General features: G+C 58.1%; 59 protein-coding genes, 1 tRNA gene and 1 other RNA gene (2 of these 61 running past the window's edge). 38 read left to right on the top strand and 23 right to left on the bottom strand.

Translation table 11 applies throughout. The annotated features are described in order from the left end of the window. The 4 genes from WC600_03100 to WC600_03085 all read right to left on the bottom strand — a co-directional run. Positions 1 to 348: the 5' portion of a DUF1614 domain-containing protein gene (locus WC600_03100; protein MFA4901712.1), read on the bottom strand. The gene continues 324 nt to the left of window position 1, outside the view; 348 of the gene's 672 nt are visible here — the first part of the coding sequence; it begins with the start codon at positions 346 to 348; its stop codon lies beyond the left edge, outside the window. Between the two features lie 174 nt (positions 349 to 522). Beyond that, entirely contained in the window at positions 523 to 1470 is a 948-nt protein-coding gene (locus WC600_03095; GenBank protein MFA4901711.1) for a sigma-54 dependent transcriptional regulator, read from the bottom strand. After that, positions 1463 to 2125 carry a hypothetical protein gene (locus WC600_03090; GenBank protein MFA4901710.1) on the bottom strand — a complete coding sequence of 221 codons (663 nt, stop codon included), beginning with the start codon at positions 2123 to 2125 and terminating at the stop codon, positions 1463 to 1465. Before WC600_03090 ends, WC600_03095 begins: the two co-directional genes overlap by 8 nt. Before the next feature lie 4 nt (positions 2126 to 2129). Beyond that, positions 2130 to 2966: a phosphodiester glycosidase family protein gene (locus tag WC600_03085; protein ID MFA4901709.1), complete on the bottom strand. Its 837-nt coding sequence runs from the start codon at positions 2964 to 2966 to the stop codon at positions 2130 to 2132. A gap of 277 nt (positions 2967 to 3243) precedes the next feature. Between WC600_03085 and WC600_03080 the strand changes: the two genes are divergently transcribed. From WC600_03080 to thiD, 8 genes are all read left to right on the top strand, one after another. Next, positions 3244 to 4041: a TatD family hydrolase gene (locus tag WC600_03080; protein MFA4901708.1), complete on the top strand. Its 798-nt coding sequence runs from the start codon at positions 3244 to 3246 to the stop codon at positions 4039 to 4041. Between the two features lie 126 nt (positions 4042 to 4167). Then, positions 4168 to 4851: a YggS family pyridoxal phosphate-dependent enzyme gene (locus tag WC600_03075; GenBank protein ID MFA4901707.1), complete on the top strand. Its 684-nt coding sequence runs from the start codon at positions 4168 to 4170 to the stop codon at positions 4849 to 4851. Positions 4852 to 4866: 15 nt separating this feature from the next. After that, positions 4867 to 6096, top strand: a complete 1230-nt coding sequence (locus WC600_03070; GenBank protein ID MFA4901706.1) for a radical SAM protein — start codon at positions 4867 to 4869, stop codon at positions 6094 to 6096. Positions 6097 to 6202: 106 nt separating this feature from the next. Continuing rightward, positions 6203 to 6907, top strand: coding sequence for an MgtC/SapB family protein (locus tag WC600_03065; GenBank protein ID MFA4901705.1), 705 nt, complete (start codon positions 6203 to 6205; stop codon positions 6905 to 6907). Positions 6908 to 7045: 138 nt separating this feature from the next. Beyond that, positions 7046 to 8053, top strand: a complete 1008-nt coding sequence (locus WC600_03060; GenBank protein MFA4901704.1) for a 2-hydroxyacyl-CoA dehydratase — start codon at positions 7046 to 7048, stop codon at positions 8051 to 8053. Next, positions 8037 to 8915: an acyl-CoA dehydratase activase gene (locus tag WC600_03055; GenBank protein ID MFA4901703.1), complete on the top strand. Its 879-nt coding sequence runs from the start codon at positions 8037 to 8039 to the stop codon at positions 8913 to 8915. Before WC600_03060 ends, WC600_03055 begins: the two co-directional genes overlap by 17 nt. Positions 8916 to 9151: 236 nt before the next feature. Further along, complete coding sequence (locus WC600_03050; protein MFA4901702.1) at positions 9152 to 10144, top strand: phosphotransferase; 993 nt, start codon at positions 9152 to 9154, stop codon at positions 10142 to 10144. Positions 10145 to 10360: 216 nt separating this feature from the next. Continuing rightward, positions 10361 to 11713: a bifunctional hydroxymethylpyrimidine kinase/phosphomethylpyrimidine kinase gene (gene thiD / locus WC600_03045; GenBank protein ID MFA4901701.1), complete on the top strand. Its 1353-nt coding sequence runs from the start codon at positions 10361 to 10363 to the stop codon at positions 11711 to 11713. 147 nt (positions 11714 to 11860) lie between these two features. Here the strand turns inward: thiD and WC600_03040 are convergent, their stop codons facing one another. The 3 genes from WC600_03040 to WC600_03030 all read right to left on the bottom strand — a co-directional run bounded on the left by WC600_03040 (position 11861) and on the right by WC600_03030 (position 13267). Further along, complete coding sequence (locus tag WC600_03040; GenBank protein MFA4901700.1) at positions 11861 to 12259, bottom strand: hypothetical protein; 399 nt, start codon at positions 12257 to 12259, stop codon at positions 11861 to 11863. A 9-nt stretch (positions 12260 to 12268) separates the two neighbouring features. Next, a complete protein-coding gene (locus WC600_03035) occupies positions 12269 to 12478 on the bottom strand; it encodes a hypothetical protein (GenBank protein MFA4901699.1) in 210 nt (69 codons plus the stop codon). Between the two features lie 180 nt (positions 12479 to 12658). Beyond that, positions 12659 to 13267 (bottom strand): lysophospholipid acyltransferase family protein, encoded by a 609-nt coding sequence (locus WC600_03030; protein MFA4901698.1) that lies wholly within the window; start codon positions 13265 to 13267, stop codon positions 12659 to 12661. Positions 13268 to 13510: 243 nt separating this feature from the next. On the opposite strand from WC600_03030, the gene WC600_03025 reads away from it, so the two are divergent. The 3 genes from WC600_03025 to WC600_03015 all read left to right on the top strand — a co-directional run bounded on the left by WC600_03025 (position 13511) and on the right by WC600_03015 (position 15315). Further along, positions 13511 to 13690, top strand: coding sequence for a hypothetical protein (locus WC600_03025; protein ID MFA4901697.1), 180 nt, complete (start codon positions 13511 to 13513; stop codon positions 13688 to 13690). Further along, positions 13665 to 14000 (top strand): type II toxin-antitoxin system PemK/MazF family toxin, encoded by a 336-nt coding sequence (locus tag WC600_03020; protein MFA4901696.1) that lies wholly within the window; start codon positions 13665 to 13667, stop codon positions 13998 to 14000. Before WC600_03025 ends, WC600_03020 begins: the two co-directional genes overlap by 26 nt. Before the next feature lie 190 nt (positions 14001 to 14190). Continuing rightward, a complete protein-coding gene (locus WC600_03015) occupies positions 14191 to 15315 on the top strand; it encodes a cysteine desulfurase family protein (GenBank protein ID MFA4901695.1) in 1125 nt (374 codons plus the stop codon). 106 nt (positions 15316 to 15421) lie between these two features. Here the strand turns inward: WC600_03015 and WC600_03010 are convergent, their stop codons facing one another. Together WC600_03010 and sppA are read right to left on the bottom strand one after the other, a co-directional pair. After that, positions 15422 to 15700, bottom strand: coding sequence for a flagellar biosynthesis anti-sigma factor FlgM (locus tag WC600_03010; protein MFA4901694.1), 279 nt, complete (start codon positions 15698 to 15700; stop codon positions 15422 to 15424). A 307-nt stretch (positions 15701 to 16007) separates the two neighbouring features. Beyond that, entirely contained in the window at positions 16008 to 16946 is a 939-nt protein-coding gene (sppA, locus tag WC600_03005; GenBank protein MFA4901693.1) for a signal peptide peptidase SppA, read from the bottom strand. A gap of 269 nt (positions 16947 to 17215) precedes the next feature. Between sppA and rpsU the strand changes: the two genes are divergently transcribed. The 22 genes from rpsU to WC600_02895 all read left to right on the top strand — a co-directional run bounded on the left by rpsU (position 17216) and on the right by WC600_02895 (position 38967). Continuing rightward, positions 17216 to 17416, top strand: coding sequence for a 30S ribosomal protein S21 (gene rpsU, locus WC600_03000; GenBank protein MFA4901692.1), 201 nt, complete (start codon positions 17216 to 17218; stop codon positions 17414 to 17416). Further along, positions 17413 to 17862, top strand: a complete 450-nt coding sequence (locus WC600_02995) for a GatB/YqeY domain-containing protein (GenBank protein ID MFA4901691.1) — start codon at positions 17413 to 17415, stop codon at positions 17860 to 17862. Before rpsU ends, WC600_02995 begins: the two co-directional genes overlap by 4 nt. A gap of 121 nt (positions 17863 to 17983) precedes the next feature. Continuing rightward, positions 17984 to 20335, top strand: coding sequence for a Smr/MutS family protein (locus WC600_02990; GenBank protein ID MFA4901690.1), 2352 nt, complete (start codon positions 17984 to 17986; stop codon positions 20333 to 20335). A gap of 351 nt (positions 20336 to 20686) precedes the next feature. Continuing rightward, on the top strand, positions 20687 to 22471 hold the full coding sequence (dnaG, locus tag WC600_02985; GenBank protein MFA4901689.1) for a DNA primase: 1785 nt from the start codon (positions 20687 to 20689) through the stop codon (positions 22469 to 22471). Further along, positions 22468 to 24195, top strand: coding sequence for an RNA polymerase sigma factor RpoD (gene rpoD, locus WC600_02980; GenBank protein ID MFA4901688.1), 1728 nt, complete (start codon positions 22468 to 22470; stop codon positions 24193 to 24195). The genes dnaG and rpoD overlap by 4 nt, the downstream gene beginning before the upstream one ends. Before the next feature lie 122 nt (positions 24196 to 24317). Next, a tRNA-Ile gene (locus WC600_02975) sits at positions 24318 to 24393 on the top strand. A gap of 102 nt (positions 24394 to 24495) precedes the next feature. Further along, positions 24496 to 25614, top strand: a complete 1119-nt coding sequence (locus tag WC600_02970) for a Nif3-like dinuclear metal center hexameric protein (GenBank protein ID MFA4901687.1) — start codon at positions 24496 to 24498, stop codon at positions 25612 to 25614. Between the two features lie 116 nt (positions 25615 to 25730). Next, positions 25731 to 26462, top strand: a complete 732-nt coding sequence (locus tag WC600_02965; GenBank protein ID MFA4901686.1) for a C4-type zinc ribbon domain-containing protein — start codon at positions 25731 to 25733, stop codon at positions 26460 to 26462. A gap of 7 nt (positions 26463 to 26469) precedes the next feature. After that, positions 26470 to 27021 carry a ribonuclease HI family protein gene (locus WC600_02960; GenBank protein ID MFA4901685.1) on the top strand — a complete coding sequence of 184 codons (552 nt, stop codon included), beginning with the start codon at positions 26470 to 26472 and terminating at the stop codon, positions 27019 to 27021. 270 nt (positions 27022 to 27291) lie between these two features. After that, positions 27292 to 27653, top strand: an RNA gene (rnpB, locus tag WC600_02955) — RNase P RNA component class A. A gap of 132 nt (positions 27654 to 27785) precedes the next feature. Continuing rightward, the gene (locus WC600_02950; GenBank protein ID MFA4901684.1) at positions 27786 to 28757 is read left to right on the top strand and encodes a glycosyltransferase; all 972 of its coding nucleotides are present in this window, start codon (positions 27786 to 27788) and stop codon (positions 28755 to 28757) included. Positions 28758 to 29053: 296 nt separating this feature from the next. Then, positions 29054 to 29995 (top strand): formyltransferase, encoded by a 942-nt coding sequence (locus WC600_02945; GenBank protein MFA4901683.1) that lies wholly within the window; start codon positions 29054 to 29056, stop codon positions 29993 to 29995. Between the two features lie 153 nt (positions 29996 to 30148). Then, a complete protein-coding gene (locus tag WC600_02940) occupies positions 30149 to 31192 on the top strand; it encodes a bifunctional UDP-4-keto-pentose/UDP-xylose synthase (GenBank protein MFA4901682.1) in 1044 nt (347 codons plus the stop codon). A gap of 95 nt (positions 31193 to 31287) precedes the next feature. Next, on the top strand, positions 31288 to 32211 hold the full coding sequence (locus tag WC600_02935) for a polysaccharide deacetylase family protein (protein MFA4901681.1): 924 nt from the start codon (positions 31288 to 31290) through the stop codon (positions 32209 to 32211). Further along, positions 32208 to 32930: a 2-C-methyl-D-erythritol 4-phosphate cytidylyltransferase gene (gene ispD, locus WC600_02930; GenBank protein ID MFA4901680.1), complete on the top strand. Its 723-nt coding sequence runs from the start codon at positions 32208 to 32210 to the stop codon at positions 32928 to 32930. Before WC600_02935 ends, ispD begins: the two co-directional genes overlap by 4 nt. Continuing rightward, a complete protein-coding gene (gene ispF, locus WC600_02925) occupies positions 32908 to 33390 on the top strand; it encodes a 2-C-methyl-D-erythritol 2,4-cyclodiphosphate synthase (GenBank protein ID MFA4901679.1) in 483 nt (160 codons plus the stop codon). The genes ispD and ispF overlap by 23 nt, the downstream gene beginning before the upstream one ends. 131 nt (positions 33391 to 33521) lie before the next feature. Then, positions 33522 to 34079: a methyltransferase domain-containing protein gene (locus WC600_02920; GenBank protein ID MFA4901678.1), complete on the top strand. Its 558-nt coding sequence runs from the start codon at positions 33522 to 33524 to the stop codon at positions 34077 to 34079. Positions 34080 to 34150: 71 nt separating this feature from the next. Then, on the top strand, positions 34151 to 34735 hold the full coding sequence (locus tag WC600_02915) for an HD domain-containing protein (protein ID MFA4901677.1): 585 nt from the start codon (positions 34151 to 34153) through the stop codon (positions 34733 to 34735). Then, positions 34672 to 35604: a D-alanine--D-alanine ligase gene (locus tag WC600_02910; protein MFA4901676.1), complete on the top strand. Its 933-nt coding sequence runs from the start codon at positions 34672 to 34674 to the stop codon at positions 35602 to 35604. Before WC600_02915 ends, WC600_02910 begins: the two co-directional genes overlap by 64 nt. A gap of 306 nt (positions 35605 to 35910) precedes the next feature. Next, positions 35911 to 37017, top strand: coding sequence for a serine hydrolase domain-containing protein (locus WC600_02905; protein ID MFA4901675.1), 1107 nt, complete (start codon positions 35911 to 35913; stop codon positions 37015 to 37017). An 89-nt stretch (positions 37018 to 37106) separates the two neighbouring features. Continuing rightward, positions 37107 to 38507, top strand: a complete 1401-nt coding sequence (mpl, locus tag WC600_02900) for a UDP-N-acetylmuramate:L-alanyl-gamma-D-glutamyl-meso-diaminopimelate ligase (protein MFA4901674.1) — start codon at positions 37107 to 37109, stop codon at positions 38505 to 38507. Positions 38508 to 38751: 244 nt separating this feature from the next. After that, entirely contained in the window at positions 38752 to 38967 is a 216-nt protein-coding gene (locus WC600_02895) for a hypothetical protein (GenBank protein MFA4901673.1), read from the top strand. A gap of 11 nt (positions 38968 to 38978) precedes the next feature. On the opposite strand, the gene WC600_02890 is transcribed toward WC600_02895, so the two are convergent. From WC600_02890 to WC600_02880, 3 genes are all read right to left on the bottom strand, one after another. After that, positions 38979 to 39968, bottom strand: a complete 990-nt coding sequence (locus tag WC600_02890) for a tRNA 4-thiouridine(8) synthase ThiI (GenBank protein MFA4901672.1) — start codon at positions 39966 to 39968, stop codon at positions 38979 to 38981. Between the two features lie 33 nt (positions 39969 to 40001). After that, a complete protein-coding gene (locus WC600_02885; GenBank protein MFA4901671.1) occupies positions 40002 to 40745 on the bottom strand; it encodes an ATP-dependent sacrificial sulfur transferase LarE in 744 nt (247 codons plus the stop codon). 186 nt (positions 40746 to 40931) lie between these two features. Next, positions 40932 to 42140: a homocysteine biosynthesis protein gene (locus WC600_02880; protein MFA4901670.1), complete on the bottom strand. Its 1209-nt coding sequence runs from the start codon at positions 42138 to 42140 to the stop codon at positions 40932 to 40934. A gap of 34 nt (positions 42141 to 42174) precedes the next feature. On the opposite strand from WC600_02880, the gene WC600_02875 reads away from it, so the two are divergent. Then, positions 42175 to 42828: an NAAT family transporter gene (locus tag WC600_02875; GenBank protein ID MFA4901669.1), complete on the top strand. Its 654-nt coding sequence runs from the start codon at positions 42175 to 42177 to the stop codon at positions 42826 to 42828. A gap of 219 nt (positions 42829 to 43047) precedes the next feature. On the opposite strand, the gene WC600_02870 is transcribed toward WC600_02875, so the two are convergent. Next, positions 43048 to 44361, bottom strand: coding sequence for a radical SAM protein (locus WC600_02870; protein MFA4901668.1), 1314 nt, complete (start codon positions 44359 to 44361; stop codon positions 43048 to 43050). A 144-nt stretch (positions 44362 to 44505) separates the two neighbouring features. On the opposite strand from WC600_02870, the gene WC600_02865 reads away from it, so the two are divergent. Beyond that, entirely contained in the window at positions 44506 to 45384 is an 879-nt protein-coding gene (locus WC600_02865) for a class I SAM-dependent methyltransferase (GenBank protein ID MFA4901667.1), read from the top strand. Positions 45385 to 45556: 172 nt separating this feature from the next. Here the strand turns inward: WC600_02865 and WC600_02860 are convergent, their stop codons facing one another. After that, positions 45557 to 45859, bottom strand: a complete 303-nt coding sequence (locus tag WC600_02860) for a hypothetical protein (GenBank protein ID MFA4901666.1) — start codon at positions 45857 to 45859, stop codon at positions 45557 to 45559. A gap of 392 nt (positions 45860 to 46251) precedes the next feature. Between WC600_02860 and WC600_02855 the strand changes: the two genes are divergently transcribed. Continuing rightward, positions 46252 to 46662 (top strand): cupin domain-containing protein, encoded by a 411-nt coding sequence (locus WC600_02855; GenBank protein MFA4901665.1) that lies wholly within the window; start codon positions 46252 to 46254, stop codon positions 46660 to 46662. 267 nt (positions 46663 to 46929) lie between these two features. Continuing rightward, the gene (locus WC600_02850; protein MFA4901664.1) at positions 46930 to 47523 is read left to right on the top strand and encodes a PEP-CTERM sorting domain-containing protein; all 594 of its coding nucleotides are present in this window, start codon (positions 46930 to 46932) and stop codon (positions 47521 to 47523) included. A 259-nt stretch (positions 47524 to 47782) separates the two neighbouring features. Here the strand turns inward: WC600_02850 and WC600_02845 are convergent, their stop codons facing one another. The 9 genes from WC600_02845 to WC600_02805 form a co-directional block, all read right to left on the bottom strand. Further along, a complete protein-coding gene (locus WC600_02845) occupies positions 47783 to 47944 on the bottom strand; it encodes a hypothetical protein (protein MFA4901663.1) in 162 nt (53 codons plus the stop codon). A gap of 106 nt (positions 47945 to 48050) precedes the next feature. Next, a complete protein-coding gene (locus WC600_02840) occupies positions 48051 to 48899 on the bottom strand; it encodes a PHP domain-containing protein (protein ID MFA4901662.1) in 849 nt (282 codons plus the stop codon). 166 nt (positions 48900 to 49065) lie between these two features. Then, positions 49066 to 49608 carry a hypothetical protein gene (locus tag WC600_02835; protein MFA4901661.1) on the bottom strand — a complete coding sequence of 181 codons (543 nt, stop codon included), beginning with the start codon at positions 49606 to 49608 and terminating at the stop codon, positions 49066 to 49068. 115 nt (positions 49609 to 49723) lie between these two features. Next, a complete protein-coding gene (locus WC600_02830; GenBank protein MFA4901660.1) occupies positions 49724 to 50440 on the bottom strand; it encodes a pyridoxine 5'-phosphate synthase in 717 nt (238 codons plus the stop codon). Between the two features lie 317 nt (positions 50441 to 50757). Then, positions 50758 to 51285, bottom strand: coding sequence for an rRNA maturation RNase YbeY (gene ybeY / locus WC600_02825; protein MFA4901659.1), 528 nt, complete (start codon positions 51283 to 51285; stop codon positions 50758 to 50760). Beyond that, complete coding sequence (locus WC600_02820) at positions 51185 to 53611, bottom strand: HDIG domain-containing metalloprotein (GenBank protein ID MFA4901658.1); 2427 nt, start codon at positions 53609 to 53611, stop codon at positions 51185 to 51187. Before WC600_02820 ends, ybeY begins: the two co-directional genes overlap by 101 nt. Before the next feature lie 54 nt (positions 53612 to 53665). Continuing rightward, positions 53666 to 54652, bottom strand: a complete 987-nt coding sequence (locus WC600_02815) for a PhoH family protein (protein MFA4901657.1) — start codon at positions 54650 to 54652, stop codon at positions 53666 to 53668. A 21-nt stretch (positions 54653 to 54673) separates the two neighbouring features. Then, complete coding sequence (locus WC600_02810) at positions 54674 to 55111, bottom strand: secondary thiamine-phosphate synthase enzyme YjbQ (protein MFA4901656.1); 438 nt, start codon at positions 55109 to 55111, stop codon at positions 54674 to 54676. 356 nt (positions 55112 to 55467) lie between these two features. Then, positions 55468 to 55863, bottom strand: a complete 396-nt coding sequence (locus tag WC600_02805) for a hypothetical protein (protein MFA4901655.1) — start codon at positions 55861 to 55863, stop codon at positions 55468 to 55470. A 343-nt stretch (positions 55864 to 56206) separates the two neighbouring features. On the opposite strand from WC600_02805, the gene lysS reads away from it, so the two are divergent. Next, positions 56207 to 56503, top strand: partial view of a lysine--tRNA ligase gene (lysS, locus tag WC600_02800; GenBank protein MFA4901654.1) — the beginning only. 1188 nt of this gene lie beyond the right edge of the window; only the first 297 of its 1485 coding nucleotides appear in the window; its start codon is at positions 56207 to 56209; its stop codon lies beyond the right edge, outside the window.

The following is a 56503-nucleotide window of genomic DNA, read 5'->3' as shown; positions in this document are numbered from 1 at the left end:
TATGTTAGAGATAAGATACAACGATAAGGCCAGAGGAATCAAGGCCCCACCCACGTTCACCGCCAGAATGGTCGCGTGGGTCTTCTCCGGCCGGGGCACCCGAAACCGCATACCGAAATAGGAAATCACCTGCTCCCCCATGAGATCCCGGGTCTCAAATCGGTAAATGGGGATGTTTATCAGGCTGCCCACCAGGGTGAAGATGAGGAGCCAGAATATGAGGCTGGGTGAAATCCCCAGCCGCAGGAAGGCCTCACCGATCAAGCCCACCATCAGGAAGGGGAGCATGATCAGAGCCACCACGAAAAAGCCGACCATCAGGAGAAAGATTAACGGTGGAAAGATCATAGCAGTCGCTCATGAGCCTGTGCGCTCACCTGTAAATCATGAAAAGTACGTAGGGCGGACGTCCCCGCCCGCCTTTGGTAGCACAGGCTTTCCAGCCTGTGCCGGTGGGCCGCGTCACCCTATTTTTGGCCTAAATTTCTTCCGCCCCCTCATCCCTAACCCCTGACACCTGCTTCACTCTCTTCCCTCCAGCCCGTAGGACCGAATCTTGAAATTCAGTTCATCCATGGAGATGCCCAGAATTTCTGCCGCCTGCCGGCGCTGGCCGGCCACCCGCTCCAGGGTCCGGCTGATCAATTTCCGTTCATATTCAAGATCCTCTAGTTCCTTCTCTTCGCCGGCGTCCGAAAACCCGCTCCGTTGCTTAAAAGCCGGGGGCAGATTCTCCACGGAGATGGTATTGCCTTGGCAGACAATTACCGCCCGTTCCATGACATTTTCCAACTCCCGGATATTGCCCGGCCAGGGATAGCGCCGAAAGGCCTCCAGCACTTCTGGCGCTAACGCAATACCCTCCCGCCGGTTCTTCTCGCCGAACTTCTTGAGGAAGAACTCCGCCAGCGCCGGCAGGTCCTCCTGGCGCTCCCGGAGCGGCGGTAACACCACGGGAAAAACATTGAGGCGATAAAAGAGATCCTCCCGAAACCGGCCCTCCCGTACCATTTTTTCCAGGTCCCGGTTGGTGGCCGCGATGATGCGCACGTCCACCTTGACGGTACGGGTGCTCCCCAGGGGATCGAACTCCCGAGCCTGCAAGACCCTCAGGATCTTGGCTTGAATGGGCAGGGTGAGTTCGCCGACTTCATCCAGAAACAGCGTGCCTTGGTGGGCCATCACAAAGCGCCCGTCTCTGCGGTTGGTCGCCCCGGTGAAGGACCCCCGTTCATGCCCGAAAAGTTCGCTTTCCAGCAAAGCCTCAGGCAAGGCGGCGCAATTGACCGCCACAAAGGGGCCGGCCGCACGCACGCTGTTCCGGTGGATGGCCTGGGCCACCAACTCCTTGCCGGTGCCGGTTTCGCCCAAAAGCAGCACCGTGGCTTCCGAAGGGGCTACCATTTCCAGGAGTTGAAAAATCTCCCGGATGCGCGGCGACGTGCCTAAAACCCCTGAAAAATCAAACACTCTGCCTCCCGGACCGCGTTAGCCCATGTATGACTCCGTGACAACCGCAGGCCGTGGCGATCAGAACCGTGCCCGTAAGCGCGTCCAGATCCCGGGCCAGGTCCAACAACTGCCCCGGAGGATACCCGCCCACCCCCGGGGCCAGTTGCTGGCTGCGTATAACTTTTACCTGATATCCAGGCAGATGGAGAGAGGCCAACTCCTGGTGGACCGCGAGATCCCGTGATTCCCCGGTGACGGGACAAATCTCCGGTTCGGCGCAGTCGTCGGGGCACAGGTGTTGGGCCCGGCTCAGATAGAGCTCTCCTTCCGGGCCGCGCTGGACGGTGGGGACCAGATGCTCCAGGGCCGCAAGCAACCCGGTCGGCTGCCACCCCGACCCCGCCAGGGGACCTTTCAAGAGCCAATGATAGGCCACGTGGAGCGGCACCATGGGGATGATCCAATCCCAGCGCCCGTCGCTTTTAAGGTGCTGCACCAAAAAGGCGATGGCTTCAGCCTGCACCTGCTGACTGTCCAAACCGTCCCCCACGGCCGCCATGGGCCCGGGATCACGATCCACTATGAGGAAACTGGCGGCGGCATCCTGCCCGCCCAGGCGCGCCAGGGCCAGGCGGCCGAATTTTCCACCCCCCAGAATAAGATAGCTGCCCATGGAATTATTCCTGGCGCGGAAACACCCCTATGACGGCGGGCAACCAAAACTTCTGCTCATCGATAAGATTGCCGATAGAATTCTCCCAGGACGGCGGAGAAAAACATTCGAAGTCTTTGGTTTTGATATAGAGTTGCGCTTCCGTGCCGCCATCCAGGTTCAAAGCGGAATCGATGTTGAACTCGCTGCCTTTGAGGAACTCGGCAAACTGATGCAAGGAAAAAAATCTATTGGAGGTGTTGAACACCAGGATATTGCCGTTGCGGTCCGTGGCAATCACTGTGCGGTTAGCCTTTTTCTCGCTATCTTTTATCCTGATCTTGCCCTTATAGTCCAGCAATAACGGGAAAGATTGTACACCTTGAGTCCAGGGTAATTTTTTCGGGTCAACGGGAGTGGTGAGGAGGTCCAGGATGGTGGCCCGGGGCAGGTCGGGTGACATGCCCTTGGGTTCCGCCACGAACATCCCCCGCATCTCCCGGTTCCGCGTGGGGCCGAGGGGTTTGCCGTCCGAAATCACCAGGCCACAGGGCTTGCCATCGCTCTTATAATAACTGCCGTTGAATACGATGGGGGCCTGAAGTTGCCCCTGCCAGGCGGTAATGGCCTGAGGTTTCCCGTAAAAAACCCGGAAGGCATTGGAGGCGGGATCAATCTTCACCACCGCCAGCTCGGTCACCACCTCGCCATCCCCCAGGACCTGCACCTGGGTAAAGGTTAGCCCCCGGCCGATGGTCCGCCATATGAGAGGAGTGTGCGTTAGACCCGCCGCCCCTGCCGGCAGGACTGCCACCACCCACAACCAACCTACCACAACAAGAGCAAAAACCCTGGCGGTCAACGCCTCTCCTTGCAGCCCGGCGAAATTTCGTATATTTTACCATGCAAAGGGAAATTGTCCATAAGCTTGAAAATCTAGCCGCGCGCCATAAATTTATGTTATAGCCCTTGCCAAAAAGAGGACCATCCCAAAAGCCCCCCTTTAAAAAAGGGGGGTTTGGGGGGATTTGTCTTTCGTTTAGCCCCGGATTTGACCTTCCTCAATTTCCGTGCCGGCCATTTCGGGGGGTTGTCTTGAAGATTCTAATAGCGTAAAATCTCTTTAGATTCGATATATTATGCCTATTCGCCTGGCTGACTCTCACGCTCATCTGGATCTGGAAGATCACTTCCCCGACCAGGCCGCGGTCCTGGACCGGGCCCGGGAGAATGGTGTGGACCTAGTGATCAACGTCGCCACCGGCTTGTCTGACGCCCCCCAGGTTATCACAACCGCGAGAAAAACTCCCGGAATCGTTGCCATCATCGGGGTCCATCCCCACGGCGCCGGCGCCATGACCGAAGCGGACCTGGAAGCCCTGGACGCCTTCGCGACCGATCCTCAGGTGGTGGCCATCGGGGAGATCGGGCTGGATTTCTTCCGGCGCCGCTCTCCGGAAGAGGTCCAGCAATACTGGTTCCGCCGCCAACTGGAATTCGCCCTCGCCCATAACAAGCCCGTGGTGATTCACACCCGGGAGGCCACCCCCGTGACCCTGTCGATCCTGCGCGAATACCGGGGCCGCCTGGCCGGAGGCGTCATGCACTGCTTCGGCGGCAGTCTCGACGAAGCCCACGCCTTCCTGGATCTGGGTTTTTACCTGTCGTTTTCCGGGACCCTGACGTATCCCAAGGCCGGTCCCTTGCGGGAGGTGGCCAAACACGCACCCCTGGACCGGATTTTGGTCGAGACCGACTGCCCCTATCTGCCGCCCCAACCCTGGCGCGGGAAGCGCAATGAACCGGCCTACGTGGTGGTCACGGCCCAGCAACTGGCTGATACCCGGGGCCTGACCCTGGAGGAAGTCGCAGCCCACACCTGGGCCAACACCCTGGCAGTCTTCGGGTTGCAGGAAGAAAAGATTTTAGGGAAATAATAGAGTCGGTGGGGCGGGCCTCTGTGCCCGCTACCCGCGGTAGCACAGGCTTTCCAGCCTGTGCCCTAATCGGACAATAAGGGCTGGTGTCCCATCCTTGCTTAGATAGCTTTCTCCTTAAAAAATATGACCCACATCGCCCAAAACCTTGAAGAAGTTCGCACCACCATCGCCGCGGCCTGCCGGAAAGTCGGCCGCGACCCTGCTGGAGTGCGCCTGGTGGCCGTGAGCAAGACCGTGGATGCAGAGCGCGTCAGGGCAGCCATGGCCGCGGGCCAGGATATTTTTGGGGAAAACTATCTCCAGGAAGCCAAAGACAAAATCACCGCTCTGGGGCGACAGGTGAGTTGGCACCTGGTGGGCCATCTACAAACCAACAAGGCCAAACAAGCCGCCGAACTCTTCGACCTGATCCACGCGGTGGACCGTCTCAAGCTGGCCCGCGCCCTTTCTGCCGCTGCGGCCCCTTTAAACAAAGTCCAGGACATCCTCATCCAGGTCAATCAGGCCGGCGAAGACACCAAGTCCGGGGTGGCCCCCGAAGCCGCCGCGGATTTGCTGAAAGATGTGGCCCAACTGCCCCATCTGCGGGTTATGGGCCTCATGACCATGCCGCCCTGGTTCGCCGATCCCGAAGTGGCGCGCCCCTTCTTTAAGGCCCTGCGGGAACTGCGGGAACGGCTGCGGGACCTGACCGGCCTGCCCCTGCCGGAACTCTCCATGGGCATGTCCGGCGACTACGCGGTAGCCGTGGAGGAAGGGGCCACCCTGGTCCGGGTAGGCACCGCCATCTTCGGCCACCGCCGGTAAGCAGGATAAAAAACCATGCCTGACGATAAAAAGCCCCAGAGCCCAGATGCCGTCACAGCATCCCCCAAATCCTCCCTGACCGCCCGAGGCTTGCGGCTCTTGTTACAGAACCCCCGCATGGCCCACACCCTGCTGCGCGAGGAATATCGCAAAAAGTTTGGCATCGCCTACGATCGCCGCTTCCGGCCTGGGTTCAGCGGCCCGCCGGTGACCCTCAACCTCAACCTGACCCGGCGCTGCAACCTCAAGTGCGTCATGTGCGAGCAGCACCGCCACGTCTCCGGCCCCACAGGCTTAAACTGGTATGACCCTCGCCGGGAGCTGCCCCTTGCCGCCTGGATCAACCTCCTGGATCAGGTGGCCTCTTTTAGGCCCCAGCTCTACATCACCGGCGGCGAACCCACCCTGTACCCCCATTTTCCCGAGTTCATTAAAGCCGCCAAACAGCGCGGCTTTATGGTGCATCTCCAGACCAACGGCACCCTGCTGGACCGGATAGCCGACGACCTGGTCAGCCTCGGGGTTGAAGCGGTGACAGTCTCCATGGATGGTCCCCAAGAGGTCCATGACGCCGTCAGGGGGCAAAAGGACGCCTTCCGCAAAACCACCGCGGGTCTGCGGGCTTTAGTGGCCGCCCGGAAGCAGGCTCGCCGCCCCGGCCCTATCATCTCCATCAACTGCGTCATTTCCAAGGCGTCCCTTGCCACCCTGGATCAATTGGTGCCCCTGGCCCAGGAGTTGGGCGTGGATATTCTCCAGATTCAGCATACCATCTTCAATTCCGCCGCCAACGTTCAGCGCCATAACCGGGCGCTCTCCCCAGCGTTTGCTGCCGAACAGGGGCTTAACCTGGCCCCGCCCTCCATCCCCGAAGGCGAATACTACGAAAGCGAAATCACCCCGGCCGACTTGCCGCTCTTGGTGGACAAACTCGCAGATATCCGGCGCCTGGCCCAAGGCCGCGTGAAGCAGGTCTTTTTGCCGAACCTGCCGTCCAATCTCTTGGACCCCTACTACCTGGACCTGGCCCATCCCTTCCCTCAGGAGTGTATCGCCCCGTGGAAGGGCTGTCGCATCCTGCCAGACGGCACCGTCTCGCCGTGCCTGCACCTTACCTCCGGCAACATCGCTTCCCAACCGTTTGCGGAAATCTGGAACGGCCCTCAAATGCGCCGTTTCCGGCAGATCATTTCCCGCCGGCTCTTTCCCGGATGCGCTCGTTGCTGCAGCCGGAGCTTTACCTGAATGACGCTGCCTTTAGCCCTGCCCTTCCCGTGCTTGTTCGTTTTTCCTATTCAGGCCGTCTTGCCCCTCGCCTGGATAAAGCCAGCCACACGTAAAGGAGTACCGTATGTGGGACATCCAATTTTTTGCCTGGGAGTTGGCCAGACTGGTGATCGCAGCAGGGGTGGGCGCGGCCATCGGCTTTGAACGGGAGACCCATGGCCAGGCCGCGGGGCTCCGCACCTTCATCCTGGTTTCCGTGGGCGCCTGCCTCATGATGATGCTGTCCCTCCACATGGAGGAACTCTACCGCCACCTGGAGTCCGTCGGTTCGGTGGTCCGCCTGGACCCGGGCCGCATCGCTTCCTATGCCATCGCCAGCATGGGTTTCCTGGGGGCCGGCGCCATTATCACCGGCAAGGGTTCAGTCCGGGGCCTGACCACTGCCGCGGGCCTCTGGCTGGCCACCGGTCTCGGACTGGCCATCGGCGCCGGGTATCTCATCCCGGCCATCTTCGCCACCGCGGTCAGCCTGATCATTTTGTACGCTCTGCGCCTCATTAAACCCATCTTCGCCCACGATCTGTACACCATGCTGATCTTGAAATATTATAGGGTGGCGGACCCCCTGGACCGGATCAAAGAAATCCTCAAAAGTCATCATACCGTTGTCCAGTCTATCAACTTCAAGCTGGAGCCCCCCAATAACCTGATAACTTACCAGTTCCGTCTGCGAAGCAAGGATACCATCGAGCTCGAGAACCTGATTCAGATCCTCTCTGAAACCGAGGGTTTGCAGGAAATTCAATTTCAGGAAGGCGAAGTGCCTTAACAGATAAGTGTAATACCATGTTCGCCTTCACCTGAAACCATCTCACGGTGGGGCGAGCCTTCGTGCAGTGGGGCAGGCCTCCGTGCCTGCCATCCATAATAAAGAGGGTTTATTACAACTGATTGTGAACGTAAAATAATGCGTAAAGCCACACCTTTTCTCCCCGGCGCCAGAATCGGCCTGACCACCACCATCCCCGTAGAGGTGGTCTTGGCCGCAAACCTCACCCCGGTGGACCTGAACAATTTGTTTATTGCTTCTCCTGACGCCCTGGCCCAGGTGTCCCAGGCCGAAGGTGCGGGCTTCCCTCGCACCCTCTGCGCCTGGATCAAGGGCATCTACGCCGCACTTAAGAATCACCCCGAGATTGCCGCGGTCATCGCCGCCTGTCAGGGAGACTGCTCCAACACCCAGGCCCTGGGGGAAATTATTGAATCCGAAGGCGTCGAGGTTATCCACTTCAAATACCCCTATCCCCGAGACCGGGAACAACTGACCCGGGAAATCAATGGCTTAATGGCGTACTTAGGCGCCGCTCCCGATGCCGTAGCCCGGGTGCAGACGCGCCTCATCCCCGTGCGCCAACAACTGCGCCGCCTGGACCGCCTCACCTGGGACACCGGCCAGGTAACCGGCCGGGAGAATTTTCTGTGGCTGATCTCCTCCTCTGATTTTGCCTCAAACCTTGCCGCCTACGAACATGACCTGGCGATTTTTCTTAAAGAGGCCGAACTGCGGCCCCCCGCCAACGGCAGGGTCCGCCTGGGCTTTGCCGGCATCCCCCCCATCTTCACCGACCTTTGGGATTACCTGGAGGAACTGGGCGCTGCGGTGGTCTTCCATGAATTTCCCCGGCAATTTTCCATGCCCTATGAAAGCGCCGACTTGGTGGAGCAATATCTGCGCTATACCTACCCTTACGACATCTGGGGCCGTCTGGCCGACCTCAAGGAGGCCGTGGCCACCCGCCGCCTGGACGGCCTGGTGCACTACACCCAAAGCTTTTGCTTCCGCCAGATGTTCGACCAGACCATCAGGGATAACCTGAACATCCCCATCCTGACCATCGAGGGCGACCGCCCCACCCCCCTCGATTCCCGCACCCGCATGCGCCTGGAGGCCTTCGTCGATGTCCTGCGGCCGTGAGATTTTGGGGGCTAGGGACAGTGGCACAGACACCCCGTCTGGGTCCCCCGATCTCCCCCTCAAACAACTCGCCTACGGCCTGGACTTCGGCAGCCGCTCGGTGAAGCTGGTCTATCCTCGGGGGCCACGGGGCCTGGGCAGGCGTCGCTGGGACAGCATCACTTTTTATCAGGATTATCTGGTGCGGGATAATGGCCAGCTCGCCATCGACTGGGAGCGCCTGGGGCTGCCTAAGCCTGAGGCCCTGGTCGCCACGGGCTACGGCAAAAATCTCCTGAAAGCCCATTTTTCCACCATCACCGAAATTCGCGCCCATTTCCTGGGGGCCAGATTTGTCACGGGCCTGGACCATTTTATCCTCCTGGAGATCGGAGGTCAGGACACTAAGGTTCTCTATATCCGGGAAGGCCGGGTGTTCGATTTTCTCACCAACGACCGCTGCGCCGCGGGCACCGGTCGCTATCTGGAAAACATGGCCCGTTTTCTCAAGATGCCCCTGGCGGAATTTGCGGGGTACTGGCAGGACCCGGTAGACGTTTCCCAAACCTGCGCCATCTTCGGGGAAACCGAATTGGTGGGCCACCTCCTGGAAGGAGTGGAACCCGCGCGCATCGCCGCGGGGGTCAACGCCTCGGTAGCCCGCCGGGCCCTGGCCATGCTGCGCCGCTACCGCTGCGAAACCCTCGTCTTCGTGGGAGGCGTGGCCAAAAACCGCGCCATGGTCCGGCTGCTTCAGGACCTGAGCGACTTTCAGGTGATCGTGCCGCCCTTCCCCCAATTCAACGGCGCCTTGGGCTGTGCGCTTGAAGCAGCCCGGCAACCTTTATTCCCCCCGCCGCTTGGGGGGACAGGGTCAGGGTGAGGGGTGAACAAGAAAATATTTCTGGCGAGAGTAAATAAACAGGCTTGCTACCACTGCCCCCTCTCTGTTGGTGGGGCAGGTTTGGTGGTGGGGCGGGCCTCCCCGCCCGCCATGCTTCATAAGTTATGCGGCAATTATTTTACCGGGTTTCACCACAAGCTGTTTTAAGTCCCCCTTTGTAAAAGGGGGATTTAGATTAGGGGGATTTTTTTAAGGTCGCCATGCCGGAAAACGCCATGAAACCGTTGCCCGCATCCAATCCCCTGGCCCAGGCCCTCCGGCAACTGCTCGAAAACGACGGAATTTCAGGGTCCCTGGCCGGAGAGGTTTATGTGGAATCTCTGCCCTCCTCCCGCCAGGTCTTACGTTTCACCCTGCCTGAAGGGAATGCTGTGGTGGGAAAATTCTTTTCCGCTTATCCGCCGCAACTCTCCGCTGACCTCAGTCTGATCCAGGAATACAACAACTACCTGCGACTCCCGGACCTGGGTCTCACCCAGGGCCAGGGCCTGGTTCCCCGACTCTTGGGCCGCTGGCCGCAGGGGTCCTTGGGGCTCCTGTTGGAAGCGGTTCCCGGCCCGGACCTGGATAATCTCATCCGCCAGGCGTGTCTCCACGGGGACCCCGCGCCCCTTAAGCGGGGCTTGGAAAAACTGGCTCACCTGCTGGCCATGTTTCACTCCCGGCCGGTCCCGTCGCTGCCGGTCGAGCCAGCCCCCGCCCTGGCCTACCTGGATAAGGTGATGGGGCAATTGCAGGCAGCCGGGCTGTTGAGCCGCGAAGACTGGCAGGCCCTGATCTATGAACGCGCTCTTTGGGAAGTCCGCTTCCGGGATTTTGCCGACGGACAGGTGCTGGTGCACGGCGACGCCACCCCCACCAACTTCCTCTTCCCGGATGGCCGGGCACTAGCCCTGGACCTGGAGAAGCTCAGGGTCGGCGACCGTCTCTGGGACCTGTCCTGGGTAGCTGGCGAACTCAAGCACGCCTGGGGCTGGCGCCTCCAGAACTGGGGCGGGGCCGAAGCAGCCATCGGACATTTCTTCCGGGCTTATCTGGCAGCCGCCGACTTCGCCCCCGCCCTGGCCGACCGCCTCTATAACCTGAACCCTTTTTACATGGCCCTGGCGGAACTGCGCATCGCCCGGAACCTCTATCTCACCATAGACTACCGCCGGGAACTGGTGGCCGAAGCCCGGCGCTGCTTGGCTTGTGGCCGGAAATTATAAAACGGTAGCACAGGCTTTCCAGCCTGTGGTGATGCCGGCTAAACATGAATGCGGGTGAGTCAAAGTAAGTCCTCATTTGAAAAAAGGTATATAAATAAGTGTAAGATACCCGCGCTCGGGTGTCCTTCACAGGCTGGAAAGCCTGTGCCACCAATACCTTTCATTATTTGCGGATGGGCCGCGGGCCCATGATTTAAAAGGAAATTGGCAAAGCCCATGAAAACCGTCTTGATCATTGCTGGCTCCGACCCGGGCGCCGGCGCCGGTCTGCAACAGGATTTGAAGGTGACCACCCTCATGGGGGCTTACGGCCTCACGGTGGTCACGGCCCTGACCATCCAGAACAGCCAGGGGGTCCAGGCTGTCCATCCGGTGGCTAAAGAGGTGGTGGCGGCCCAATTGGACGCAGTCATCAGCGATTTTCCCATTGATGCCATCAAGGCGGGGATGTTGGCCAGCCCCGATATTGTGCGCCTGGTTGCTGATCGCATTAAGAGCCTGGACACGTCTCCCTTGGTGCTGGACCCGGTGCTGGCCGCAGGCGGCGGCTTCCCGCTGCTGGATGAAGCCGGCATCGATGTTCTGAAAAGAGAGCTGTTTCCCCTGACTTATCTCCTCACGCCCAATGCCCCGGAAGCCGCCCGCTTAACCGGAATCGAGATCCAAACCCCCGAAGACCTGACCGAAGCAGCCTGCCGGCTTCAGGCTTTAGGACCCCGCTGGGTCCTGGCCAAGGGCGGGCACCTGCCGGGGGACCCGGTGGACGTGCTCACCGACGGAGAAAACACCTATCACCTGCCCGGGATACGCCTTACCGCACCGCATAACCACGGCTCCGGCTGCCTGCTGGCCTCCGCCTGCGCCGCAAACCTGGCCCAGGGGCTGTCCCTGCCCGAAACCGTGAACCAGGCCCGAACCCTCACGGTCCAGGCCCTCAAGTATGGCCTGCCCCTGGGCCGGGGCAATGGCCCGGTTAACCCCTATGCTCCCTTCGCCCGGGAACTGGCTCGCTGGCAAGTTCTGGAAGCTTTGCAAACCGCCGCGGCGCGCCTTTCGGCCGAAGACTTGAGTCCGCTCATCCCGGAAGTCATGTCCAACCTGGCCTATGCCACCCCTTACCCGGAGGGACCCAACGACGTAGCCGCGTTTCCGGGACGCATCCTGAAAAGCCCCCAGGGTCTGTTTATCCCTGCGCCTCCGGCCTTCGGCGCCTCCCGCCATATCGCCGCGATCATCCTCACCGCTATGACCACCCACCCTGAACTCAGGTGCGCCATGAACGTAAAATTTTTCGATGGCATCGAAGACCTGGCCCCGCTGCTCCACCTGAAAGTGGCCGCCTTCGACCGCAGCACCGAGCCCCCGGAGGTCAAGGCCCGGGAAGGCAGCACCCTGGCCTGGGGCGTGGCTTCGGTCCTCAAGCCCGATACCCCCCCGCCCGACCTGATCTTTGATAAGGGCGACTGGGGCAAGGAACCCATGATTCGCATCCTGGGAACCAACCCCATGTCGGTGGCGGAAAAGGCCCTGGCCCTGAAAAACGCCCTGCAAGCAGGAGGAAAACTATAAGGAACTCTAGGAGAAGTGGCGGTGCGGCGTTCCGAACTATCTTTCAACAATAGAGAATCCCAAGCTCCCCCTCCCCTGGTGGGAGGGGGTTGGTGGGAGGGGGAAGGATGTCAGCTATTTCATCCCCACTCTGCCCCTCCCCCAAAATTAACCTCTTTTCTCTGCCAAAATAGCCCGGTAAAGGGCCAGACCGATGAGAAAGTCGGCCAGGAGGATCATAATATCCGGAAAGGTGGTAAGGAGCAGCCAGCCAAAAAAGTTCTGGCCCGGCATAACGTTTACCTGGCCCGCCAGGGTGGCGCTGAGGGAAAAATCCGCCATCATGATAATCCCCAGGTAGGCCATAAAACTGTTAAGCAACAGACCCACCAGGGCAGTGCCCCGGAACAGGAACAAGGCGCTCACCAGGACCAGGTCGATGACGGAAAAGAGGTTGGGCCACAAGTGCGTCAGGTTATCCGGGGGATGAACCCGGAAATGGAGCATGGCGGCGCCCATGGCCAGGGCCACCAGAGCCACCCAAAGTTGTCGGCGTTGGGTTGTCATGGGCTCACCTTAAAATTTCACGACATAGCCCAGGCAGAATACCAGGGTGATAATGATCGCATGCAGGATATACCAACCGGGCCTGGGAAACAGCACATAAGGCAGCCAGCGGTTCATGATCACCCTTTCAGAAACGTGGCGGTCAGACGCCCTGCGGAATAGATCAAAGCAAAGCCCAGAAAATGGACCACCCACCATCTCCACGACATAAATTGCCAACCTGTCCTCATGGCCTCACCTCATGCAGGGTGCGCCCTGCGCACCATTTTTTGAGCCATCTTGGGGCATGCGTATGGATTGACGTGACTCCCGCACCTCTTAACAAAATAAGGCGGTTTTTGGGAAAATCACTCTTCTGGCGAGATTTTCTTGGGAAGATTTGCTGACAGCGCTGGGAAATTAGAAGCCTGATAGCCGGGCGATATGAGACATGAGAACTTTGGTCAAAGCGGGGGCCTGGCGGGGACCGGGGGCTATCAGCGGCGGCCCTAATTGTACGTGCACAATATAGCCATGCGGCCGGGGCTCATAGTTTACCCCCACAGGCACAAAAGGCAGGCACTTTAAGCCCTCCTGGCCCTGCAACTTGAGGAGCAGTTGAATCAGCCGGTGCTTGCCGGGTCCAACCCGGCCCACAAAATAGGTGCCCTCGGGGAACAACACGATGAAGGCCCGGTTGACCAGGAGCGGCAGGAGCCGCTTGAAGGACGACAGAGTGGCTCGGGGATTTTTCCGGTCCACCGGCACGCCCCCCCAGGCCCCCAATAACTCCCGCACGACCGGCTGCTGGAACAGTTCCACCTTGGCAATATAGTGCAGCGGGGGGGGCAACGCCATGCCGATAATAGGGATGTCCTCCCAGCGCTGGTGCTTGGGGCAAATAATCGCGGGACCCTGCGTGGGTAGGTGCTCAAGGCCGCTTATCCGCAGGGAGAAATACCTCCCTATGGTCTGGTGGCAGAACCAACGACCCATGCGGTAAAGTGTGGGAGATAAAGATCGGCTCATGATGGTGAAAATTAGGTACTTTGAACCCTTGCCTAATCTTAGCGCCTATCAGGAGTCTGTCAAGGGGAAGGTGGCTTCAGAAGAAGATTGGCTGATTTGAAAATCAGATAAAATTGCTGCTTTTATCCATTGAGCTTGAGAAAAATTAAGATATCGGATATATTATATCTAAATTGATTGGGAGAAAGTACTGTGAAGGTCTTGGTTTCATTATCAGATGACTTATTTGCCAGGATGCAGGCCGTGATTCCGCCTCGCCAACGGAGCAAGGTAGTGGCTGATCTGCTGGAAGAAGAGGTCCGTCGGCGGGAACGGGAACTCTATGAATGCGCCCTGGCTGTGGAACAGGATGAGCAACTCCAGGCCGAGGTGGCTGACTGGGACGTGACCGTTGGTGATGGAATCGAAACTGAAACGTGGTAACATTTATTGGGTAAATCTGGACCCCACTCAGGGAGCGGAGATCAAGAAAGGTCGCCCCTGCGTTCTGGTGGGTGCGTCCCCACTCAACCAAGCCCGGAGAACGGTCCTGGTTATGCCCCTAAGCAGCGCCGGAGAGGCGAAGCCGCCCATTACTGTAAGAGTCCGATGCATGGGCCAAGAGGTGCGGGCGGTGTGCGATCAGATCAGGGCGATAGATAAAACCCGCCTGTCCGCCTGGATTGAGGAAATGTCCAAAGAAGATTTAGAGAGTATCAGCAAGGCTCTCAAGCAGGTTCTGGCGATCTCGTGATTTCAATGGAGCCTCTTGCAAAAATTGCCGGTGGGTCGAAGCCTTATGATTTTCTCCGGTAGCACAGACTTGAAAGCGGTGTTGACTCAGGCTAAATCCCGCGATTACATAATGTCCGGCGATTTGCAAAAGGCTCAATGGAGACTTTTTTCGCAAAATCTTATACCTCATTTTTAGGTCTTAAATCGCCATGATCTACCTGGATTACAATGCCACCACCCCCGTGGCTCCGGAGGTCTTCCGGGCCATGGAGCCCTTTCTGACCGCGGAATTCGGCAATCCCAGTTGTGACTATCCCTTGGGCCTCAGAACCCGGGAGGCCGTGCGCCGCGCCCGCGAGGAAGTGGCCGCGCTGCTGGGGTGCGCCCCCGATGCTATCGTCTTCACCAGCGGCGCCACCGAAGCCAACAATACGGTGCTTAAGGGCGTGGCGCATAGTCACGGCCGCGGCCATATCATCACTGCGGCCACGGAGCACCCGGCGGTGCTGGCCCCTTGCCGGTTTTTAAAGTCCCAGGGGTTTGACGTGACTATCCTGCCCGTAGACGGTACCGGCCTGGTGGACCCCGGCGAGGTGCGCCGAGCTTTGAGGCCCGATACCATCCTGATCAGCGTGATGCATGCCAACAACGAGACCGGAACCATCCAGCCCATCCGGGAGATCGGCGCCTTGGCCCGGGAGGCAGGGGTTCTCTTCCACACCGACGCGGCCCAGAGCATATGCAAGGTTCCCGTGGACGTGGACGTCTTGCGGGTGGATTTCCTCACGGTGGCGGGTCATAAGTTTTATGCCCCCAAAGGCATCGGGGCCTTATACGTGCGGCCCGGAGTCGGCTTTACCCCCCTGCTCCATGGGGCTTCCCAGGAAGGGGGCCGCCGCGCCGGCACCGAAAATGTGCCATATATCGTGGCTCTGGGGGAAGCCTGCCGCCTGGCCCGGGAGCGTCTACCTGTCGCCCCGGCTCACTTGCGCGGCCTGCGGGACCGGCTCCACGAGCTGCTGCGCAATGGCGTCCCCGGCCTCATCCTCAACGGTCCGGAGGTGGAACGCCTCCCCAACACCCTCAACGTTTCTTTTCCGCGGCTGGCCGGTTGCGACCTCATGGGAGGTCTGCCTCAGGTAGCCGCCTCCCTGGGCTCAGCCTGCCACGCCGGACAAGTTGCCATCTCCCCGGTACTGGCGGCCATGGGCCTGCCGGCCTCAGTCGCTTTAGGGGCAGTGCGTTTCAGCGTCGGCCTCCCAACGACCCTGGCGGAAGTGGAAGAGGCCGCAGCCATGCTGCTCCAACGCGTACTTAGGCTTACTCAAAGTTAGCCGCGCCATGAAGTGAGGAGAATTCTTGCTGGCGTGCCATCCCGGCAGAAGAGATGGCCGCGGGCGCGAGCGGAAAGAAAGACACTGTGGTCTGAATCTTAAGAGATCAATGGTCCAGGAACATTTTGGTAATAAGAATATTGGCGAGTTTCCGGACATCGATGCCGTAGGTGCCTTGGTCAATAGCCTCCTGCAGCGGACCAACTTTCTCTGGCCTGATCTCCGGGGCTTCAGAAATAACTTGGTGAACCAGCTCCATAAACTTGGCATTCCCTGTCAGAACGGCATTTTTAGCAACCTGGCCGTGCGACGGACCCTTGCCCGTCCCGTTATGGGTAGCCGGCGGCGCCTTGCTGCCGGGCTGCTTTTTTTTCCGTTTGGTCATTGTATTATGGGCGCATCAACCATGAAGTCCGTTCATATCTTCAACTTTTTAGCACAGCACCGCCTTATAGACAGGCTAACTTCGCTAACCTCAAAGTTTTTCATCGCATGCCCGCCTTCCCCATTGGGGAAGAACAACTTAAAATATAATCTAATTTCTTTACCAAGGAAAGTAAGGCCAGGTCACATCAGCCTTCGGGGTCTCTCCTGACATCCCCTTCCCTTGCACCCGCCCTCCCCTCTTATTATCCTTATCGGCCGCGGAGCGCAGACCTTAAGAAATTAATTTCATGCAACTCTCCCTAAACTCAGGTACCCCCACCCCACCACAGGTATAAGAACTGAGGCCCCACCATATCCAGATCAGGCAATAAGGAGTAGATCGTCGGCTTATAACTCCCCGGGCGGTGATATATGATAACTTTCGCGCCGGTTTCCAGACCCGCTTTGGCCCGGGCCAACTCGATGGCGTCATCCAGGTAACCCAACTGATCCACCAATCCCAGATCCCGGGCCTCTGAGGCCGTAAAAATCCGGCCATCAGCCACCGCCAGGGCTTGCTTGAGACTCAGCTTCCGGCCCTGGGCCACCACGTTCACGAATTCCCGGTAGAAATCATCGATGATATGCTGCATCATCTCCTTCTCCTGCGGAGTGGCGGACCTAAACGGCGACCAGAAATCTTTCCATTTGCCGCTCTTGACCACATCTTCGCCTACGCCAACCTTGTTCATTAACTCCTGAAGATTGAACTTCATGGCTATGACCCCGATGGAACCGGTGATACAGGTTGGATAAGCAATGATGGTATCCCCCGCCTGGGCCACGTAGTACCCCCCGGAGGCTGCCAGACCCTGGAGACAAACCACCACGGGCACCCCTCTTTTGGCCTTGAAAGCCTTGAGCTCATGGAGAATGACATCCGCGGCGCTCACGGTGCCCCCCGGGGAATTGATCTTCAGGACCACCGCCTTGACTCGGTCATCTTTAGCGGCCTTTTCCAGCTCTTCCTTGACCCGGCTGGGCGAAGTCACCCCGCTGGTCAACCCTAAAATGCGGTGGGGTCCTTCCAGGACGACGCCTGAGACGTCCATGAGCAGGATCTTGTCCCCGCCATAGCCCGAGATGGTTTTCTCCTTCAATGGGGCCGGCTCTTCAAACAGGCTCACCTTGACGGTGACGCAGCCGGCCGCCAGCACCATCCAGACGGTCAGCACCCCCAGCCATCTCATGTTTAAGCGCAGCATACCTCTCCTTCGCTGATGCATTTCCCACTGCCCCTATGATACGCTACTGCAGAAAATTATAGACAAAATTTTTTTTCTGGGCGTTGGAAACTTACAGAGTAATCTGCAGTTTTGTCACAAAACCCCTTGACAGTTTCTGCACAGATGATAAAGAATAAATGTTTTTAGACGATCACTATATCAACCTGCCAATCTTCTGCGTAAACGTAACTGAACCACCTGGAGGACAGGACGATAAGTGCATCTGACAATGGGAGGAGGCGAAATGGATGCCCGGCGTCAGGGTAAAACCCAACGAACCTTTCGAGGTCGCCTTAAAGCGATTTAAGAAGCAATGCGAAAAGGCCGGGATTCTCTCTGAGATTCGCAAACGGGAGCATTACGAAAAGCCCAGTATCAAGCGAAAAAAGAAAATTTTGGCGGCCAAGAAACGGGCTTTGAAGAAGCTGCGAAAAATTGAGGGTTCATGATCTCTCTATATCAGCGGCTGGATCAGGCTTTCAAAGAGGCCATCAAAAACCAACAACCGGTGACTGCGTCCACCTTGCGGCTGTTGAAGAGTGCTATTCACTACCGCGAGTTGGACGCTAGACGCCAACTCACCGAACCAGAACTCCAAGCAATCATTAACACGCAGGTGAAACAGCGTCGGGAGGCCATGGCCGAGTACTCGAAAGCCGGTCGTCCCGAGCTTGCCAAAAAAGAAGAGGAGGAACTCAGTGTCCTCCTTTCTTTTTTGCCGCCGCAACTGAGCCAGGCCGAAGTGGAAGCCGAAGTTGCCGGCGTCATTGCCGAATTGGGAGCCGGCGGCCCCAAGGATTTTGGCAAAGTTATGAAAGGCGCCATGGGCCGTCTCACCGGACGGGCGGATGGCAAGGTGATTCAAGAGATCGTACGGCAGCGTCTGGGTTCATAGACCCTTCGCCTTCGCCAAAGTTTCTTCCCCGTATCCTTCCCCCGCTGGGGGGATTAGGGTGAAGGGGCTAGAAAAAACTCTTGGCGACTTATAGAAAACCCAACCGGAAACCTGGAGTGTCATGTCAGAGCCAACTTTGACCGCCCTGGAGTTTCCCGCGCTTCTCCGGGTGGTTCAGACTTATGCCGTCTCTGAACCGGGACGGGACTTTCTAGGGGCGCTTACGCCCCACACCGATCTGGCCCACATCCAGGCGCCGTTTAAGCAAATCCACGAATTGCGGGAACTCCAGTACCGCGAAGGCCCTATCCCTTTTACCGATTTTCCGCAGCTTACCACCTGGCTGAGCAAGGCCACCGTCCGGGGCAGTCTCTTGCCCGCCGAAGCCTTTAACCACATCGTGCAGGTCCTGCGCCTGGCCCGGCAACTCAAGCATTACGTTGCCCTGGGGAGCGATTTGACCCCGAACCTGGCCGCCCTGGCCGATAGTCTCAAGGATCTGCCACCGCTTTCCGAAGCCATTCAATCGTGCATCAGCCCCCATAATTTTATTTTGGATCAGGCGAGCCCCGGTCTGGCCCAGGTGCGCCGGGAGCTTTCCGACACCCGGGAGGCGGTCAACCGCCAGATCAAACAGACCTTTTTTCAACCGGCATACCAGGATGCCATCCAGAACCCGCTTATCTCACAGCGCCATGGCCGCTATGTCATTCCCATCAAGGCCGACCACAGAGGCGCCATCCCCGGCATCATCCACGACCAGTCCCAGACCAAGGCCACTCTGTTTCTCGAGCCCCTGGCCATCGTCGAGCACAACAATGCCCTGAACCTCCTGCACAACCGGGAAAAGCGCGAGGAAGAGGCGGTGCTGCGGCGGCTCACCGACCTGGTGCGGAATCATCTGGATGACATTCGCCTGACCCTGTCCATTTTGGCCGAACTGGACGCCATCCAGGCCAAGGCCAGGTTTGCCGAGGAGTTTCGGGCCCGCGAACCCATCTGGCGGACGCAACCCGGGGTGGATTTCCGCCAGGCCCGGCACCCCCTCCTGGTGCGGAATAAACGGGAAAATCTGGAAACCCAGGACGTGATTCCCATTGACCTGCAGTTGACCCCGGAGCGCCGGTTCGTCATCATCTCCGGCGCCAACGCCGGCGGCAAGACCGTAGCCTTAAAAACCCTGGGCCTTTTAACCCTCATGGTCCAAAGCGGCATCCCCATCCCGGTGGCCGAGGGCAGCGAGTTCTGCCCCTTTAATGCGGTCTTCGCCGATATCGGCGACCCCCAGGACCTATCCCAGCACTTGAGCACCTTTTCGGCCCACCTGAAGCGGGCCTTGACCATGCTGACTGACCTGCCGGAGCGGGCCCTCATTCTCCTGGACGAACTCGGTACGGCCACCGACCCCACCGAAGGCGGCGCCCTGGCCCTGGCCATGCTCCATGCCTTTTATCAGCGGGGAGCCTACGGCGCGGCCACGACTCATTTACCCATCTTAAAGAGTTTTGCCCAAAAGACCGATGGATTCGAAAATGTGGCGGTGGTGTTCAACGAAGCGACCCGGCGGCCCACCTACCGCCTGGCCTATGGGGTGGTGGGGGCGTCCAACGCCTTAAAGCTCGCCCGGGAGATGGGCTTATCTCCGGAAATTCTGGAGATGGCCGAAGGCTATCTCAACCAAGACGAACTGCGGGCCTATCGATTGCTCGCCCAGGTTGAGGCGGCCCAACAGCATCTGGCCCATGAGCAGCATGAACTGGCCCAGCGGGAAGCGGAATTGGCCCGGAAAATGCACGGCTTAGAAGATGCCCAGACCGAGCTTGCCGCCGAGCGCACCCGTTTAGCTCATGAAACCAAGCAGGCGGCCCTGGCCCGTATCAAGGCGGCCGAGAGCGAATTTAAGGCCATCGTCCGCAGGCTCAAAGCCGGTCATGAACCCTGGGGCAAGTTGCGCCAGGAGTTTTCCCAGCGCCAGGCCCAGCTTTTGGCCGACCTCTCGCCCGGTCCAGCCCCGGCCCCGGCCGCGGTTCCCCGGTTCCTGCCCGGCCAGCAGGTCTTTTTGCCGGCCTTGAACCTGACCGGAAATGTTTTGTCCGTCGACCCCCGGGATGGCCGCCTGGAGGTCCAGGCGCGGAGCGTCAAGCTCCGGGTCAGCCCGGAAGAAGTGACCCTGGTTGGAGGCGCGGCCGCCAAAGCCATAAGCCACGGCACCGCCTCGGGCTACCATCGGCCCCCGGCCTGGATGCCCAGCCTCAATCTGGTGGGTCTCCGGGTGGATGAAGCCCTGCCCCTGGTGGACCGGCTCATCGACCAGGCGGTGCTGCACGGCACCGAAAAGGTGGACATCATCCACGGCGTCGGCACCGGCCGCCTCAAACGGGCCCTGTGGGACCACCTGAAGCACCACACTTTGGTCAAAGACATCAAGCCGGACGCCAACCCCGGGGTGACGGTGGTGGAGTTGCATGATTAGAGGAAAAAGGGAAACTAATATAGGGTGCGTCCTACGCACCGGCCGAGCAGAGCTTGGCAAAAACCATGGCGTTCCCAAGTACAACTTGGGAACGAGGGGAACAATCGGTAGGGCGGGCGTCCCGCCCGCCAATAGCACAGGCTGGAAAGCCTGTGCCACCGATAAAATTCCCTCCCCCATGATGGGGGAGGGTTAGGGTGGGGGTGGCAAGGCGGTTACCCCCTCCCCTACCCCCCTCCCACCAAGGGGAGGGGGAATGAAGGCGGCGGGCGGGGACGCCCGCCCTACCGCTAAAGAAACATGAAGCCAACACCGAAAACAGAAAACAGAAAACAGAAAACTGGTCCTTAAATGGCTTTTATCCCCGAAGACAAGCTCCTGGAGATCAAAGACGCCGCCTCCATCGAAGAGGTAGTGGGCCAGTATGTCAAGCTGGATCAAAAGGGCAGAAACCTCCTGGGGCTCTGCCCTTTCCATTCCGAGACCAAGCCGTCCTTCACTGTGGCGCCGGACAAGGGCATCTTCTACTGTTTCGGTTGCGGCGCCGGCGGCAACGTTATTTCCTTTATTATGCAGTATCACCGCCTGAGCTTCCCCGAGGCGGCCCAGGAGTTGGCCCGGCGCTACGGCATCCCCATTTCGCTCAAGGAGTTGGGGCCGGAGGGCGCCAAACAGGCCAAAAAGCGCACCACCGCGTATGAAGCCAACACTGCGGCCGCGGCCTTCTATGCCGCCACGCTCGCCAGTTCCGAAGGCCAGCCCGGCCGCGCCTACCTGAAAAAACGCGGCCTCACGTCTGAGGTCGTCCGGGCCTTTCAGTTGGGTTACGCTCCCGAGTCCTGGGACTCCCTGCGACGCCACTTCCAGGGCCGGGGCATCTCTTTGGAGGTGGGCCAGGAAGTAGGGCTGTTGGCGGCCCGCGACCGGGGCGGCTATTATGACCGTTTCCGCAACCGCATCATCTTCCCCATCTTCGACCGGCAGAGCCGGGTCATCGCCTTCGGCGGCCGGACCATCGGCGACGGCGAACCCAAGTACCTCAACTCGCCGGAGTCCCTGCTCTACTCCAAAGGCCGCACCCTCTACGGCCTGCCCCAGGCCGCGGAAGCCCTGCGCCACACCGGCGTGGCCCTGGTGGTGGAAGGCTACCTGGACCTGATTGCGCTTCAAGTTAAGGGCATCAGTAACGTCCTGGCCACCCTGGGCACCGCCTTAACCCGGGAGCAGGTGCGCCTGCTAAAATCCCTGGCGGACAAAGTGGTCCTGGTCTATGACGGTGACGCCGCGGGGGCCAAGGCCATGATGCGAGCCTTGCCGCTGTTTGCCCAGGAGAACCTGGCGGTGCGGGCCTTGCCCCTACCCGGCGGCCTGGACCCGGACGACTACGCCCGGACTCATGGAGTCGAACTGTTCCGCAAGGCCTGGGAGTCGGCTCAACCGTGGTTCACCTATGTTTTAGAAGACCTCATCAAAACCCACGGCGCCGATATCCAAGGCCGGGTGCGGGTCCTGGAGGAACTGCGCCCTTACGTCCAGGCCATAGCCGAGCCCTTGGAACGGGACCTCTGGCTCAAGGAAACCAGCCAGCGCCTGGGGGTGGACGAAGCCGTATTGAAGAGAAGCCTCACCTCCGTGGCCCCCATCTCGTCGGCCCGGCTGGACCCCAGGTGCCACCTCGCAGTCAGCCTGGAAAAAGGCTTGATTCGCTGGGTTCTGGGCCACTCGGAAGCCGTGGGCGTGGAAGAACTGGTTGAGTGGTGCCTGGAGTTCGAAAATCCAGAACTCAAAGTGCTCATGGAACTGATCATCACGAGTTATCGGGAACACGGCAGATTAGATCACGGCCTCCTGGTGCAGCAGGCGCCGGGAGAAATCCAACGCCAGCACATCTGTGCCCTAACCTTAGAAGAGGACGAATCAGGCGGACCGGCGGGAGATTTTCTGGTAGCCGACTGGCGCCAAGATCTCCACATCCGGCGGCTGAAAAAAGCCCGGACCCAGCTCAAGGAGGAACTGAAGACCGCCGCGAACTTAGAGGGCGATGATCTCTCGGCCTTATTAGCCAGGCAACAGGAGCTTCATCGACAGATAGAACACCTCAAAAGCAGGTCCACACAAAAAGGAGAGAATGGATGAATAAGGGAATGGGAATGGACGGCTTTCAGGATATCATGCCTATGGGGGATGATGACAACTTGATCACCGTGGATGACCTGAATGACTCCCTATCTCCCGAGAGCCTTTTAAATGAGCAGATGAAGGACATCATGATCTTTGATGACCTGGAGATCCCTCCTCCTGAGGCTTCCAGCATGGCCATCACCTCGCAGATGGACATGCGGGAAGGCGAGGGCGATTTAAGCCTGGAACCGGAGGCCGCCGCCAAATTTGATGATCCGGTGCGCCTCTACCTCAAGGAAATGGGGACCGTCTCCTTACTCACCCGGGAAGGCGAGGTGGCCATCGCCAAACGTATTGAAGAAGGTGAAAGAGAAGTGCTCCACTCCCTGCTGGAGGTGCCCCTTACCCTGAAAGAGATTATGAGGCTGGTGAATCGCCTGGAAGAGGAAAAGCTGTCACCTCAGAATACTCTCGATGATTTTGGTGAAGATGATCCCTCCCTGGATGTTACCACCCAAAAGTCCAGGATTTTAAAATTGATCCAAAAAGTTCGTTCCCAGGAAGAAAAAATCCGGCAGATGGGAATAGAAATTGCGGCGCTGCCTCCCAGAGATGAAGCCCGTTCCCAACTGGAGCAAAAGATTGTCTCCCAACGGCAGCGCCTGGTGGAGACCTTCAAAAGCCTGCGTTTGGAGCGCCACTACCTGGAAAGGATTCTCGAGCGGCTGCGCAATTTCGGATACGTCATTCGGGATTGTCAGCGCCAGCTGGAGAAACATTTGGGGGCCGCCGGCCTGTCGGCCACCAAATATCGCCAGTTGCGCCGGGAACTGAAAAGCCAGACCCCGGGACAGCCATTACCTGCGGTCCTGATTCCCGAGGGACTGGCCGAGTTGGAGGAAGTCTGGAGCCAGTCCCGGCGGCGCTTGAGAAGGATAGAAACCGAGGTAGGGCTGCCCGCGGGCCGGCTGTTGGCCATTATGGTCAAAGCCGAGAAGGGGGAGTACCAGGCCCAAAAGGCCAAACGGGAACTGGTGGAGGCCAACCTGCGCCTCGTGGTCAGTATCGCCAAGAAGTACACCAACCGGGGGCTGCAGTTCCTGGACCTGATCCAGGAAGGCAATATCGGCCTGATGAAGGCCGTGGAAAAATTTGAGTACGAGCGGGGCTACAAGTTCAGCACCTACGCCACCTGGTGGATAAGGCAGGCCATCACCCGGGCCATCGCCGATCAGGCCCGCACCATCCGCATCCCGGTCCACATGATCGAAACCATCAACAAGCTGATCCGCACCTCCCGGTACCTGGTCCAGGAGATCGGCCGGGAGCCCACCCCGGAAGAGATTGCCGAAAAGATGGAGTTTCCCCTGGAAAAGGTCCGCAAGGTCTTGAAGATCGCCAAGGAACCTCTTTCCCTGGAAACCCCCATCGGTGACGAAGAAGACAGCCACCTGGGTGATTTCATCGAAGATAAGAAAATCTCCACCCCCATCGAAGCGGTGGCCAACCTCAACCTGGCGGACCAGACCCGCAAGATGTTATCCACCCTCACTCCCCGGGAAGAGAAGGTGCTGCGCAAGCGCTTCGGCATCGGCGAAAAAACCGATCACACGCTCGAAGAAGTGGGCCGGGACTTCGAGGTCACCCGGGAGCGCATCCGCCAGATCGAAGCCAAGGCCCTGCGGAAGCTGCGGCATCCTTCCCGCAGCACCCGGCTAAAAAGTTTTATGGAGACGTGATTTTGCCATCGTCTGAGTTCACCTATTGAACATTCGGGGAGGAGAGTTATAATAACGTTACGGGGGGCAAACAAGGGCACGTGACCGACTCATAGGGATGCCCCCCTTTGACTGCCATGCACGGGCCCATAGCTCAGCGGTTAGAGCAACCGGCTCATAACCGGACGGTCCCTGGTTCAAATCCGGGTGGGCCCACCACGCATCCGGGGGTAACGGGATATTGCGTGTACGATATTACGCCTCGATTTCACAGGGGTTAAACCCCGGGGGTGCACTCTGCGCACCCCTTTTTTATGTTCTATGAGCGCGACGCTGCAAGACATTCTTAACCTGCTGGAAAGTCGCTATCCATCGGCCTGGGCCATGAGCGGCGATAAAACCGGCCTCGAAGTGGGACACCCCGGAAAGCAGGTTAAAAGCCTCCTGGTGGCCCTGGAAGTAACCCCGGCCATTGTCGCTGAAGCCGCGCAAAGAGGCGCCCAACTCCTCCTGACTCACCACCCCCTCCTGTACCAACCCTTAAAAGACGTGCGGGAAGATCGCCCCGGCGGCCGCTTGCTCACGGATTTGGTCCGGGCCGGCTTGGCCATGGTATCGTGCCACACCAACCTGGATATTGCCCCCGGCGGCCTCAACGACTATCTCGCCCAGAAACTCGAATTGACCGGAGTGGAGGTTCTGACTCCCACGACCCGGGACCCTTGGTACAAGCTGGTGGTGTTCGTCCCCGCGGGCTTTGATGCCCCGGTGCGCCAGGCCCTGGGGGACGCCGGCCTCGGAGTTATCGGCAATTATTCCCACTGTTCTTTTGCCTCCCCGGGACAGGGCTCATATACTCCCCTGCCAGGCGCTCACCCCTTTCAGGGCGAGGTGGGGGTGCTGTCCGAGGCTAAAGAGACCCGTCTGGAAATCCTGGCTCCGGAGTCCCTGCTCCCCGCGGCTCTGTCTCGCCTGAAAGCGACCCACCCCTATGAGGAAGTGGCTTACGACCTCTATCCGGTACGGCATCCCGGCACGCCTTTAGGTTTGGGGCGCATCGGTTCCTGGCCCGCACCGCGGCCTTTTTCCCAAGTCATAAGCCTGGTGAAAACCATATTCGGGGTGGAAAGCGTGCAGGTCTGGGGGCAACCCCCAAAGCTGGTGCAGCGGCTGGCATTGTGCAGCGGGAGCGGCGGTGAGCTTTTGCCGAACGCCTTGACCCGGGGCGCCCAGCTCTATCTAACCGGGGAAGTTCGCCACCATCAGGTCCCGCCAGGATTGCAGGAAGGCTTTGCCGTCGCGGCAGTGGGCCATTTTGCCAGCGAAGTGGTGTTTATGGAACCCTGGGCCGGACAGCTCCAGGAGATGTTTAGGCAGGCCGATCTTGGGCTTGAAGTCATGGTGGCGGCTAATCAGCCTCCCCCATGTTACTCTGTGTGAGGAGACCCTACGGTCTATAACCATAACTGAACCGCGCATTCCGGTGGCGAGAGCGCCCGGCGCCTCGCCCGAACCGGAATAATCCCAAATATCCTGCCACAAGCGGAGGTTGAATCTTGCTACCGGAGTTAATTAAACTCATCGATGTTCAGGAAATTGACAAGGTGATTATGGAAGTCACCCAGGGGCTGGAGAGTCTTCCCGAGGAGCTCAAGGCCGGCGAAGCAGCCTTAGAAGGGGTGAAAGCGATCCACGCCGCTCGGCTCCAGGAATTGGCGGACCTCAAGGCCCAGCACCGGGACACGGAATTGGAAATGGCGGAAATGGAGGAGGGTATCAAAACCAGCCGCCAGCGCCTGATGGAGATCAAAAGCAACATTGAATACAAGGCGATGCTCAAAGAGATCGCCTTTAAAGAAGACCAGCGGGACCAACGGGAGACCCGCATCCTGGAACTCCTGGACCTCATGGAGACCCAGAAAGGCTTCATCGCCGAACTCAGCCAGCAGATTGAGGAACAGGAGGCGACTCTGGCCGAACAGCGGCAAAAAGTCGCGGCCCTGGTGAAAACCTTGCAGCAAGAGTTGACCGAACTGGAGGAAAAGCGCAAAAAGCTGCGTAAGGGCGTGCCCGCAGCCCTCATGAAACGCTATGAATTCATCCGCCAACGCCGCAACGGCAGCGCCATCACCCCGGTTCAAGAAGGCGTCTGCCTGGGCTGCCATATGAACATCCTGCCTCAACAATTCATCGACCTGCAAAAGGGGGTAGATATCCTGCAGTGCCCGCACTGCCAGCGGATCCTCTATTGGCTCGAAGAAGTTGAGGAAGCCCAAGAAGCCGGATGAGTGCTTAATGAGCACGCCGGCTGCCATCTTTCAAGCTCTGGCCGCAGGACGTGACCTTACTGAGGTGCGGGAGCAATTTCAGCTTTCCCCGGAGCAGTTGCAGGAGCTCTTTTCAGAAGTGGCCGGCCACTTCCGCGACCTTGAAGAAGGCGTGTGGAGCCTATACTGCGACGGCGCCTCCCGGGGCAATCCCGGGCAGGCCGGAGCCGGAGCGGTCCTGATCGACGCTTTAGGCGATATCAAGGGCCAATACGGCGAATACCTGGGCCAGACCACCAACAACGTGGCGGAATATCAGGCTTTAATTCTGGGATTGAAAATGGCCCGAAACCTGGGCGTCAAGAAAATCCAGGTATTTGCCGATTCCGAGCTTCTCGTGCGCCAGCTCAAGGGGCAATACCGGGTAAAAGCTGCGCACCTCCTGCCTTTATATGAAGCGGCCCAGCGGACCCGCAAAGAATTTGAGACCTTTGACATCTCTCATGTACCCCGGGAAATGAATTCCCTGGCAGACCAACTGGCCAACCGCGCCATTGACCAAAAGACCCGGCCGCGGTAAAATATACATAGATTGCCAAAAGTTCTTTCCTCTTTTCCCCTCTCCCCCCAGCGGGGGGGAGAGGGTTAAGGTGAGGGGGGGAATAAGAAAAAACTTTTAGCAATGAGTATAGTTAGTTCTCATTCGAAAACGTTTTAAAGCTGCACACGACGCTCAAAGTCATCCTTTGAAAAAGGGGGATTTAGGGGTGATTTTAGCCAGTTATGAATCACCAATAACCCCTCTTTGGTAAAGGGGGACTTTAAAATTTTCCGAACCTCACAGGGCCGCGAAGCAGGCCAGATGATCGCCGGCCGCGTTAAGCAGCCGGAGGAAAGTCCGAGCTCCACAGGGCAGGGTGCTGGGTAACGCCCAGCGGGGGTAACCCTAGGGAAAGTGCCACAGAGACCAGACCGCCGTGGTACGTCCACGGTAAGGGTGAAAAGGTGAGGTAAGAGCTCACCAGCGGCAGTGGCGACATTGCCGGCTTGGAAAACCCCACCCGGAGCAAGACCAAATAGGGGAGCGTTTGAGGGTGGCCCGCCCAAAGCTCCCGGGTAGGTTGCTTTAGACCCCGGGTAACCTGGGTCATAGAGGAATGATCATCACCGGGGCAACCCGGAACAGAACTCGGCTTATGGCCTGCTTCGCGGTTTCTTTGGGGCCACCGGTTTATCCGCCGGTGGACTTTTTTATTAAGGCTTTTTCCAAAAATTTCCTCCTCTTATCCCCTCTCCCCCCAAGCGGGGGGAGAGGGTTAGGGTGAGGGGGGGTAGGTAGATGCCATGTCCAACCAAGTTATTCCCTTGAGCGAGCCTTCACCTGCCCCCGATATCTCCGTAGTTATCCCCGTATACAACGAAGAGGAGAACCTCCGGGAACTGGGGCAAAGGCTCATCCGCACCCTTACCGGAATGGGCAGCGCCTTTGAGATCATCTTCGTGGACGACGGCTCCACCGACCGCTCCTGGGAGCTCTTGACCGACCTCAACGCCCAGTACCCCCAATACATCCGCGCCTTGCAGTTTCAGCGCAATTTTGGGCAACACCAAGCCATTTTTGCCGGGTTTCAGGCGGCCCGGGGCCAGGTGATGGTCACCCTGGACGCCGACCTGCAAAATCCCCCGGAAGAAATCCCCCGTTTAGTGGCCAAACTGGCAGAAGGCTACGACACCGTCGGGGGCTGGCGGGAGAACCGCCGGGATTCCCTCTTCCGGAAACTCCCCTCCCAGTTGGTGAACTACCTCATGTCCCGGGTCACCGGAGTCAAGCTCCGGGATTATGGCTGCATGCTCCGGGCCTATCGCCGGGAGGTGATTGACAGCATCAATCAGTGCCAGGAGTCTTCCAGTTTCATCCCGGCCCTGGCCAATCTGTTTTCCCACCGGGTGGCGGAAATTCCCGTAGGCCACGCCGAACGGGAGCGGGGCCAGTCCAAATACAGCCTTATCAAACTGTTGCGCCTCAACTTCGACCTGATGACCGGCTTTTCCAATTTGCCCATTCATTTAGTCGGATTCATGGGGGTGGCCATCGCCCTCCTGGGGCTGCTCTTCGGAGCCTTTCTGTTCATCCGGCGGATTCTCGTGGGGCCGGAGGTGGGCGGGGTCTTCACCCTCTTCGCCATCCTCTTTGTCTTTGTGGGCCTGAACACCCTGGGCCTGGCCCTCATCGGCGAATACGTCGGCCGCATTTACCGGGAGGTCCGCCAGCGCCCCCGCTTCATCATCCGGAAAGCCTTAGGACCGGATGTCTGAAAACTCTTTCCTTTCACCGGTAGCAAAATCCGGTATAATGAGGAGCGAAAAAACCCGGGGCCGGTAGCACAGGCTTTCCAGCCTGTGCTCATAGAGGCTAAAACCTGCGACTGTGTAATGTCCGGTAATTTTGCAAAAAGCTCAAAAATTTTTTCCTCTTATCCCCTCTCCCCCCAACGGGGGGGAGAGGGTTAGGGTGAGGGGGGGAGGAAAGGACTTTTGGCAATGAGTATAACGTAGCTATCCCTGGCACCCGGCATCAAACCAAATTTGCGGTGAAGGTCCTTGAAAGCCATATGCGCATAATTTTCATGGGTTACCATAATATCGGCTATGTCTGCCTCCAGGCCTTGATCGATCTGTGCCGGGAACTCGGCGATGAGATCGTTGCCGTGGTCACCCATGCCGACGACCCCCGGGAGAATATCTGGTTTGCCTCGGTTGCCAGGCTCGCCTTTGAAAATTACTTGCCGGTATATCAGCCCGCCAACCCCAATGATCCGGCTTTCGCGGCCGCCATGCAGGCTTTGCAACCGGATTTTCTCTTTTCGTGCTATTATCGCCACATGCTGAAACAACCCCTGCTGGACCTGCCTCGCCTGGGGGCCTTGAACCTTCACGGCAGCCTATTGCCCCACTATCGGGGGCGCTGCCCGGTGAACTGGGTCCTGATCCACGGCGAGCGCGAAACCGGGGTGACGCTCCATTACATGGAGGCCAAAGCGGACCAAGGCGACATCGTGGGTTTCAAGCATGTCCCCATCACTTTCGAAGATACGGCCTTGACCCTGTTCGCCAAAATGACGGCTGCGGCCCAGGAACTGATGCGGGAAGTTTATCCACCGCTGCGGGCCGGCACCGCCCCCCGACTGACCCAGAACCACAGCCAGGCCTCTTATTACGGCGGCCGCACCCCCGCGGACGGCCTCATTGACTGGCGGCATGCGGCCCTGCAAATCTATAATCTGGTGCGGGCTGTTACCCACCCCTATCCCGGAGCCTTCACCGGTTTTCAGGGCCGGAAGCTCTATATCTGGGCCGGTCAAGTCATGGCGGCCCCGGTTACGGAACCGGCCGAGCCTGGCCAGGTGACAGCTGCGGTGCCGGGAGAAGGCTTGCTGGTAGCTACGGGAGCAGGGCATTTCCTCATCACCCAGGCCCAGTGGGAGGACGAACCGGAATTCTTGGGGCCGGTGCTGGCCTCCTGGGAGCACCTGGTGGGGGAAAAATTGGGTTAAAAGAGGAAAAAGGTTTTTAAGCTTTTACTGGTTCCCAAGTTGCACTTGGGAACCCAATTACCTCGAAGCTCTGCTTCGAGGGTCAAGCTGAGCTTGACTCCATCTCCGTTCCCCAGCCGAGCTTGGGAACGAGAAAACTATAGCGGTTATCACATGAAAATCTTGATTTTAGGCGTCAACGGCTTTATCGGCAATGCCCTCACCCGACGCATCCTCACCACCCGGGATTGGGAAGTTTATGGCATGGACCTCTACTCCAATAAACTGGACGAGTCCCTGGACCACCCCCGGTTCCATTTCCTGGAAGGCGACATCGCCATCAACAAGGAGTGGATCGAATACCACATCAAGAAGTGCGACCTGGTCCTGCCCCTGGTGGCCATTGCCACCCCCATGACCTACGTCAAGCAACCCTTGCGGGTCTTCGAACTGGACTTCGAGGAAAACCTGCGGATCGTGCGCCAGTGTGTCAAGTACGGCACCCGCATTATCTTCCCGTCCACCTCCGAAGTTTACGGCATGTCCCCGGATGCGGAGTTTTCCGAAGACGACTCCACCCTGGTCTTGGGGCCTATTCATAAGCAGCGTTGGATCTATAGCTGTTCCAAGCAGCTCCTGGACCGGGTCATCTGGGCCTACGGCCAGGGTGGCAAGCTCCAGTTCTCCATGATCCGCCCCTTCAATTGGATCGGACCCAAGCTGGACGACCTGTACGCCGCCAAAGAAGGCAGTTCCCGGGTGGTGACCCAGTTCATTCTCAACTTATTGCAGCGGGAGCCGATAAAGTTGGTGGATGGCGGCTATCAAAAGCGCTGCTTCACGTTCGTGGAAGACGGCATCGACTGCCTGATGCGCATCATCGAAAATATCGGGGGCGCGGCCGACGGCCAGATCTTCAATATCGGCAACCCCGAAAATGAAGCGTCAGTAAAAGAGTTGGCGCATCTCCTGCGAGACCTCTTTAAAGAACACCCGGACCACTTAAATGATGGGGTCTACTCCGAAATCGTGGAAACCCCCCACGAAGACTACTACGGCAAAGGCTACCAAGATATCACCAGCCGCAAGCCTTCCATCGCCAAGGCCCGGGAGCTGCTGGGCTGGGAGCCTAAGACCGACCTCACCACGTCGGTCAAGATCACCTTGAACGCCTTCTTGGAGGAAGCTCGCACCGTGAAGGTCGAGGGATTAGAGTAATTCGACTGACAGCCGTAAGTCATCATGATAACTGACGACCGCTTGCATCCAAAGATGGTAATCTGCTTGGCGGTGATAGCTGATATGGGGATAACGTGGCCGGGCGCCTGGGTTTAAAAGTCGACGTGGATACCCTGGAGGGTTTTTGTAAAGGGGTGCCCGCCCTCATGGAGGTGCTGGAAAATCACGGGGTCAGGGCCAGCTTCTTTCTGGCTCTGGGTCCCGATAACTCCGGCCGGGCTCTCTTCCGTATCTTCAGGCAGCGAGGCTTTTTGGAAAAAATGTGGCGCACCCGGGCTCCGGCCCTGTATGGCTTCAAGACCATGTGCTACGGCACTCTGCTGCCTGCGCCCTTAATCGGCGCCGCCGCCCCCCACCTGTTGCCGCGCTTGGCCGCAGCCGGACACGAGGTAGGCCTGCATGGTTACGACCACGTGCGCTGGCACGATCACCTCATCAATTTCGCACTTGAGCGAGTAGCCCGGGAAATTTCTCAGGCACAAGAAACCTATACAGCCCTTATGAAAAGACCTGCTTCCTCTTTCGCCGCGCCGGGCTGGCAGTGCAGTTTGGCCAGCCGCACCACCCTGGCGGCCCAGCATTTTCTTTACGGCAGCGACACCCGGGGCACTGCCCCGTACTTTCCCGCGTTCGGGGATAGAGTGACGAAGGTATTGGAAATTCCTACCACCTTACCCACGCTGGATGAGCTCTTAGGGTTCCATGGTTGCCGCCCTCAGGATTTCACCAACCTGGTCCTGGCCCGCCTGGAAAAAGGGCTGCCCCAGGTCCTCACCCTCCATGCCGAATTTGAAGGGGGTCCCTTCCTGGATGAGTTTGACCGTCTCTTAGGCCGCTGCCGCCAACAAGGGGTGGAATTTTTCCGGCTGGAGGAATGGGCCCGGGAACTTCTCCGGGAGCCAGACAACGTGCCTGTAGCCCAGGTCAGTTTACAGCGTCTGCCCGGCCGGGCCGGTCGGGTCTCCTGCCAGGGACCATTGATGAGACGTCCGTCATGATAGCCGCCATCATCGCTGCCGCGGGGGTGGGAAAACGCATGGGGCATCACATCCCCAAGCCCTATCTCAACCTGGCCGGAAAACCCATCCTGGCTCACACCTTGAAGATCTTTGAAACCATGCCCGAGATTCGGCAGGTCACGGTAGTGGTCCACCCCGAGGACCTGAATCTCTGCCAGGATACCGTCATTGCGCCTTTTAACTTTAAAAAGGTCCTGCGCCTGGTTCCCGGGGGTAAAGAACGCCAAGACAGCGTTTATCATGCCCTCAAGGCCTTGAAAAACGAGGACGAACTGGAGATCGTCTTGGTGCACGACGGCGTGCGCCCCTTTGTGACCCAGGACCAGGTCCGCCAGGTCATCGACGCGGCCCGGCGGCACGGGGGCGCGGTCCTGGGGCTGCCGGCCCAGGACACCTTAAAAAGAGTAAACGCCGAGGGCAAAGTACACAATACCCTGGAGCGCAAGGACATCTGGCAGATCCAAACACCCCAGGCCTTCCAGGTCCCCCTCTTGTGGCGAGCTTTTACTGAGGCCTACAGCCGCAACTTTTATGGCACCGATGAGGCCTCCTTATTGGAAGAACTGCACCAGCCGGTGGTGGTGGTGCAGGGCTCGCCGTTTAACCTGAAAATTACCACCCCGGACGACCTGCTGCTGGCCGAAGCCATTTTTTCCCTGCGGCGGAGGAAAAAAAGTGCGAGTCGGTCTGGGGTATGACGCCCACCGCCTGGTGGCGGACCGTCCCCTGATCCTGGGGGGAGTAGAGATTCCTCATACTCAGGGGCTCTTGGGCCATTCCGACGCCGATGTGTTGAGCCATGCCATCGGCGATGCCCTCCTCGGCGCGGTGGGAGCCGGCGATCTGGGCGCCCATTTCCCGGATAAGGACCCGGCCTATAAAGACATCTCCAGCCTCATCCTGTTGGAGAAGATCATGAAAGTGGTGCGGGACCGGGGTTTTGCCCCGGTTAATATGGATGCCACCATCGTGGCCCAAGGGCCCCGCTTGGCGCCACATATCCCGGCGATGCAGGCGAACCTGGCGCCCATCCTGGGCCTGACACCGGCCGAAGTCAATATCAAGGCCACCACCACCGAACACATGGGTTTCGCCGGCCGGGGCGAAGGCATGGCCGCGTATGCCGTGGTTTTGGTTAGGAAAATAGTTAGTTCGTAGGGCGGGAAAGCGAAGCGCATCCCGCCTTTAGCATTATTCCTCTCTAAACCCCAAACGTTATCACTGCCGCCCCTTCAGGGGCATAATGGGGGAGGGGAAAGAAAAAACTTATCAACGAGTATAAGTCAGATATGGCTAAGCGAGTGTGTCCCCATTGGGTGGGTTACTGGTTATTAAACCCATTCCGGCGACTAATTCATAATCCCGAAAAAATCTTGGCTCCTCATGTATCCAGTGGCATGACAGTCATAGACATAGGCTCGGCTATGGGCTTCTTCTCTCTCCCTCTCGCCAGAATAGTCGGCCCCCAGGGAAAGGTTATCTGTCCGGATGTGCAAGAGAAGATGCTTAACACTCTCCAAAATCGCGCCCAAAAGGCACAACTTGCGGAACGGATAGTTACCCGGGTATGCGAGCCAACCTCACTCGGCCTGGCCGACTTTTATGGGCAGATCGACTTTGCTTTGGCCTTTGCTGTGGTGCATGAGGTTCCCGATGTTTCGAACTTCTTTATGGAGGTCTCTAAGTTGTTGAAGCCAGATGCACCCTGCCTGGTTGCGGAACCCAAGGGACATGTGTCCGCTCCAGACTTCGAGAAAACTCTCGTTTTAGCTAAACAACATGGCCTGACTGTCTCCGGTAGTCCCAAAATCACTTCGTCCCGTACAGCACTTTTAAAAAATAGCTGAAAACTCATATATAAATCATGGAGAGACCGAATTTAATTTCCATTCCTTCTTATAAAGAATGCCTGGAGTTAATGGATATACACAGCATGCTCCCCAATATTCGGGAGCACAGCTTCGCGGTGATGCAGGTGGCCCGCGTTATGGGCGAAGCCTTGGCCGACGCCGGTTTTGACCTGTTTCTGCCGTTGGTTATCACCGGCGCCCTCCTTCACGACCTGGGCAAAACCGCCTGCCTGGGGACCATGAATAATCACGCCGAATGGGGGGCGGTGGTCCTGGACGATTTGGGCTACCACCACGTGGCCCAGGTGGTGCGGGAGCACGTCCATCTCTACGGCGATATCCTTGACGAAAGACCCTTGCGAGAGGCCGAGTTAGTCAACTACGCCGACAAACGGGTGCTCCACGACAACGTGGTCACCCTTCAAGATCGTTTTGCCGATCTTAAGGTGCGCTACGGGCGCACACCAGATGCCTTGGCGCGCATCAACGCCACGGAGACCAAGGCCCGGGCCCTGGAGGAGAAAATCTTTGCCTGCCTGGCCCTCACGCCATCCAACCTGTTGCATCTCAATCACTGCCGGAGGGAATCATGGGAAAACTGCAGCTGGCCCTCATCGCCGGGGGCAAATCCTCGGAGCGGGAAGTCTCGCTGAAAAGCGGCACCCAGGTTTTTCAGGCCCTCAATAAAGCTAAATACGACATCAGACGTTACGATCCCTTGACGGACCTGGGACGGCTGGTGCAGGATGCCAAAGAGCTGGACGCGGCCCTGATCATTATGCACGGACGGGGCGGGGAGGATGGTTCCATGCAGGGTCTCCTGGACCTCTTGGAGATTCCCTACCAGGGCTCCGGTGTCCTGGCCTCCGCCTTGGCCATGAACAAGGAACTGAGCAAGACCATTTATCAAATAGCCGGTCTCAAGGTCCCCGCCTCCCTGGCCTTTACCCGGGAGAAGGCCCCCAGTCCCCAGGAAATCGAAACCAAATTGGGCCTGCCGGTGGTGATCAAGCCGGTGAACGAAGGCTCCAGCATCGGGATTACCAAAGCCGAGACGCTTACGGCCCTGGAAATTGGCCTTGCCGCGGCCTTTGCCCTGGATAGCCGGGTCCTGGTGGAGGAATTCATTCAAGGCACCGAAGTAACCGGCGGGGTGCTGGGTAACGCCCAGTTGCAGGCCCTGCCCCTGGTTGAGATCATCCCGGCCAGCACCTACGCTTTTTTTGATTACGAGGCCAAGTACCAACCCGGAGCCAGCCAGGAAATCTGCCCCGCCCGCCTTGACGCCAATTTGACCCGCCGGGCCCAGGAATGCGCGATCACCGCCCATCAGGCCCTGGGCTGCCGGGGCTATTCCCGCACTGATATGATGGTCAAAGATGGCGAGATCTATGTCCTGGAAACCAACACCATCCCCGGCATGACCGCCACCAGCCTCTTTCCCCAGGGAGCCAAGGCCGCTGGCCTCGACTTCCCGACCCTTCTGGACACCCTGATTAACCTGGCCCTGGAGAAAAATTAATTGCGGGGATGGTCAGATATGACTTTTTGGGAAAGGGGGCCAGGGCGGATGGCCACTACTCTTATGAAAAACTATAAAAAACTCTCCCAAACCCTCTCCCCCAACCCCTTATACCAATGCGCATTCAAATGGTGGCACAGGCGTCTCGCCTGTGCAGGCGTAGGCCAGACCTTGCGCTTATCAAAATTTGCCCTTTGAACGCAACTCGGTATTACCGGGGGCGGATTTGGGGTTTGAAAGAGGGCGGGAGAATTTTTCGTAAGGGTTTCCTCCGGCCCTTTCCCAGACTTACACCGAGGCCTTCCTTTGTCTAACCGCTACGCTCACTTACAACAGTTGTTGGAAGCCGGCGTCAGCCAACAGGTCTACACCGCCGCGGTGGCCCTGGTGGGGCTTCAAGGGGAACTCTTGTGGCAAGGCGCTGCGGGCCGCCTGTCCAAAGACCGCGACGCCGCAGCCGTAACCCCGGATACCGTCTTCGACCTGGCCTCCCTCACCAAACCCCTGGCCACGACTCTCGCATTAATGATACTGGTAGATCAGGGCATGATCAGCCTGGATACCCCCTTGGGAAAAATCCTCCCCCATGACTGGCTCCCGCCGGACAAACATCGCCTCACTCTGGGAAGCCTCCTTACTCACCGCTCCGGCCTGCCCGCCTGGCGCCCTTTCTATTCGGGGGTGCTGGCTGCACCCGCTTCGGCCCGCCCTGCCCTGCTGGAACGCCTGGCCGCGGCCACCCCTCTGGAACACGCCCCGGACACGGTCACGCAATATAGCGATCTGGGCTTCATGCTCCTGAAGGCGGTAGTTGAGCAAGTCAGCGGCCAGGAACTGGACCAGTTTTGCCGTTGCAAGATTTATCGTCCTTTCGATCTTTTAACGTTAGGATTTAATCCGCGCCGGCAGCCGGGGAGCACAGCTCTCAGGTTTGCGGCCGCGGAGCCGGGCCTCATCCCGGGACGCCCCGACGCAGGCGAAGTTCACGACGAAAACGCCTGGGCCGCGGGCGGCGTGGCGGGACATGCCGGTCTGTTCGGTACCGGGCAGGAGGTCTTCGATCTCGCAGCCTGCCTCTACCAGACCTATAGCGGCGAAGAAGTCGGACCGCTAACTCCAGCGGTGGTCAAACGCTTCCTCACGGTCCCTACCGGCGCTGACCGGGCCTATGGCTTCGATACCCCCAGCGGGGACCCGGCCCGACGCGCCGCCGGGCGTTATTTTTCTGCCAACAGCGTCGGCCACCTGGGCTTCACCGGCACCTCTTTTTGGCTGGACCTTGAGACCGGCCAAATGGTAGTCTTACTGACGAACCGGGTGCACCTGGGCCGGGACGACAAGACCAAAATTCAGGCCTTCCGGCCCCGATTCCATGAGGCCGCGTCCCGGGCTTTAGGGTTCCACCAGTCTTAGCGGCTGTGCGGACGCCGTACTTTTGAGTATTCCATAAGCGAAAATACCTCTTCAGTCATAATATGTCTAAAATGCCAACAAAACCAACAATGCACATCCACCTTCTCGGCATCTGCGGCACCGGCATGGCGGCCCTGGCCGGTATTTTAAAAGAGCAGGGCCACCACGTCACCGGCTCCGATGAACACGTCTACCCGCCCATGAGCACCTTGCTTGAAGGCCTGGGGATTCCCATCCAAAACGGTTACCGCCCCGAAAACCTGACGCCGGCTCCCGACCTGGTGGTGGTGGGCAACGTCATCCGCCGGGAGAACCCCGAAGCCCAGGCGGTGCTGGCTCACAACCTCCCCCACCTCTCCTTGCCGGAGGCCTTGAACCGCTTCCTGGTGGGTGACCGGCAGTCCCTCGTGGTGGCCGGGACCCACGGCAAGACCACCACCACCGCGCTCATCGCCTGGCTGCTCTTTGCCCTTGGGCTGGACCCCGGCTTCATGGTGGGAGGCATCGCCAAGAATTTCCAGGCCAATTACCGGGTCGGCCGCGGGCGCTTTGTGGTCATGGAAGGCGATGAATACGACACCGCGTTTTTCGACAAGCGCCCCAAGTTCGTCCACTTTACCCCCCGGGCCGGGGTGCTCACCTCCATCGAATACGACCACGCCGACATCTACCCGGACCTGACCCGCATCATCCAGGCCTTTGAGACTTTCCTGGGTACGGTGCCGGCCGGCGGGCGAGTCCTGGCCTGGGGGGACGCCCCCCTGGTGCGGGAAGTGTGCGGGCGCAACCACGCCCCCATCTCCTATTATGGTATGAACAGCGACGTCGCCTGGCAGGCCACGGCAATTCACCCGGCCCAAGGCGGCATGAACTTCACGGTCCTGAAAGAGGGAACGCGGTGGGGGAAGTTTTTCCTGCCCATGGTGGGAGAACACAACGTCTTAAACGCCCTGGCCGCGCTGGCGGTGCTCGCCGAAGTGGGAGCTGAGCCCCTGGCCTTAAAAGAGGTCTTGCCAGGGTTTCAGGGGATCAAGAAACGCCAGGAGGTCGTCGGAGAGTTTGACGGAATCTTGGTCATGGAAGACTTTGCTCACCACCCCACCGCGGTGGGAGTAACCCTGGCTGCGGTGCGACAGGCCTACCCAACGCGGCGCCTGGTGGCCGCATTTGAGCCCCGCACCAACACCTCCCGGCGTAAAATCTTCCAGGAGCCTTACGCCGCCGCCTTTAAAGACGCTGACCTCATCTTGGTGCGGGAGCCTCCGGACCTGTGGAAAGTGGAGCCGGAAGAACAATTTTCTTCCCGGCAACTCGTGGCCGACCTCAAGGCCAGTGGCCAGGAAGCCTTCTATTTTCCGGACACCGACCAGCTCCTTACGGGCCTGCTCCAACACCGGCGCGCCGGCGACCTGGTCCTGATAATGTCCAACGGCGATTTCAACCACCTGGTGCGCCGTCTCTGCGAGGCCTTAGGCGGAAAAAACCTTTAGACTTTGGGGAGGAAGAAGGACACCCGCCTTTGCTTCCTCCCCCCTCCCCTCCCCTCCCTATCCCTCAATACGGCGGATATCGAGGTGTATCTCCGCCTGCGCCAGACCCTTCCCAAACCGGTCCGACGAAAAACACCGTGGGCTCTCGGGCATAAGCCCCTATGGCCGATTATCATAATCTTTGATATAATTAAGGAAAAAATGGCATTCCCCGCCAGGGGAATTTGCTGTGAAGGACAACCCGATGTTAACCGAGTCTGGTCAGGATTTAGAAGTTGCTGAGGAATATTTTATAGGCGCGTCGGACTTGATCACCGCAGTTCTCCCCCATCCCTTCCATGGACGGCTGGTGGAACGGGTTCTCTTGATGGTGATGAGAAATATTAACGTCGAAGGGATGCGTTACGCCCTGAGTTGGCGGGACGGCGGCGTGGCCTTTTATCAGCCCGTGCCTGCTTGAACTAAACCTGATCACACCAACCAGGTTTTAAAGCGGTCTTTCTCCGGGGTGGCAATCTGGAACACCCGCTCCTGACCGCCGTTTATGGCGTTTACCTTTACCGGCGTTCCCGGCGAGGCGTCGCTGTAAGCCGCGGCCAGCCCTGCTGCTACCTCCAAGTCTTCACTCGCTTGAACCCCGCAAACCAATACCACCGGGCCGGGGATTTTATCCACCTTCACCACGAAATCTTCCGGGGCTTTCAGACCCAAAAGCGCCTCATTCTCCTGCTCGGTGCGGCCCACCACCGCTTTGGCGCCACCCGGCAGGCGAAATTGCCGCCCATACTTGAGCATTTCCAACTCCCGCCGGGGCGCGGGGACCTCCTGGTGGTGACGCAGCAGCTCCTTGAGGCGAACCGCATAACCGGGATCAGTTAACAGACACCCCCCCGCCGGCGCGGGATACCGGGTGATGCCGAATTCGGAGGCCAACGCGATCTGGCGTTTGCGCCCCCGGCCGCTCAGATTGAGCAACCTTTCCCGGTCCACCCAGCCCAGTAACTCGGGCCGCGTCGTTTTAAGAGATTTGGCGCTCAAGGGTCTCAACAGCACGTCGACAAACCCCGATTCCTTGGCGATGAGATTCAAGGAGCCCCGGTTCTGGCTCATGGGCCTCTGCCCCAGGACTTCCCCGGTAAAGAGCAGGTCAAACCCCTCGGCGGCCAGCAAGTTACCGGCCTCCCGGAGCATGAGGATATGGCAGTCGATGCAGGGGTTGTGCCCCCGGCCCCAGCCGTGGGGTGGATCATAGATGAGCGGCAGATATTTGTCGGTGATATCCACCTCCCTTAAGGGGAGGCCCAGGTGCCCGGCGGACTCCCGGGCCCGCTCGGCCCCGAAAAACGGCGTCACCAGGCAGATGAGGTTGACCTCTATCCCCTGGGCGCGCAAAACCGCCGCGGCCAGCATGCTGTCCAGTCCCCCGGAAAAGAGCCCGAGAGCCCTGATAATCCTGGTCATTGTTGAATCTTCATAGTCATTTTATGCAAACTTTCAGCCGGGTCCATCCAAAGAGAGTTCGCTAAAGCCCAGGCTTACGATGAAGGCGGTGAAGGCACGGTGCACCTTCGGGTCCAGAAAAGCCGCCCACTCTTCCCGGGCCAACACCAGGATAGCCAGGTCTCCCCGCACCCGAAGGCGCACCCGGGAAAAGCCTCGGCGCTTAAGCCAAGCCTCTCCCCGGCCCACTCGGGCCAGGTCATTTCCGGTTAACTCCGTGTCATAGGGAAAGCGAGTTGCCAGGCAACTCTGGGAAGGCCGGCTGCCGTCTATGCCTAGATCCCGGCTCAGGGTGCGGATGGCCGTCTTACCCAGACCCGCCAACAGCAGCGGACTTTCTACCCCCTGCTCCTTAAGGGCCTTCATACCCGGACGGAAATCGGCCAGGTCATCCAGGTTGGTGCCGTCCCACAAAACCGGAATACCACAGGCGGTCGCTATCTCCCAGGCCTGAGTGATGATGGCCTGCTTGCAGGCATAGCACCGCTTCAGGGTATTGTTCCGGAATTCCGGGAGGCTCAGGGGATCAAAGGCCCGCACCATCTGGCGCACGTTAAGCCGTCGAGCCAGTGCCCACGCCGCAGCCAGCTCGCCCGGCGCGGTGTGGGGTCCGGTAAAGGTAATGGCCGTTACCCCCGGTCCCAACACCTTTGCCGCGGCCGCCAGCAAGAAACTGGAATCCAGCCCCCCGGAGAACAGCACGGCTGCCCTATGGTGGCGCCGGAGATAACTATCCAATGCTTTCCAGTGGTCATTGTTCGGCAGGCATTGATATGCCCCCCTCTCCCCAACCCTCTCCCCCCGCAAGCGGGTGGAATGGGGGAGGACTCGGGCTTCTAAGAATGAGGGGGACTGAAATCTCAATTCAAACCACTATCTATGACGTCAAAATAGTTCTGACCACTGACCACTGGCCACTTTGCTTTAGCTATCGTGGCTGGCGGTGCTGAGATCGTGAATCTCATCATTTAACGGCAGCGGCTCCACCGGCTCCCCCAGAAGGAACCGGCCGGATTCGATCCACTGCTTCAGGTGCCGGGCGATCTCCCGGGCCCGTACCGTGCTGGACAGGGGCACCGTAGGTATCTCTTTGCCCCCCAGAGTGAGGGTGCCGAGCTTGAGTTGGGCATAACTCACCTGCCCTAAGATATTGCTCTTGCCCGCAGGATAATCGCCGCCGTAATCGACGATGGGAGCCATGAGTTCGGCGTCGCTGACCCCGCAGAAGTGGGCCATTTCCTCATTCAACAAGGGGATTGGGATCCCCACCCCCACCGCCAGGGAGCAACCGTACCCCAGAAAGCTCACCCCCACCAGATAGCGAGGGTCCATCCGCTTCATATTGCCCACCAGCATCAGGGTTCCGGCCGGTCCCAGCGGCACCCCGTTTTCCGCCCGGGGCTTTTTCGGGTTGTGCTGGGTGCCGGGGAAGGCCACATAGCCCACCCCTCCTCCCAGGAAGATGCGAGTACCGATCCCCACAGTGCGATAATAGGGATCATTGAACAAGGGGCTGAGTTCCCCCGCAGTGCAATAATTGGCATTGCCGGCGTGGGGCCGGAGCGCCCCCATGTAAGTATAGATGGTCCGGTTGGAGAGGTTCACCGCCACGTTGTAATTCTGGTAGCAGTTGCGCGGGTTGCACAAAATGGCATTGGTCAACTGCTCCAGGGTGATTTCCTTCTCCAGGTGTTTGTTGGGGTAGCAGTCGGTGCCATAGGCTTCCGCTCGCAGATATACGGTCTGGCCGGCCACCAGATCATGAATGACGTGACCGCCGCCGTACTTGAACTCCCCCGGGTAGACTTTATTGAGGGGATCTTCCACGCACGGTTCGGTGGCGCCGATATAAATATCCACCGCGGCGATGCCCGCATAGGCCGGCACATTATTGAGCCATACCTGGGAAGCCTTGATGGGGGGCTTGGAATGGCCAAAATTGATGAATGCGCCCGAGGAGCACATGGGAGAAAAGGTCCCGGTGGTCACGACATCCACAGTCCGGGCCGCTTCTACCTCGCCTTTGCGCCGGACAATGTCAATAATCTCTTCAGCGGTGACCACCACCGCTTGACCCCGCTTAATTTTATCATTAATTTCCTGGTAGGTTTTGTTCACCTGATAGTTGGTCATAATTTACCCTTCTACGGCGAGGCAATCTCGTATTATGGAACTTGATTTCATAGGTCCGGCAGGGTCCTTTCTCATTACCAGCCTGATTTCCCTGTTTATCATCATCGACCCGCCGGGCAACATTTTTCCCTTCCTGGCCTTGTCGGCAGCCTATTCCCCCATTGCCGCCCGGCGCCTGGCCTGGCAAGCCTGCCTTTATGCTTTCCTTATCTTAACCCTGATCGTCTTGGTAGGACGCCTTATCCTGAACTATCTCGGTATCACGATCCCGGCCTTTCAAATCGCCGGCGGCCTCATCCTCTTTCGCATCGCCATTGAAATGCTGGAAGGACACGGTCACTTCAACCGTTTCGATACCTCTTCCAGCCTGGATGCCGCGGACTACCGGGGAGTGGCCCTGGTCCCCCTGGCTGTCCCGCTGCTCAGCGGTCCCGGGGCTATCTCCACCGTACTGGTCCTGGCCAGCCGCTCTAAAAGCTACCTGGAGGATGGCCTCATCGTGCTTTCCCTGCTCATTGTCTTGTTATTGACCTATATCTTCTTCCATTTTGCCCAGTTCCTCCTGAACTGCCTGAAGGAAACCGGCATCCGCCTGCTCACCCGGCTCATGGGGTTGATCATGGCAGCCCTGGCGGTGCAATTCGTCCTTGGTGGTCTACTGGCCGCCTTTCCTGCCCTTAATCGCTAGCCTTATAACCTTGTTCAACACCTGTCTAAAAGGTTAGGTTTCTTTCTCATCGGGAAACAATTTATTCGCCTTGGTTTTTAAGTCCCCCTTTGAAAAAGGGGGATTTAGGGGGATTTCAAGATGTTATATAAATCCCTCTGCCCTCTTTTCCAAAGGAGGGTGATTATTTCTTCTTCAAGTCATCTCAAGGTGAACCCAAAATCGGTTTTGAAATGACTTCTAATAAAAATCCACCGGATCTATCTTACGCATTGCCGACCAATGGAAAAAGAGGTTACTGGGCAACCCCTGAAAGATATACCGGGTCGGCGGCATGAGCAAGCGGCGGCAGATGGAGGAAAAGGAATAAAATTGCTGAAAGCACCGCCAGACCCCGGCTTCGCACTCATCAGGAGTCATGTGTCTGGGGAAGAAGTTGCAGACCATCCCCAAATACTTTTCCGCATCGGGGTTGTGAACCCGGCCTTCTTGATTGAGCTGATCCCACATGGGAGTGCCCCGCCGCGGGGTCGCCACATTGAAAAAGGCCATGGGCGCCTTGACCTTATCCAAAAAGGCCAGAGTCTCGTCGAATAACTCTTTGTGGTCTCCGTCCAGACCAAACATGAAGTTCAGGGAATAGAAGATGCCCCGCTCCCGCAAGCGACCCAAGAGCTCCCCATATTCGGCCACCGGATTCTGCACCTTCTCAATGGAGGAGATGGACTCCTGACAAACGTTCTCTATGCCGATGTTGACATGATTGCAACCCGACTTTTTGGCCAGGTCCAGCAACTCTTCGTCCCGGGAGGTGTTGATGGTCCACAGGCAGCTCCACTCCAGGTTCAAGGGCATCAGGGCCTTGAACAGCTCCTTGGCGTAATCCCGGTGCCCGGTGAGGTTGTCGTCAATGAAATAGATATCTTTCAGGCCGGTAATGCGCACATTGGCCTTGATCTCCTCGATCACCTCCCCCAACGGCCGCCGCCGGTAGGTGTGGCCGTACACAATGGGGACTTCGCAGAAGGCGCAGTGATAAGGACACCCACGGGAAGTCTGTGTGGGCAGGATCTTGACCCGGTAGCGCCGGTAATCCAGCAACTCTAGGCGGGGCCGAGGCAGCCCCACTAAATCGTGAAACCCCGACGCTTGGTAGCGGCGCTTTAAACGCTTGACCCGGGCATCCTCCAGCACTTCAGGCCACACCGACTCGGCCTCGCCCACGACCACCGCGTCGCAATGTTCCATGGCCTCCTCGGGATGGAGGGAAACATGAAAACCGCCCATCACCACCAGCCTGCCGCGCCGGCGAAACTCAGCGGCAATCTCAAAAGCCCGGTCCGCCGTGGCACAGGTGGCGGTGATCCCCACCAGGTCATACTCCCGATGATACGGGATGGGCGCCAAGCGGTCATCCGCCAGATCCACCTGGATACCTTTGGGGGTTAGACCGGCCAGGTACGGCAGGGTTATCCCCACCAGCCAGCGGGTTTTACTGCGCAGGAGTTTGTGGTCAGGATATTTGGTAGTTGGTTGAACCAACAAGATTCGCATGTATAATTCCAAGCCCCGGAAATCTAGGCGGCATTTTAGGTTATTTTATTAAGATTGTTCATTAAATACAAGGTATAATAAGGTTACAGGACGCGGTTCGCAAGGTTGATTTGCGAACGCTCATCAACAAACGTTCAGGTGACCATGCAAACGATCCTCTGCCCTCTCTGTGAGCAGGATAGCACTCTCCTGGTGAACCGGCGCCGGGAACGGGATCTCCCCATTACTACGGTGGAGTGTCGTCAGTGCGGCTTGGTCTACCACAACCCGGTAATCGAAGACCGGGATCGCCAAGCAGCGGCCATAAGCTCCCGCCAGTGGCATACGGGTGCCATGGATAACACTCGGCAACTGGCGAAACTGGAGAAGCGCTGGCACTTGCAGTGGCCTTTGATTCAGCCTGTCTTCGAAACCGGCGGGAGCGTCCTGGAGATTGGCTGCGGTCTGGGCCTGGTCAGCGGCAAGCTGAAGAGTCTGGGAGCCGAGGTGTGGGCGGTGGAGCCCGATCCGGACCAGGCAGCCTATGCCCGGGAAAACTATGGGCTCGAGGTCGTGCCCCTCCATTTCGAAGATGTGAGCTTCGGGGCTCAACAGTTCGATCTGATCCTGGCCTCCCACGTGATCGAACATTTCCCTGATCCGCTGGCCTTTTTGCGCCAGGTCCGGACCCTCGCCCATCCAGATACCTGGCTCTTCTTAGAGACCCCCAACGTCTTGGCCCCCAAAGTGAGCTACCGGCGGATGTTCTCCCCGGCCCACAACTTCTATTTTGCCCCCCAAACCCTGGGCTGGTTGCTCGCCAAGGCGGGGTGGCGTCAAGAAAATCTCCGGATCTTTCGCCGGGACTCCTTCCAGATACTTGCCCGTCCCGCCCCCCCTCAGCAGCCTGCAGTGGACCCTGACATGGCCCGGCAAGTCATGGTTGCCCTCAACCGCCACCGCTACCTCTATTACCTGAAGCTCTTGTTTATCTGGCGCAAATTGCCCTGGTGGCAGAAATATTGGATGTACCAGCCCAGGTAGCCCCCACCACACTTATAGCGCTTGCCAAAAGTTCCTTTCTTTTATCCCCTCTCCCCTCATCCGTAGGGCGGGAAAGCGCAGCGCATCCCGCCTTTGCCGCTTGGCGAGAGGGTGAGAGATGAGTCGGAAAAAACTTTTGGCCACAAGCATAAACCAAATCAGGCGGCTTCGCTCAGGTCTTGCGGATCAGGGGGATTACTTTGGCCTTGTTTTCCGGAGTAGGAGAGCCGGGTTCGGGCAGGTCCTTGGGGGGGATAAGCTCCAGCTTCACCGGCCGCCCGCCCATGGTGAACTCTTCTCCCTGGAGGTGGGTGTCCTCCAGAATCCAAACCAGGTTCTGGGGTGGCAGGGCAAGCACCAACAGTTCCACCTGATACCAGCCGCGTTTGACATCCGGGTTGATATCGTTTATACGGGCATAAAACGCAGGGTTCCGGTCCAGATGCACCAATATCAAGTCGTTGATTGTGGCCATGTTAGTCAGTTATGGAGATTGCCAAAATTTCTTCCTTTTATTCCCTCTCCCCCCATCCGTAGGGCGGGAAAGCGCAGCGCATCCCGCCTTTGCCTCTTGGCGAGAGGGTGCAAGGTGAATCGGAAAAACTTTTGGCAACGGGTATAATGTCGGGCCGACCCGGATATCGTGCCGGCGCAGTTCCAAACCGGCGGGAACACTCTACCAGATCACGATAAAAATGCAAGGCCGGCGAGATGAAGGTGGTGAGCCGTGGATGGCTGGCCGCGCAAGAACTCCTGGAAAATCCTCAAACTTAAACCTCTCCCTCTTTATTTCCGAGCAGCAATCCTTAGATTATTAATGGTCAGCAATTCTTTGGCGATGCTTTTGCCGCCACCGAGGGAGTTCAGATGGTAACCGTGCAATTTATCGATCTGAGTGGAGAAATTCACGCCGACACTCGGGGCATGAGCTACTTTCCCTGGCAGGGCCGGCTCCAGGCGCCCGAGGACCTCAGCAAAACCTTCCATCTGGTTTCCATCCGTCCGGGCCATAGCCGAGGCAACCACTACCATCCCGGCCATGCCGAATGGCTCTACCCTTTCCACGGCATAGGCAGCCTTATTTGGGAAGTGGACCCGGGTCAAGTCCAGGAGAGGCTTATTTCCGGGGACAGCACCCTGATCTATATCCCGCCGGGGATCGCCCATGCGCTCAAAAACCCAGGCTCGGAGATCCTTTACCTCCTGGCCTGGCGGGAAGCCGTCGGAGAGGCTGCCATCACCGGCCCTGAGACAGTCCCGCACCGGATAGCCCAATAGGCGACTCTCAAAAACATTATAGACGATCGCCTGGTGTTCTTTCCGCGCCCTTTTGAATAAAATATATTGTAAATTATTTAAAAATTCTTGACTTTAATTCAAATTATATTAAATTTTGATTTAGAGCTATCGAACCTGAGACAAACCTGACCTGCAACACTCGGGGCCACGAAAACACGGCACTCGCAGTAAGGATTTGGGTCACGGGCGGGCACCTCTATTCCTCAGGTTAAGCCACTTTACAACCCTGATAAGGAAGGAAATAAAATGCGTAAGTTACCTATCCTCTTATTTGTCTTGGCGCTTACCCTTTTCTGTCTCCCTCCGGCCTCTGCCACAGTTATCAATATTTCCGCTCAACAGGCCTATGATTTTTTGAATCCGGCGAGTAGTTCATATATCCCCGACGCCTGGCTTCTGGACATACGGACTCCTGGAGAATGGTTGAGCGTGGGCCACCCTGGAATAAGTTCCACGGGAGTTGGGGCATTCCTGGAAGAACCGGAGAGGAAGGTCATTAACCTTCCCTATATGTTTATTGATAAAGGCAAGGCGACGAAGAACAAAAATTTCATTGCTGAGGTCAACAGCGAGTTCACCCACGATGACTATCTTCTCATCATGTGCGCAGGGGGGTCCAGGAGTATACCTGCCTGTGAGGAATTAGACGCGCTCGGCTTCGCTCACATCTATAATGTCAATAAAGGCTTCTCCGGAGATTGGGTAAAGGCGGATCTGCCCTTCAACCATAGCGCGGTAGGGATGTTTACTCCTACCGCGGTCCCCGAACCATGCACTCTTGTCCTCCTGAGTTCCGGCCTTCTGGGGGCGGCTGTCTGCCGGCGGCGAAAGTCTGTCTGAGTTCCCCCGAAGCCCTTATCAAGGTGGCCTCCAGGGGTCGCCTTTTTATACCAATTCGCATTCAAACGGTGGCACAGGCGTCTCGCCTGTGCAGGCACAGGCTATAGCCTGCGGCTACCCAACATTGCTCTTTGGATGCAACTCGGTATTAGTGGCCTGCGCAGGAAATAGAAAAAGGGAAAGCCACGAATGCTCTTTCCAGGATTCATCCCGGAGACGGCCTTCGTGGCTTAGTTGTTAGATTACCCGTGGCTTTCCGTTAGTGGCAGCACTTATGTTCGTGCTTATGGTGCCCGTCTTCGTGGGTGTGCTCGTGAGCGTGCGCCCCTTCCTCATGGCTATGCTCCTGCCCCTCATGCGTGTGGGTACACGCCCCGTGCGTATGCTCGTGTTCATGCTTGTCTTTGTCGTGGCAGCACATGCGGCTCCACCTCCTTTTCTTTTTTCCTCAACGTCCTATATATATTATAAATCGGACCTGCTCCCCTGTCAATTCTTGACAGGGGAAATTGAACTATGGGCCGCCATTAGCCCGGGTAAGTTTGGCGGCGCCAGGCCTTCAGGGCCTCCACCAGATTGTAGGTGAGTTTGCTTTGGCAGGGCATGCTCCCCAGGCTGATCTCCGGCTTGTTCTGGCCGTGGAAGTCGGAGCCGCCGGTGACCAGGAGGTCCAATTCCCGGGCCAACTTGAAGTACAGGGCTTCCTGCTCTGAAGAGTGCTCCGAGTAAAAGACTTCCAGGCCGGCTAACCCCAGACCTTTCAGTTCGACGATGCGGTTTTTCAGCGCAAACGCCCCCAGGTTGAGGGTGAAGGGGTGGGCCAGGACCGGGATGCCCTGAGCCTCTCGAATCATGGCCAGGGCCTGGTCCGGGGGAAACCGGAACTTGCTGACGTAGGCCTTGCCGCCCATACGCAGGTACGTATCGAAGGCCTGCTGAATGCTGCGCACGTAGCCCGCTTCCATAAGCGCCCGGGCGATGTGGGGCCGGCCCACCTGGCCGCCGCCGGAGATTTCCTCCACCCGCGCCATGGTGATGTTGACCCCCAGATCGTTCAGCTTTTTGATGATCAGAGGGTTGCGCTCGATCCGGGCCTGCTTGAGCACCGCCAGGCGCTGATCCAGGAGGCCATTGTGGTAGTCCACGAACAGGCCCAGGATGTGTATGGTGCCGCCGGGACATTGCGCGCTGATCTCCACGCCGGGGATAACCTCCACCCCCAGGCGCTCCCCTGCGGCTACGGCCTCGGCCAGACCGTCAACGGTGTCGTGGTCGGTCAGCGCCATGGCCTTAAGGCCCCCTGCTTTCGCCAGGCGCACCACTTCCGCCGGCGGATAAGAGCCGTCAGATGCAGTGGAATGGACGTGTAGGTCGATGAGTTCTTTTATTTCAAGCCTCCCATAACTTCACCCCGCTCCCAGGCTCCGGCTTGGGAAGCGAGTATATTCCCCTCGTTCCCAAGCTCCAGCTTGGGAACGCCAGTTTCGGCCCAAGCTCCAGCTTGGCAAGCGAATCCACATGGGTACTCGTAGACTCTATTATTTATTTAAAATTCTGCACGCACCCGGCCCAGAAATAGAGAACTTCATCCGACACCTGGCCCATCAATTGAATTTTTTCTTCGTTATTAAGGGGTTGGATAAAAAGATTATCCAACAGATAGCTCACCGTGGTCGGGCAGGACAGGGCCATCGGATCGGCAATATCCTGTTTGAATTTTTCCCCGTACTGCGCATATCTGCTGCGGCTGAGATCATAAAATTTATCCGAGACCGACTGAATCTCTTCGGCGTCGGTAATCTTATGATCTTCGATGATAACCTTATTAATAAAATGGTTTTGCATATCATCATAAAAACCATGTATCACTTCTCGGGCCAAATCCTTGTCGGGCTTGGCCAAAGCATACGTATCGGCGATGATAAACATGGCAAAGACCAGGGCTTCCACGATATCAATGGGCTTCTGAGCAAAACCTTTATCCACCAGCAGCCGGCTGATTCCGCTGACCATGCCGAAAGCAAGAGATTTCATCTGCTCTCTTTCGGGTTTGCCATTGACGCCAGGCTTATCAAGGTTATTCATAAGACCTTGCTGCCCCTCATTCCCAATTGGGAGCTTGAATACAGAAGATGGTGCGCAGGACGCCCCCTACGCTCGCCTCCAAGGTGAAGTCTTGGGCTGAAAGCTGACAGCTATTTTACCACCTGATCAGTTCCACCATTTCCCGGACGGCGCGTTCAATACCCACTAAAATGGCCCGGGCCATGATGCTGTGGCCGATGGAGAATTCGGCGAATTCCTCCCGGCCCCGAAACGGCTTGATATTGCGATAGTTGAGGCCATGGCCGCACTTGACCTTCAACCCCAGGCTGCGGGCGTGCCGGGCCGCGTTCAGGAGTTCCTGGAAGAGCCGGGTGGCCTCACTCCGAGTGATGGCGTCGGCGTAGGTGCCGGTGTGCAACTCCACCCACTCGGCCCCCATTTCTTTGGCCGCGTCGATCTGTGGCGTCACCGGGTCCACGAAGAGGCTGACCCGCAACCCGACTTCCTTCAGGTCCCGGACATAGCTTTGCAGAAAGGGCTTATTCCCCGCCACTTCCAGGCCCCCTTCGGTGGTAAGTTCCTGGCGTTTTTCCGGCACCAGGGTCACCAGGTCGGGCTTCACCCCCCGGGAAATTTCCAGCATCTCCGGGGTGGCGGCCATCTCCAGGTTAAGGCGGGTCTTGATGGTGGCCCGCAGCAGTTCCAGATCCCGGTCCTGAATGTGACGCCGATCTTCCCGTAAGTGGACGATGATGCCGTCGGCGCCGGCCAGTTCGGCCAGGGCCGCGGCGGTCACCGGGTCCGGCTCATCGATGAGGCGGGCCTGGCGCAGGGTGGCTATATGATCAACATTAACTTCCAGTCGCGGCACGTCGATTCTCCTTATAAAATGACACAAACATATATTTATACTCTTTTTGCCTGTCTCGCAGCAACCGCCTTTCACCCCTGCTCTGAAAATGAATCTCGTAGGGCGCGTCTTACGCGCCAAAAATGGTGCGTGAGACGCACCCTACTTTAATTTGTTACCTCTCGTTCCCAAGTTGCACTTGGGAACGCAATTATGGCTCAAGCTGCGCTTGGGCAAACGAGAGCGCTTGCCAAAAGCCCTTTCCTTTTTTATTCCTCTCCCCCTTGGGAAAGGCTGGGGCCTGATATGCTCAAACGACCTGGGGTCAACGGGAAGCCCTATAATTCCTGGTCCCACTGGCGGCCGGGGTAGAGCACACTCATCAACTCCCAGGCCCGGGCATCCATGCTCGCTTCGGAGATAGGGTCCTCGTGGTCGTAGCCCAACAGATGTAAAACGCCGTGAATCATAAAAAAATCAAGGAGTTCCTGCCAAGGCCAGTCGAATTCCTGGGCTTGGCGGCGGGTGGTTTCCAGGGAAATCACTACCTCTCCCAGGAGGACTGGGGGGCCGCTAGCGGAAACTACCGGAGAGGGGTCAGGAGCATGGAGAACAGTCGTCCCCGGCATTAACCGAACCGGCGAGGCCGCCTGTTCCACATCCAGGGGAAAGGAGATGACGTTGGTGGGGCCGCGGCGCCCGAAGGTGGCCCGGTTTAGGCGGGCCATGGCCCGGTCATTAATCAGGGTGAGGCTCAGTTCGCCTTTAGGCCATCCCAAGGCGCTTAAGATCTTCGCGGCTTTTTTCCTGAGATTCTCCTGGCTTATAACCGTTTTTCTTTGGCGGTTGCTTATCCAGATCTTCATTGGACTTTTTCTTGTCGACGGACTGGGGATAATGGATGCGCTGGTGAAAGATGCCGCTCAAGATCTTGTTGAAACTCCTGGCAATGTGATGAAGATCCTTGAGAGTGAGTTCACATTCATCGAGCTGACCGTCCGCAAAGACGTTATTGATAATCTTCTGGACCATGCCCTGAATGCGCGCCGAGGTGGGGTCCGTCAGGGTCCGGGAGGCCGCTTCCACCTGATCCGCCAACATCACCAATCCGGCTTCCTTGGTTTGGGGCCGGGGCCCCGGATAGCGGTAATCCTCCATTTTGACCTGGTTGGGATTGGCCGCCTGGGTCTTGGCCTTGTGGAAGAAGTAGGCGATCATGTTGGTGCCATGATGCTGGCGGATGATCTCGGCGATGCCCTCCCCCAGCTTATACTTCCTGGCCAGGTCGACGCCGTCCTTCACATGGGAGATGAGGATCAGGCTGCTCATGGAAGGGGCCAGCTTCTCGTGCTTATTTTCCCCGCCCATCTGGTTTTCCACAAAATAGGCCGGCTTTTTGATTTTGCCGACGTCATGGTAATAGGCCGCGGCCTTGGCCAGCATGGGGTTAGCCCCGATGGTCTCCGCCGCGGCTTCCACCATCTGGCCCACCACCATGGAATGATGGTAGGTCCCCGGCGCGATGAGCATCAGTTCTTTGAGCATGGGCTGATCCAGGTTCAGGAGTTCCAGAAGGCGAATATTGGAAGAGTACCGGAACAACGATTCCATAATGGGGGTCAGTCCCAGGGCCAGAATGCCGGTGACCACCCCGCCACCCAAGGCAAAGCTCTCGCCGACAAGCAAGTCTCTGAAGGTGAAGGGGAACTCCAAGAATTTGAAAGCCGCCACCAAGATCATGTTGGCCGCGGCGATGCATAGACCGGTTTGAATCAGGGCGTTGCGCCGGCGGCAATTCTTCACTCCCCAGACTCCCACCATACCGGCAATGACAAAGTAGATAAAGAGGGGAAAGGGCTTATCCATCATGAAGGCGGTAAAGATCGCGCCGAGTAAGGCCACCCCCACCCCAGTTTCCAATCCCAGAAACATGGCGGCAAAGATGGCCGCCAGCCCCTGAGGCAGGATGTATACCAGATTTTGGCTCACCAGGGGAAGGTTCCGGGAGAGATTATCCCCCAGCACCAAAAGACTCTTGTTCAGAAGGGTGCTCGCCAAGAGCAGGGCCGCGACAAAGCTCAGATCCCTCAGACTCCTGGAAAATTGGCGCAGGGCAATGCGGGCCAGTTTATAGGAGACCGCCAGCAGGACCGCCAGGCTGAAGAAGAGGCCGAAGAAGATGAGGATGCCACGACTGCGGGGGTAAATCTTGCTCTGAGCCTGCAATTTCACTTGGTGGAGGGGGGTGATGCGCTCGCCTTCCCGCACCAGAATCTCGCCCCGCTTGACTAAGAAGTAGGCGGGCTGCAACTCCTTGAGGCGGGCTTGTTGACGTTCATGGGTTTCGGCCCAGTTGGGGGAAACGTTGGGCACCAGGAGAAGCTGGGTCAGATCGCACACCAGCCAGCGATCGGCGGGAGACACTTCCACGGCTACGTCCCGGCAGTACCCGGCGGCGGATTTGCGTCCCTCATCAAGTACCACGAAGGGGTAAGGCGGATGCTCAACCATCTCCTTACGGGAGGGCAGGCGGCGCACCATAATCTCCCGGGGCTCCGGTTGCAGGATGGCGCGGCCGCTCGTCACCCCCTGGCTGAAAAACTGCCCCAACACCTGGCTGATCATGGCTTCCAGATAGGGTGAAAAATCGGCTTTGGCCAGGAGGTGAAAGGTTGGTTTGGGGATAGTGACCCCCAGGATTTGATCGAATTCAGACTTGTGTTCCAAAAGATACTTGTAGGGCACCTGAGGTTTGCCGTTGGACCGGCCCTCCCGGGGCAGCACGGCTTCCTGGGAGATGCGCCGCATGAAGTCCATGGCTTTTTGGAGCCGCTGCTGCACCTGGTCCCCCAACTGCTCCTGGAGATCGAATACCGGGGGGATTTGGGTCATCAGCTCTTGCCGCTTCTTGGCCGTAGTCTCCACATCCTCAACCAGGAATTCGCCGGTGGCCTTGACGTTTTCCCGGGCCACATCCCCAACCCGGTACTTACCCAGAGGCTCGGAAATGTGGGGCGACAGGATGAGGGCCAGAAGCAGGCTCAAGCCGACCAGCAGAGCGATCTTGGTGGTCCGCTCCTGACCGGGGGACAGGAGGCTTTTCTTGGATAAGACCTTGGGCAGTTTGGCCCTCAGGTTGCGTCCCAAGCCATAGATCCGGCTGATGGTTTTGGGGACGTCTTTTTCAGTCATATAGGTGCTCCGGCGGCATGGGCGCTTGGCCCAGGCCGGTTCTTCGTGAGTTCTTTAAGTAAGAGGCGGGTCCGCCTCATGGCTGGCTCGACGGGTCCGGCGGAGGTCATAGGCCCGGATGATGTCCTGCACCAGGGGATGACGCACCACGTCCCGTTCAGTGAAGTGGACGAAGGCAATGCCTTCCACCTCCTGGAGCAGGTCCCGGGCCTCAACCAACCCGGAGCGCGCTCCGGGGGGCAGGTCGATCTGGGTCACGTCCCCGGTGATCACCGCCTTGGACCCGAAGCCCAGGCGGGTCAAAAACATCATCATCTGCTCGGACGTGGTATTCTGGGCCTCGTCCAGGATGACAAAAGAATCGTTTAAGGTGCGGCCCCGCATGAAGGCCAGGGGCGCCACCTCGATGGTGCCGCGCTGCACCAGCCGGGTGGCCTTTTCGAAGTCCATCATATCATGAAGCGCATCGTAAAGGGGGCGCAAATAGGGGTTCACCTTTTCCGCTAAATCGCCCGGCAGGAAGCCCAGCTTTTCGCCGGCCTCAACCGCAGGGCGGGCCAGCACGATGCGGATGCAATCGTTATTCATCAGAGCGGCCACCGCCATGGCCATGGCCAGGTAGGTTTTACCGGTGCCCGCGGGGCCGACGCCAAAGACAATGTCATGCGTGCGGATAGCCTCAATGTAGCGCTTCTGGTTGAGGCTTTTGGGGGAGATGCGCCGCTTCATGGCGGAAATGTAAACCGTGTCCAGGAAGATGTCCTTGACGGAGGCGCTCTCTTTGTCCTGGAGAATCTTTATCGTATATTGCACGTCCTGGGCCAGGACCGGATACCCCGATTGAAGCAGGCCGTAGAGTTCTTGGAGCACGCGTTGGGCCAGGCGCACGTCGGCCTCGGGTCCCTGCAGGGTTACCTGGTTGCCCCGGACGTGGTGCTTTACTCCCAGGCTGCGGCTGACAATGGCCAGGTGCTTGCTATGCTCGCCGTAAAGGGCTTGAGCCAGGGAATTATCCTCAAAAGTGAGTTGGACGTTAGCCATGGGGGTTTTTAACTGGGGAGGTTATCCGTGGTTGCGGTGGAGTCCCATCACCTGGCCCTGGATGTGGCGCTGCCGGGGCCGGTTGTCGAAGTCCAGTAAGACGATTTGCTGCCAGGTGCCCAGGAGCAGGCTGCCCTCGGCAATGGGGATGCTTAGCGATGGCTTGAGAAAAGCGGCGCGGACGTGGGCGTAGCCGTTACCGTCGCCCCAGCGGCGATCATGCTCGTAAGCGATATCTAGGGGGAAGAGGCGCTGGATGGCGGCCCGCAAATCGTTGACCACGCCGGACTCGAATTCGATGGTGCTCAAAGCCGCGGTGGACCCTGAGATGAAGAGGGTGAGCAAGCCCTCGATCACCCCGGTTTCCTGAACCCGGCCCGTCACGATGTCGGTAAGATCCAGAATGTCGGTCCCAGCGGTGGTGTTGACTGTAAGAGTGAACGCGTCTATCGCAAACATCGTAAAAATAAATGTTAGCAAAATTCGGAGCAAACTACAAGTTTTCAATGCTTTTTGAGGGTTCTCGGTAATTTTTTAGAGAGGGTGAAGGCAAGCGATCGGAGAAGGCGGGCGGCGAGCCCTTGCATTATTCGTCCAGCAGGCGTTGATAATCCGCCGGGCTCAGGGCCGTAGCGTAGGGCGGGAAAGCGAAGCGCATCCCGCCTTTAGCATTGGACGTCGGCCACCTCCCGAAGTTTTTCAAGGTTTTCGGTCAAGAGTTTCCGGCGGGGTTCCAGCCGCGTGACCGTGAGTCCTCAGCCCCCGAGATGGCGGCTATGGCCTTAAAGGCCATAAGAGCAATGGTCACATCGCTATCATTTTTTAAAAATCCGCAAATGGCCACCTTCGACTGTTCCAATTGCGTATTGCAGCTTACAACCTTCGGTCTCTCCTTCTATGGAATAAGTCTTGTAATACCCTTTCGCACCGCCGGTATGCATTTCAACATCCAGTCTGGCCATTCCCTCGGGCGATGTATGTGTATTTGTAGAACCCGGACGAATGGTGGTCTTTTTGTAATCTCGACATCCTTTTCCGGCTCTGGTGCACCATCGGTACCTATAGTTGACAGGAATATTTGTTTCATTAGCTATGCAAACGTCAAACTTTGGGTAACGCTTCCCTTGAGCGCTTGCTGGCAGAAAAGTAAGAACAGTCACAATGGCAAAGAGGATGAGGACCACGAAAAAAAATTCCTTCTTGTTTTCCATAATTTCCTCCTTGGTTAACTTTATTAATTAGTTTAAATAATAATTACACATAATTCTTTGTCAATCTAGATAAGTATCTTTTTGCTTTGGAAATAAAACAATTTTCTGTAGGGGCAGTCCTATTTGTCCGGCCCTGATGAAGGGTGCACACGAAGGGGCGCCTCTACGGAAGATGCCACATATTTTGTTAATACGGCATATCCAGACGGGACACTGCGGGGCCGCCCAAGCGGGCTCTCGGCCGGGAGGTCCGGCTTTAATCCTTGACTAAGGGCCGGGAATAATCTAAAAAATGTAAGTTTAAGGACCCATCCAACGGCACCTACTATCAGGCTGAAATCGCATGGCACAATCCGACCAGATTCGCACCCAGCGCTTGCAAAAGATCGATGACTTGAGGGCGCAGGGCATTGATCCATTTTATAATCGCTTCGTTCCCACCCATACCATCGCCCAGGTCATAGAGGAGTTCGGCGCTTTGGACGGCCCCGGGCTTGAGGCCCTGGACCAGAGGTTCAGCGTGGCGGGCCGCCTCATGCTGCTCCGGGAGTTCGGCAAGGCCAGCTTCTGCCACATCCAGGACGGCACCAGCCGCATCCAGGCTTACGTGCAGAAACAGGTGTTGGGGGCGGATGAGTTC

It is taken from the genome of Desulfobaccales bacterium (genome assembly GCA_041648175.1).
GTDB lineage: Bacteria > Desulfobacterota > Desulfobaccia > Desulfobaccales > 0-14-0-80-60-11 > 0-14-0-80-60-11.
Note: the sequence above shows the minus strand (reverse complement) of the source record. Positions and strands in the feature narration are given on the sequence as shown.

Excerpts from the sequence above, each read along its gene's own strand:
- WC600_02875 (MFA4901669.1), top strand. The coding sequence starts at position 42,175 with ATGGAACTTGATTTCATAGGTCCGGCAGGGTCCTTTCTCATTACCAGC.
- WC600_02945 (MFA4901683.1), top strand. The coding sequence starts at position 29,054 with ATGCGCATAATTTTCATGGGTTACCATAATATCGGCTATGTCTGCCTC.
- WC600_03090 (MFA4901710.1), bottom strand. The coding sequence starts at position 2,125 with ATGGGCAGCTATCTTATTCTGGGGGGTGGAAAATTCGGCCGCCTGGCC.
- WC600_02860 (MFA4901666.1), bottom strand. The coding sequence starts at position 45,859 with ATGGCCACAATCAACGACTTGATATTGGTGCATCTGGACCGGAACCCT.
- WC600_02910 (MFA4901676.1), top strand. The coding sequence starts at position 34,672 with ATGGGAAAACTGCAGCTGGCCCTCATCGCCGGGGGCAAATCCTCGGAG.
- WC600_02950 (MFA4901684.1), top strand. The coding sequence starts at position 27,786 with ATGTCCAACCAAGTTATTCCCTTGAGCGAGCCTTCACCTGCCCCCGAT.
- WC600_03010 (MFA4901694.1), bottom strand. The coding sequence starts at position 15,700 with ATGACCAAACGGAAAAAAAAGCAGCCCGGCAGCAAGGCGCCGCCGGCT.
- WC600_02820 (MFA4901658.1), bottom strand. The coding sequence starts at position 53,611 with ATGACTGAAAAAGACGTCCCCAAAACCATCAGCCGGATCTATGGCTTG.
- WC600_02990 (MFA4901690.1), top strand. The coding sequence starts at position 17,984 with ATGTCAGAGCCAACTTTGACCGCCCTGGAGTTTCCCGCGCTTCTCCGG.
- WC600_03050 (MFA4901702.1), top strand. The coding sequence starts at position 9,152 with ATGAAACCGTTGCCCGCATCCAATCCCCTGGCCCAGGCCCTCCGGCAA.
- WC600_02810 (MFA4901656.1), bottom strand. The coding sequence starts at position 55,111 with ATGTTTGCGATAGACGCGTTCACTCTTACAGTCAACACCACCGCTGGG.
- WC600_02970 (MFA4901687.1), top strand. The coding sequence starts at position 24,496 with ATGAGCGCGACGCTGCAAGACATTCTTAACCTGCTGGAAAGTCGCTAT.
- WC600_03040 (MFA4901700.1), bottom strand. The coding sequence starts at position 12,259 with ATGACAACCCAACGCCGACAACTTTGGGTGGCTCTGGTGGCCCTGGCC.
- WC600_03030 (MFA4901698.1), bottom strand. The coding sequence starts at position 13,267 with ATGAGCCGATCTTTATCTCCCACACTTTACCGCATGGGTCGTTGGTTC.
- WC600_03065 (MFA4901705.1), top strand. The coding sequence starts at position 6,203 with ATGTGGGACATCCAATTTTTTGCCTGGGAGTTGGCCAGACTGGTGATC.
- mpl (MFA4901674.1), top strand. The coding sequence starts at position 37,107 with ATGCACATCCACCTTCTCGGCATCTGCGGCACCGGCATGGCGGCCCTG.
- WC600_03055 (MFA4901703.1), top strand. The coding sequence starts at position 8,037 with ATGTCCTGCGGCCGTGAGATTTTGGGGGCTAGGGACAGTGGCACAGAC.
- WC600_02960 (MFA4901685.1), top strand. The coding sequence starts at position 26,470 with ATGAGCACGCCGGCTGCCATCTTTCAAGCTCTGGCCGCAGGACGTGAC.
- WC600_02865 (MFA4901667.1), top strand. The coding sequence starts at position 44,506 with ATGCAAACGATCCTCTGCCCTCTCTGTGAGCAGGATAGCACTCTCCTG.
- ispD (MFA4901680.1), top strand. The coding sequence starts at position 32,208 with ATGATAGCCGCCATCATCGCTGCCGCGGGGGTGGGAAAACGCATGGGG.
- WC600_02995 (MFA4901691.1), top strand. The coding sequence starts at position 17,413 with ATGATCTCTCTATATCAGCGGCTGGATCAGGCTTTCAAAGAGGCCATC.
- WC600_02870 (MFA4901668.1), bottom strand. The coding sequence starts at position 44,361 with ATGCGAATCTTGTTGGTTCAACCAACTACCAAATATCCTGACCACAAA.
- WC600_02850 (MFA4901664.1), top strand. The coding sequence starts at position 46,930 with ATGCGTAAGTTACCTATCCTCTTATTTGTCTTGGCGCTTACCCTTTTC.
- WC600_02895 (MFA4901673.1), top strand. The coding sequence starts at position 38,752 with ATGTTAACCGAGTCTGGTCAGGATTTAGAAGTTGCTGAGGAATATTTT.
- WC600_03060 (MFA4901704.1), top strand. The coding sequence starts at position 7,046 with ATGCGTAAAGCCACACCTTTTCTCCCCGGCGCCAGAATCGGCCTGACC.
- ybeY (MFA4901659.1), bottom strand. The coding sequence starts at position 51,285 with ATGAAGATCTGGATAAGCAACCGCCAAAGAAAAACGGTTATAAGCCAG.
- WC600_02815 (MFA4901657.1), bottom strand. The coding sequence starts at position 54,652 with ATGGCTAACGTCCAACTCACTTTTGAGGATAATTCCCTGGCTCAAGCC.
- WC600_03015 (MFA4901695.1), top strand. The coding sequence starts at position 14,191 with ATGATCTACCTGGATTACAATGCCACCACCCCCGTGGCTCCGGAGGTC.
- dnaG (MFA4901689.1), top strand. The coding sequence starts at position 20,687 with ATGGCTTTTATCCCCGAAGACAAGCTCCTGGAGATCAAAGACGCCGCC.
- WC600_02855 (MFA4901665.1), top strand. The coding sequence starts at position 46,252 with ATGGTAACCGTGCAATTTATCGATCTGAGTGGAGAAATTCACGCCGAC.
- WC600_03070 (MFA4901706.1), top strand. The coding sequence starts at position 4,867 with ATGCCTGACGATAAAAAGCCCCAGAGCCCAGATGCCGTCACAGCATCC.
- WC600_02835 (MFA4901661.1), bottom strand. The coding sequence starts at position 49,608 with ATGAATAACCTTGATAAGCCTGGCGTCAATGGCAAACCCGAAAGAGAG.
- rpoD (MFA4901688.1), top strand. The coding sequence starts at position 22,468 with ATGAATAAGGGAATGGGAATGGACGGCTTTCAGGATATCATGCCTATG.
- WC600_02890 (MFA4901672.1), bottom strand. The coding sequence starts at position 39,968 with ATGACCAGGATTATCAGGGCTCTCGGGCTCTTTTCCGGGGGACTGGAC.
- thiD (MFA4901701.1), top strand. The coding sequence starts at position 10,361 with ATGAAAACCGTCTTGATCATTGCTGGCTCCGACCCGGGCGCCGGCGCC.
- WC600_02845 (MFA4901663.1), bottom strand. The coding sequence starts at position 47,944 with ATGTGCTGCCACGACAAAGACAAGCATGAACACGAGCATACGCACGGG.
- WC600_02880 (MFA4901670.1), bottom strand. The coding sequence starts at position 42,140 with ATGACCAACTATCAGGTGAACAAAACCTACCAGGAAATTAATGATAAA.
- WC600_03020 (MFA4901696.1), top strand. The coding sequence starts at position 13,665 with ATGGAATCGAAACTGAAACGTGGTAACATTTATTGGGTAAATCTGGAC.
- rpsU (MFA4901692.1), top strand. The coding sequence starts at position 17,216 with ATGCCCGGCGTCAGGGTAAAACCCAACGAACCTTTCGAGGTCGCCTTA.
- WC600_02805 (MFA4901655.1), bottom strand. The coding sequence starts at position 55,863 with ATGGAAAACAAGAAGGAATTTTTTTTCGTGGTCCTCATCCTCTTTGCC.
- WC600_02940 (MFA4901682.1), top strand. The coding sequence starts at position 30,149 with ATGAAAATCTTGATTTTAGGCGTCAACGGCTTTATCGGCAATGCCCTC.
- WC600_02920 (MFA4901678.1), top strand. The coding sequence starts at position 33,522 with ATGGCTAAGCGAGTGTGTCCCCATTGGGTGGGTTACTGGTTATTAAAC.
- sppA (MFA4901693.1), bottom strand. The coding sequence starts at position 16,946 with ATGCTGCGCTTAAACATGAGATGGCTGGGGGTGCTGACCGTCTGGATG.
- WC600_03080 (MFA4901708.1), top strand. The coding sequence starts at position 3,244 with ATGCCTATTCGCCTGGCTGACTCTCACGCTCATCTGGATCTGGAAGAT.
- WC600_03075 (MFA4901707.1), top strand. The coding sequence starts at position 4,168 with ATGACCCACATCGCCCAAAACCTTGAAGAAGTTCGCACCACCATCGCC.
- WC600_02915 (MFA4901677.1), top strand. The coding sequence starts at position 34,151 with ATGGATATACACAGCATGCTCCCCAATATTCGGGAGCACAGCTTCGCG.